Origin of the sequence: Priestia sp. YIM B13491, assembly GCF_042787605.1 — a bacterium.
Lineage (GTDB): Bacteria > Bacillota > Bacilli > Bacillales > Bacillaceae_H > Priestia > Priestia megaterium_E.
Map to the genome: position 1 here is coordinate 57,672 of NZ_JBHZOR010000008.1, position 57,671 is coordinate 115,342.

53 protein-coding genes and 1 riboswitch (2 of these 54 cut by a window edge) are annotated in these 57,671 nt (G+C 38.4%); of the genes, 13 read left to right on the forward strand and 40 right to left on the reverse strand.

Going from position 1 to position 57,671, the window contains the following annotated elements; translation table 11 throughout:
• Both ACFX4E_RS22990 and ACFX4E_RS22995 read right to left on the reverse strand, forming a co-directional pair.
• On the reverse strand, positions 1-794 hold the 5' portion of the coding sequence (locus ACFX4E_RS22990; RefSeq protein ID WP_377238688.1) for an amidase. 103 nt of this gene lie to the left of the window's left edge; only the first 794 of its 897 coding nucleotides appear in the window; it begins with the start codon at positions 792-794; its stop codon lies off the left edge, out of view.
• 163 nt (positions 795-957) lie between these two features.
• Positions 958-2,295 (reverse strand): ATP-binding protein, encoded by a 1,338-nt coding sequence (locus ACFX4E_RS22995; protein ID WP_377238689.1) that lies wholly within the window; start codon positions 2,293-2,295, stop codon positions 958-960.
• A 368-nt stretch (positions 2,296-2,663) separates the two neighbouring features.
• Between ACFX4E_RS22995 and msrA the strand changes: the two genes are divergently transcribed.
• A complete protein-coding gene (gene msrA / locus ACFX4E_RS23000) occupies positions 2,664-3,179 on the forward strand; it encodes a peptide-methionine (S)-S-oxide reductase MsrA (RefSeq protein ID WP_060746116.1) in 516 nt (171 codons plus the stop codon).
• Positions 3,180-3,228: 49 nt separating this feature from the next.
• Here the strand turns inward: msrA and ACFX4E_RS23005 are convergent, their stop codons facing one another.
• Together ACFX4E_RS23005 and ACFX4E_RS23010 are read right to left on the reverse strand one after the other, a co-directional pair.
• Positions 3,229-4,866, reverse strand: coding sequence for a family 14 glycosylhydrolase (locus ACFX4E_RS23005; protein ID WP_334034751.1), 1,638 nt, complete (start codon positions 4,864-4,866; stop codon positions 3,229-3,231).
• Between the two features lie 105 nt (positions 4,867-4,971).
• On the reverse strand, positions 4,972-6,126 hold the full coding sequence (locus ACFX4E_RS23010; RefSeq protein WP_098659205.1) for an endonuclease: 1,155 nt from the start codon (positions 6,124-6,126) through the stop codon (positions 4,972-4,974).
• Positions 6,127-6,414: 288 nt separating this feature from the next.
• Here ACFX4E_RS23010 and ACFX4E_RS23015 point away from each other — a divergent pair, with 288 nt between their 5' ends.
• Entirely contained in the window at positions 6,415-6,891 is a 477-nt protein-coding gene (locus tag ACFX4E_RS23015) for a hypothetical protein (RefSeq protein ID WP_013081504.1), read from the forward strand.
• Between the two features lie 50 nt (positions 6,892-6,941).
• Here ACFX4E_RS23015 and essA read toward each other — a convergent pair whose 3' ends face one another.
• From essA to corA, 16 genes are all read right to left on the reverse strand, one after another.
• Entirely contained in the window at positions 6,942-7,439 is a 498-nt protein-coding gene (essA, locus tag ACFX4E_RS23020; RefSeq protein ID WP_377238692.1) for a type VII secretion protein EssA, read from the reverse strand.
• Positions 7,417-10,599, reverse strand: a complete 3,183-nt coding sequence (gene esaA, locus ACFX4E_RS23025) for a type VII secretion protein EsaA (protein WP_377579892.1) — start codon at positions 10,597-10,599, stop codon at positions 7,417-7,419. Before esaA ends, essA begins: the two co-directional genes overlap by 23 nt.
• The gene (gene essC / locus ACFX4E_RS23030; RefSeq protein ID WP_028410155.1) at positions 10,596-15,074 is read right to left on the reverse strand and encodes a type VII secretion protein EssC; all 4,479 of its coding nucleotides are present in this window, start codon (positions 15,072-15,074) and stop codon (positions 10,596-10,598) included. Before essC ends, esaA begins: the two co-directional genes overlap by 4 nt.
• Before the next feature lie 12 nt (positions 15,075-15,086).
• A complete protein-coding gene (essB, locus tag ACFX4E_RS23035; protein WP_028410156.1) occupies positions 15,087-16,391 on the reverse strand; it encodes a type VII secretion protein EssB in 1,305 nt (434 codons plus the stop codon).
• 14 nt (positions 16,392-16,405) lie between these two features.
• Positions 16,406-16,645, reverse strand: a complete 240-nt coding sequence (yukD, locus tag ACFX4E_RS23040) for an ESX secretion system protein YukD (protein WP_098332933.1) — start codon at positions 16,643-16,645, stop codon at positions 16,406-16,408.
• 93 nt (positions 16,646-16,738) lie between these two features.
• A complete protein-coding gene (locus ACFX4E_RS23045; RefSeq protein WP_013055105.1) occupies positions 16,739-17,032 on the reverse strand; it encodes a WXG100 family type VII secretion target in 294 nt (97 codons plus the stop codon).
• A gap of 372 nt (positions 17,033-17,404) precedes the next feature.
• A complete protein-coding gene (locus tag ACFX4E_RS23050) occupies positions 17,405-17,797 on the reverse strand; it encodes an SseB family protein (protein WP_028410157.1) in 393 nt (130 codons plus the stop codon).
• A gap of 61 nt (positions 17,798-17,858) precedes the next feature.
• Positions 17,859-18,458, reverse strand: a complete 600-nt coding sequence (locus ACFX4E_RS23055) for a WXG100 family type VII secretion target (RefSeq protein WP_013055103.1) — start codon at positions 18,456-18,458, stop codon at positions 17,859-17,861.
• Positions 18,459-18,567: 109 nt separating this feature from the next.
• Positions 18,568-18,885: a hypothetical protein gene (locus ACFX4E_RS23060; protein WP_013055102.1), complete on the reverse strand. Its 318-nt coding sequence runs from the start codon at positions 18,883-18,885 to the stop codon at positions 18,568-18,570.
• Between the two features lie 252 nt (positions 18,886-19,137).
• Positions 19,138-20,343, reverse strand: coding sequence for a DEAD/DEAH box helicase (locus tag ACFX4E_RS23065; protein WP_013081498.1), 1,206 nt, complete (start codon positions 20,341-20,343; stop codon positions 19,138-19,140).
• Positions 20,344-20,707: 364 nt separating this feature from the next.
• Positions 20,708-21,802, reverse strand: coding sequence for an ATP-binding protein (locus ACFX4E_RS23070; RefSeq protein ID WP_225049871.1), 1,095 nt, complete (start codon positions 21,800-21,802; stop codon positions 20,708-20,710).
• A gap of 293 nt (positions 21,803-22,095) precedes the next feature.
• Positions 22,096-22,848 carry an STAS domain-containing protein gene (locus ACFX4E_RS23075; protein ID WP_028410159.1) on the reverse strand — a complete coding sequence of 251 codons (753 nt, stop codon included), beginning with the start codon at positions 22,846-22,848 and terminating at the stop codon, positions 22,096-22,098.
• Positions 22,835-23,494, reverse strand: coding sequence for a cobalamin B12-binding domain-containing protein (locus ACFX4E_RS23080; RefSeq protein ID WP_060746109.1), 660 nt, complete (start codon positions 23,492-23,494; stop codon positions 22,835-22,837). The genes ACFX4E_RS23075 and ACFX4E_RS23080 overlap by 14 nt, the downstream gene beginning before the upstream one ends.
• A 141-nt stretch (positions 23,495-23,635) precedes the next feature.
• The gene (locus tag ACFX4E_RS23085) at positions 23,636-24,361 is read right to left on the reverse strand and encodes a response regulator (protein ID WP_025752831.1); all 726 of its coding nucleotides are present in this window, start codon (positions 24,359-24,361) and stop codon (positions 23,636-23,638) included.
• The gene (dcuS, locus tag ACFX4E_RS23090; protein WP_060746139.1) at positions 24,354-25,940 is read right to left on the reverse strand and encodes a DcuS/MalK family sensor histidine kinase; all 1,587 of its coding nucleotides are present in this window, start codon (positions 25,938-25,940) and stop codon (positions 24,354-24,356) included. The genes ACFX4E_RS23085 and dcuS overlap by 8 nt, the downstream gene beginning before the upstream one ends.
• A gap of 154 nt (positions 25,941-26,094) precedes the next feature.
• Positions 26,095-27,060 carry a magnesium/cobalt transporter CorA gene (gene corA, locus ACFX4E_RS23095; protein ID WP_013055095.1) on the reverse strand — a complete coding sequence of 322 codons (966 nt, stop codon included), beginning with the start codon at positions 27,058-27,060 and terminating at the stop codon, positions 26,095-26,097.
• A gap of 151 nt (positions 27,061-27,211) precedes the next feature.
• Here corA and ACFX4E_RS23100 point away from each other — a divergent pair, with 151 nt between their 5' ends.
• The gene (locus ACFX4E_RS23100) at positions 27,212-27,667 is read left to right on the forward strand and encodes a ferritin-like domain-containing protein (protein WP_098248780.1); all 456 of its coding nucleotides are present in this window, start codon (positions 27,212-27,214) and stop codon (positions 27,665-27,667) included.
• A gap of 54 nt (positions 27,668-27,721) precedes the next feature.
• Here ACFX4E_RS23100 and ACFX4E_RS23105 read toward each other — a convergent pair whose 3' ends face one another.
• Positions 27,722-28,888, reverse strand: a complete 1,167-nt coding sequence (locus tag ACFX4E_RS23105) for a M20 family metallopeptidase (protein WP_028410164.1) — start codon at positions 28,886-28,888, stop codon at positions 27,722-27,724.
• 143 nt (positions 28,889-29,031) lie between these two features.
• Here ACFX4E_RS23105 and ACFX4E_RS23110 point away from each other — a divergent pair, with 143 nt between their 5' ends.
• Positions 29,032-30,087 carry an aromatic acid exporter family protein gene (locus ACFX4E_RS23110; protein ID WP_098659203.1) on the forward strand — a complete coding sequence of 352 codons (1,056 nt, stop codon included), beginning with the start codon at positions 29,032-29,034 and terminating at the stop codon, positions 30,085-30,087.
• Positions 30,088-30,119: 32 nt separating this feature from the next.
• Here the strand turns inward: ACFX4E_RS23110 and ACFX4E_RS23115 are convergent, their stop codons facing one another.
• On the reverse strand, positions 30,120-31,574 hold the full coding sequence (locus tag ACFX4E_RS23115) for an alanine/glycine:cation symporter family protein (RefSeq protein WP_050688464.1): 1,455 nt from the start codon (positions 31,572-31,574) through the stop codon (positions 30,120-30,122).
• Positions 31,575-31,828: 254 nt separating this feature from the next.
• Here ACFX4E_RS23115 and ACFX4E_RS23120 point away from each other — a divergent pair, with 254 nt between their 5' ends.
• A complete protein-coding gene (locus tag ACFX4E_RS23120; protein WP_013081488.1) occupies positions 31,829-32,581 on the forward strand; it encodes a lipase family protein in 753 nt (250 codons plus the stop codon).
• 26 nt (positions 32,582-32,607) lie between these two features.
• Here the strand turns inward: ACFX4E_RS23120 and ACFX4E_RS23125 are convergent, their stop codons facing one another.
• Both ACFX4E_RS23125 and ACFX4E_RS23130 read right to left on the reverse strand, forming a co-directional pair.
• On the reverse strand, positions 32,608-33,096 hold the full coding sequence (locus ACFX4E_RS23125; RefSeq protein ID WP_060746105.1) for a DinB family protein: 489 nt from the start codon (positions 33,094-33,096) through the stop codon (positions 32,608-32,610).
• Positions 33,097-33,731: 635 nt separating this feature from the next.
• Positions 33,732-34,256, reverse strand: a complete 525-nt coding sequence (locus tag ACFX4E_RS23130) for a type 1 glutamine amidotransferase domain-containing protein (protein WP_013055087.1) — start codon at positions 34,254-34,256, stop codon at positions 33,732-33,734.
• A 305-nt stretch (positions 34,257-34,561) separates the two neighbouring features.
• Here ACFX4E_RS23130 and ACFX4E_RS23135 point away from each other — a divergent pair, with 305 nt between their 5' ends.
• Positions 34,562-34,984 (forward strand): DoxX family protein, encoded by a 423-nt coding sequence (locus ACFX4E_RS23135; RefSeq protein WP_028410169.1) that lies wholly within the window; start codon positions 34,562-34,564, stop codon positions 34,982-34,984.
• A 70-nt stretch (positions 34,985-35,054) separates the two neighbouring features.
• Here ACFX4E_RS23135 and ACFX4E_RS23140 read toward each other — a convergent pair whose 3' ends face one another.
• The 7 genes from ACFX4E_RS23140 to ACFX4E_RS23170 all read right to left on the reverse strand — a co-directional run bounded on the left by ACFX4E_RS23140 (position 35,055) and on the right by ACFX4E_RS23170 (position 41,846).
• Positions 35,055-36,185: a M20 family metallopeptidase gene (locus ACFX4E_RS23140; protein ID WP_098332943.1), complete on the reverse strand. Its 1,131-nt coding sequence runs from the start codon at positions 36,183-36,185 to the stop codon at positions 35,055-35,057.
• Positions 36,186-36,447: 262 nt separating this feature from the next.
• A complete protein-coding gene (locus ACFX4E_RS23145) occupies positions 36,448-37,245 on the reverse strand; it encodes a HoxN/HupN/NixA family nickel/cobalt transporter (protein ID WP_013055084.1) in 798 nt (265 codons plus the stop codon).
• A 133-nt stretch (positions 37,246-37,378) separates the two neighbouring features.
• Positions 37,379-37,561: riboswitch (cobalamin riboswitch) on the reverse strand.
• A gap of 105 nt (positions 37,562-37,666) precedes the next feature.
• Positions 37,667-38,086, reverse strand: a complete 420-nt coding sequence (locus ACFX4E_RS23150; RefSeq protein WP_013055083.1) for an organic hydroperoxide resistance protein — start codon at positions 38,084-38,086, stop codon at positions 37,667-37,669.
• A 152-nt stretch (positions 38,087-38,238) separates the two neighbouring features.
• Positions 38,239-38,832, reverse strand: coding sequence for an undecaprenyl-diphosphatase (locus ACFX4E_RS23155; RefSeq protein ID WP_013055082.1), 594 nt, complete (start codon positions 38,830-38,832; stop codon positions 38,239-38,241).
• A 146-nt stretch (positions 38,833-38,978) separates the two neighbouring features.
• On the reverse strand, positions 38,979-39,911 hold the full coding sequence (locus tag ACFX4E_RS23160; protein WP_028410172.1) for an ABC transporter ATP-binding protein: 933 nt from the start codon (positions 39,909-39,911) through the stop codon (positions 38,979-38,981).
• 1 nt (position 39,912) lies between these two features.
• The gene (locus tag ACFX4E_RS23165; protein WP_098334539.1) at positions 39,913-40,596 is read right to left on the reverse strand and encodes an ABC transporter permease; all 684 of its coding nucleotides are present in this window, start codon (positions 40,594-40,596) and stop codon (positions 39,913-39,915) included.
• A 35-nt stretch (positions 40,597-40,631) separates the two neighbouring features.
• The gene (locus ACFX4E_RS23170) at positions 40,632-41,846 is read right to left on the reverse strand and encodes a DUF418 domain-containing protein (RefSeq protein WP_377238700.1); all 1,215 of its coding nucleotides are present in this window, start codon (positions 41,844-41,846) and stop codon (positions 40,632-40,634) included.
• 170 nt (positions 41,847-42,016) lie between these two features.
• Here ACFX4E_RS23170 and ACFX4E_RS23175 point away from each other — a divergent pair, with 170 nt between their 5' ends.
• The 6 genes from ACFX4E_RS23175 (at position 42,017) to ACFX4E_RS23200 (ending at position 47,938) form a co-directional block, all read left to right on the forward strand.
• Positions 42,017-42,742, forward strand: coding sequence for a response regulator transcription factor (locus ACFX4E_RS23175; RefSeq protein ID WP_028410175.1), 726 nt, complete (start codon positions 42,017-42,019; stop codon positions 42,740-42,742).
• Positions 42,739-44,493, forward strand: coding sequence for a sensor histidine kinase (locus ACFX4E_RS23180; protein WP_116516621.1), 1,755 nt, complete (start codon positions 42,739-42,741; stop codon positions 44,491-44,493). Before ACFX4E_RS23175 ends, ACFX4E_RS23180 begins: the two co-directional genes overlap by 4 nt.
• 42 nt (positions 44,494-44,535) lie before the next feature.
• Positions 44,536-45,267 carry a response regulator transcription factor gene (locus tag ACFX4E_RS23185; protein ID WP_276538749.1) on the forward strand — a complete coding sequence of 244 codons (732 nt, stop codon included), beginning with the start codon at positions 44,536-44,538 and terminating at the stop codon, positions 45,265-45,267.
• Between the two features lie 3 nt (positions 45,268-45,270).
• Positions 45,271-46,617 carry a HAMP domain-containing sensor histidine kinase gene (locus tag ACFX4E_RS23190; protein ID WP_377238701.1) on the forward strand — a complete coding sequence of 449 codons (1,347 nt, stop codon included), beginning with the start codon at positions 45,271-45,273 and terminating at the stop codon, positions 46,615-46,617.
• Between the two features lie 72 nt (positions 46,618-46,689).
• Positions 46,690-47,265, forward strand: coding sequence for a PepSY domain-containing protein (locus ACFX4E_RS23195; protein ID WP_377238702.1), 576 nt, complete (start codon positions 46,690-46,692; stop codon positions 47,263-47,265).
• Between the two features lie 133 nt (positions 47,266-47,398).
• Positions 47,399-47,938 carry a PepSY domain-containing protein gene (locus tag ACFX4E_RS23200; protein ID WP_098248775.1) on the forward strand — a complete coding sequence of 180 codons (540 nt, stop codon included), beginning with the start codon at positions 47,399-47,401 and terminating at the stop codon, positions 47,936-47,938.
• A 38-nt stretch (positions 47,939-47,976) separates the two neighbouring features.
• On the opposite strand, the gene ACFX4E_RS23205 is transcribed toward ACFX4E_RS23200, so the two are convergent.
• The 7 genes from ACFX4E_RS23205 to ACFX4E_RS23235 form a co-directional block, all read right to left on the reverse strand.
• Positions 47,977-49,254: a DUF445 domain-containing protein gene (locus ACFX4E_RS23205; protein ID WP_377238704.1), complete on the reverse strand. Its 1,278-nt coding sequence runs from the start codon at positions 49,252-49,254 to the stop codon at positions 47,977-47,979.
• Positions 49,255-49,381: 127 nt separating this feature from the next.
• On the reverse strand, positions 49,382-50,737 hold the full coding sequence (locus ACFX4E_RS23210) for an amino acid permease (RefSeq protein WP_013055076.1): 1,356 nt from the start codon (positions 50,735-50,737) through the stop codon (positions 49,382-49,384).
• A gap of 223 nt (positions 50,738-50,960) precedes the next feature.
• Positions 50,961-51,611, reverse strand: a complete 651-nt coding sequence (locus tag ACFX4E_RS23215; protein WP_013081471.1) for an amino acid ABC transporter permease — start codon at positions 51,609-51,611, stop codon at positions 50,961-50,963.
• Positions 51,612-51,625: 14 nt separating this feature from the next.
• The gene (locus ACFX4E_RS23220; RefSeq protein WP_377259218.1) at positions 51,626-52,264 is read right to left on the reverse strand and encodes an amino acid ABC transporter permease; all 639 of its coding nucleotides are present in this window, start codon (positions 52,262-52,264) and stop codon (positions 51,626-51,628) included.
• A 77-nt stretch (positions 52,265-52,341) separates the two neighbouring features.
• Positions 52,342-53,154 carry a transporter substrate-binding domain-containing protein gene (locus ACFX4E_RS23225; protein ID WP_337134556.1) on the reverse strand — a complete coding sequence of 271 codons (813 nt, stop codon included), beginning with the start codon at positions 53,152-53,154 and terminating at the stop codon, positions 52,342-52,344.
• 21 nt (positions 53,155-53,175) lie between these two features.
• Positions 53,176-53,904 carry an amino acid ABC transporter ATP-binding protein gene (locus tag ACFX4E_RS23230; RefSeq protein ID WP_028410185.1) on the reverse strand — a complete coding sequence of 243 codons (729 nt, stop codon included), beginning with the start codon at positions 53,902-53,904 and terminating at the stop codon, positions 53,176-53,178.
• Between the two features lie 477 nt (positions 53,905-54,381).
• A complete protein-coding gene (locus tag ACFX4E_RS23235) occupies positions 54,382-54,903 on the reverse strand; it encodes a M15 family metallopeptidase (protein ID WP_098248770.1) in 522 nt (173 codons plus the stop codon).
• An 891-nt stretch (positions 54,904-55,794) separates the two neighbouring features.
• On the opposite strand from ACFX4E_RS23235, the gene ACFX4E_RS23245 reads away from it, so the two are divergent.
• Positions 55,795-56,013, forward strand: a complete 219-nt coding sequence (locus ACFX4E_RS23245) for a hypothetical protein (protein WP_377579897.1) — start codon at positions 55,795-55,797, stop codon at positions 56,011-56,013.
• 40 nt (positions 56,014-56,053) lie between these two features.
• Here ACFX4E_RS23245 and ACFX4E_RS23250 read toward each other — a convergent pair whose 3' ends face one another.
• Positions 56,054-57,274: a multidrug effflux MFS transporter gene (locus tag ACFX4E_RS23250; protein WP_060746090.1), complete on the reverse strand. Its 1,221-nt coding sequence runs from the start codon at positions 57,272-57,274 to the stop codon at positions 56,054-56,056.
• A gap of 67 nt (positions 57,275-57,341) precedes the next feature.
• Positions 57,342-57,671, reverse strand: the final stretch of a protein-coding gene (locus tag ACFX4E_RS23255; RefSeq protein WP_098248768.1) for a MerR family transcriptional regulator. It continues 492 nt past the right edge of the window; 330 of the gene's 822 nt are visible here — the last part of the coding sequence; the start codon falls outside the window, past its right edge; its stop codon occupies positions 57,342-57,344.

Consider the following 57,671-nt stretch of genomic DNA (forward strand, 5'->3'; position numbering starts at 1 on the left):
ATCTTTTCTTCTCCTTTAGCAGAAAAAGAAATGTACTCTCCTTCATCTGAAGCCATCGTTTCTATCCCTATTTCAATCGGCGTGGATAGTACACGTCCCCACTTGCGTTCATTTTCTGTTATTTCAGCAATGCCGTTTTCTTTATCCGCGTGGTTTCGGTACGCCATAATTGTGACTTCATCAGCGTACTGAATAACCCACCGCCCAAGCGAACCGGAACCGTTGCTATTTTTGAATGGAACTTCGTCAAACCAAAACGGTATATCTACAGCAAGCGGCAAGTGTAACTCATGAGACTGTACAGCGGCTTGAGAAATAACATATTGATACTGCAGAATACTTTTCGCGCGATTATTTTCCCAACTTTTATACAAATAAGGCTCTACATCCAAATGAACCCCTGAAAATTGCTGTGGCTCGTCTGCTTGTGCTTGGTAAGCTGTTATCCAATTAAAAAATGCTTCCTGCTCTTCTATACCAGAAGGCCCTATCCAATAAGGAGCGCCGTCAAGTGCGTAAACACTTATGCCCTGGGCTTGTGCTTGTTGGATAAAATGCCGATATACGGAAGGTAAAAGATGAGTATCAATTTGTAAATAAACGTTTGTCACCTTTTTTTCTTGAAGCTTTTCGAGGATAGCTTCTTGGTTCAGCATCCATTTCTTTGTATCCCACACCCACGTCGACAGCGGTATATTCATCTCTGCATTCACCTTTGATCCACATCCTATTCCTTTCCCCATATTACACAGCCATACAACCACCAGAAAAATAAGAACGCACTTGCTTTTCACACTCTTTTTCCTCCTTTATACGAGCCAGAACTCATATAAAGAGAGTCTGACAGCTTGGCACAACTTTATGGTGAATTTCCCCCTTAAATCTGTAGCTTTTAGCAAACTCCTCCTTATCAATTTTTTGCAGCTTAATCTCTATACGTTCTATCGGTTGCTTGATTTATTTCTCTATATCTTTCTTATTAAATAAATATGCCTGTTTTGGATGGTTTGGCTGATTTGGATATTTCAACTGTAATTGTCCTTTTCGTAATAGCTTTGTTAAATAATTATTACGTACTCCATCCGGCGTTCTTTCTAGTAAATAAGCAAACTCTTTAAGCATGAGCGGTTTTTCTTTACATAACTCAAGAATAATATGTTCCATCTGATTCGGCGAAAGCCGTTTTTTTTCACGAGCCAGCGCTGCAATATCCCATAGCTTCGTATCAATATTCTCTACATTTACCAAATTAGAAGAATTCTCTCCTTGTTCATTATTATAGGAGTTATGATTATTATCACAGGAGTTAACATCGTTATTGTATAAGTCACTCTCTTTATTATAGTAGTTATCTTCCTTATTCAAGGAGTTAACATCGTTATTGTATGACTTTAACTCCTCTATTAATTCTTTATTATAGGAGTAATCGTTTTTATTATAGGAGTATATTTCGACATCGTTTTCAGGTGTATTTTGATATTTTTCGACATCTTTAAAATTATTTCCCGAATCATCTATAGACGTATTATAAGTGTCTTTTTCAGAAGAACTTACCTGTCTTTCTTGAGTGGACAGAGATAACATGACCACTGTACGATGCATAGAAACATCTTGATCAATAGCCGGCGTTTTATAATGATGCAGGCTCCAATTTTGCTTTACTTTTTTCAAACCAGAGCCCGAACGTTCACATAGCCCTAGTAAACTAAATAGCTTAACGATATTTGGGTTTCGAAGTTGACTAACGGTATTGCTAAAAACTGAGTCTGTAGGTACTAACAAAAGACCTGGATTAGAAAAAACGTAATGAGAAGGTTGCTTTTCTAAAATAACGCCGCCCTCGCCATTATAATCTGCATGAATAAGCATATTAATCAAAACTTCTGTTAAAGAGGAAGCGATTGACGGCTGAGGTTCGCTATTACGAACAATTTCATGAATATGAAAATAAAAATCAAAAATATTTCCTGACCACGTCCCGTCTTGAGAGGTAAAGCGCTCTGTCCATTCTTCGTTCCCTTTACTTTCCCGGTATTCTAAAAAGTATTGTGGTAAAACTTCTGTGATAATCCGTTCTTCACTGAATAAAAGCAGGCCTGCGAGTGTGACTCCCTCTTTATGGGTATCTCTAACCTTTCCCCAAGCTCCTACTTTGTATAAAAACTCCTTTGTTTCAAGTGCATTCCAAGGATGAGCTGGTTTTACTTCAGCAAACCGATCCCGGTAGCTTTTGATCGTATCAAAATTTAATTCGTTTAATCCATAGTGCTCTAGGATGAGATTATCTTGTAACATATTCAACTCTCCTATTATCTTTGTATATTTATTTAACAGCGCGAATATGCTGTTTCGTACCTCTTGTTACTAACGTACTAACTTTATTTATCTAGATGCCACCAGTACACCAAAGTCCAGTCCGTAGATTGTACTTCTGCTGTGCAATTTCTTCTAAATCGATATATACATCTTATCTATTCTATCATTTTTTCTTTATTCTCTCCTTCATTTTTCAATCTTCAAAACAGTCGAGTTTATTGTGTAAAAGCTGTGGATATTTATCTTTATCCACAGCTTTTACACAGACTACAAACCCTTTTCTAGCTGTTTCAATATAAATTTGTTATAATACCCTTCATAACAACGGATTAAGTGAGGGATTACGTATGGAAAAAGCTACATTTGCAGGTGGATGTTTCTGGTGTATGGTTACACCTTTTGAAGAGCTAGAAGGTATTCACGGCATTGTATCAGGATATATGGGGGGAACTGTGGATAACCCTACTTATGAGCAAGTAAAATCTGGAACAAGCGGTTACTACGAAGTGGTTCAAATCACATTTGACCCCGAAGTGTTTCCGTATAAACGTTTATTAGATCTTTATTGGCCGCAAATTGATCCAACAGATGACGGAGGTCAATTTCAAGATCGCGGCTCGCAGTATCGAACAGCAATTTTTTACCATAACGACAGCCAAAAACAAGCAGCTGAAGAGACGAAGCTAGAGGTCGCAGAAAGCGGACGTTTTAAAAAACCAATCGTAACAAGCATTCTTCCTGCCTCTACGTTTTATGAAGCCGAAGAGTATCACCAAGATTTCCACAAGAAAAATCCAAAGCATTATAAAGAAGACCGTGCTAAGTCCGGTCGAGATGAATTTATTCAAGAGAACTGGAAATAATTCTTGTGTTCAAAACAAAGCCGCATAGCACGTGCTATGCGGCTTTGTTTTACCAATTATCTGTATACGTCATTGTTGTTGAAGGTACGCTCCAATATTGCTGCGAAGGCTGCCATGCTTTTAACGATCCATCAGCTCTCTTCACAATTGCTTTAAATTGAACATTTTGACTCGCAGGAAAATAGACGGTGCCTCTCCAATCAGCTGTAGATGAATTATATGTTAATTTAATTGGATACATGGACGTATCCCACTGACCTAGCTCAGCTCTGTCTCCAACAATATAAACCGTTTCTCCTAATGCGGTTGGCGCATTTTTTACTACAACCGTTTGCGCAACAGGTGTAACGCCCAACGTATTTTTAAATTGCCCCATCAGCGTATCATTGTTAATAACATCGTAGAAACGAAGCAACGTAAATCCTGCAAAATTATAGTTAAAGGCCATTTCAGCTGCTTTTTTATATTGATCTTCACTGCCTATAGTTAAAGCATTTTCCCCGTTTAAAACAACTCCTTTTGCATTCGCAATACCTGCTACCTGGCGTACAAGTGTCTTTGGCATAGAATATTCTGGATAACTTCCGCTGTCCGTCATTTCTAAGCACGTAAACGTTATATCTAATTTAGCTGTTTTAAACGCATCTAAAAGCGCATTGTAATCATTATATCCAGCAGGTTTTTCTGCAGCATGAGGAATCGTGGGATTGTTATACTGCCAATGAATTCCCGCCACTTTTGCACCGATTGGTACGTTAAAGGTGGAATCAAAAGCCTGATGAGCTAACTGTCCAATACGTTTTGTGTGATCTTCCAAAGCTCCTTGATACCATGCTAAGAAATCTTTTCCATAAGCTGTTGAATAACCATCTTTTAAGAACTGATAGCCATCTGACGGCGGTAAAATTTGCGATGCAGACGTTAAATTGGTTCCCCATGCTTGATTAATGCCCGCGAGTGAACCGTATTTAGTCAAAGCATATGATTGAAACTTGCTTTTGGCAAAGTTCGTATACACTTGAAATTTCCCTCTAGACGGATAGCCGGTTCCGTCTGCTGCTGTATAAGACGGATAACGAATTTCACCTGCAGGGCCTCCTGATAAATAGATTTTAGCAATCACTTCTTTATAAGGTGCTAACGCTTGCGCAAATGCCGTGTAGAGCTCACCGTATTGCTTAGAAATAACGTCTGTTGCAAGCGGGCTTAGCGTTTCTTTATTTATCGTTCCCGTTTCAGATTTAAAGTAAAGGCTATCATCGCTTTTTAAGTTCCATACCCAAGATGGAAGCGGAACGTTACAATCATCTCCTACATTGCCTCCGCACTGATGAGTAGAAATAATAGGAACGATCTTTATACCTGCATTACGAGCAGCTTGAGCAAAGCGCTGCGCATAGGAAAAATCAAACTGCTGATCGCCGTTTTTCTCCATATCTCCCCACCAGAAGTCTACTGTCACTGCATAAAATCCATTTTGTTTCGCTTTGCGTAAATCGTTCTCAAACGCTTCCCATGTCGTATAGTCTGTTACCTTTTTTAAAGGCGCCATTAAATAGGTTTTGTAACCTGGATTCATTGAATTTCCATCTACGGCAGCCGCTCCGTTAATTGGACTTAAAATGAAAGCGTTAACAAAAATGAACATCAAAACGAAAGCCAATCCTTTTTTACATAGCTGTTTCATATCTTCCCTCCATTTTTTCAAAATCACCTATAGGTATTCGGCGGATTTTAGTTTTTTCCTTTTTCTTTTATAAAAAAAAGACGCCCTGCCAGGACGCCTCCTTCATTAGTTCCAAATCTCATTCACCCATTCAGGATGGTCAATAAACGGGTTCCGGTTATGCTGATAATCTGAATAAATAATGTCATTTCTACGTCGTTCTCGATCATCTACTGGATCTTGGGCGTTCCATTGAAGAAGCACAGATAATTTCCCGTGATAAGGAGCAGTGCCATTATTTACTGTGTTATTAAGTTCTAAGTCAGGCTCATCACTTACATCGCCTTCATAGCGCACGGCCATATAAAACAACATACGAGCCACATCGCCTTTTACTTCATCTCGAGGTTCCCATGAATCACTGTCAAAATAATTTCCGAGTGCTTCGCTATGTTCCGTCCCTCCGTTATCAAAATCTAAGTTTCCTCTCGTACTGTTTACAGACACGTCGGTTGGACGTAAGTGATGAAGATCTGTTCCAGGTCCCATAGCTGTTCCAAAATCCCCGTGAGACTTTGCCCAGACGTGCTCACGATTCCAATCGTCCACTCCGCCTCCATTTGTACTCTTAGCCTGTGAACGCCCCGTGTAGAGCAAAATAACGTTATTTACGTTAGCTGGATCTTCATCCGTTTTCTTTAAAGCTTCCCATACGGCTGAATACGACAGTTCTGTATGATGATCAATAATGTTATGAAGCTCTGTCTTTAAGGTATTTCCTGTTTTTCCAGCTGCAGTACGATAATAGTCTTCTACTGGAACAGTTGGCTCTGTGGGATCTGGAGCCGGATCAGTTCCTCCTGTTTCTGTACTGATAGAAGTAACTGATTTTATTCCTGGGTGTGAAAAATAAGGAGTGAGTGTGCCCGTAACAGTAAGATTTTTCCCTTTTAACTCCGAGTGACTTTGAAGTCCAAATGTACTTCGCAAATTTGAAGGAATTTGAACGTACACCATCTTGTCTGTATTGGTTTCATTTGCACTATCAGCAAGTGCAAGTGCATAATCGTTTGGGTAATTGCTCGTAATAACTGTAGATGTGCCTGTAGGTTGACCTACTACATATCCTTTAACCGTTTGTACACTATTGTTTTGATTCTCAAGAGCTTGTGCAACAGATAAAAATGCGGCTGCTTGACTAACAGGAGTTAAGCTCACTAAAAGAACAAAAACAAGCAGGGATAGTGCCCATGTTTTTTTACACAGATCGTATAATTTCACTTTTTTATTCCTCCTATATGATAGGTTTGAAAACTAGTTTTCTTCCACCTCTTTATATTATTTTTTCACTGTGAATTCCCTGCCTCTTTTTTGTTAAGTTTTATAGTGAAAAAGATGTATTCTTCTTTACAGTGACGGCCACTTTATGCGAAGGGTTATATTTTTAAAAGTCCACATTGGAAAAAGCATTATGTGTCTTTCTTTATATATGGTATAATCAACCGAATCGTAAAAGAGCTTATACCATTTCAGAAAATGAAATGATTTAAATAGAAATGAGGATTGTGTATGCTTAGTTTTGACGAAAAATTAGCTATTATTTCATCGTTTCCAGAGCTGCATCGAAAAGATGTATCTTTAGGACGCGTGAATTTTCATTATGAAGAAAGCGTGTACGATAAAACGGTTGTTGTGCATCATCTGCATCCTAACGGAAATGGATTTGTATATGGAGGGTTTTTAAAAGGATATGAAACAAATGACAAAGGTCTTGTAAATATCCGTGATTATACAGAAGAAGAGCTTCGCTCAATTATTGAAGCTTCTATTGAATCTTTGTCAACCCTTCCTGATACAGCTAGAGAAGAAGCTATTGTAGGGAATGGAAATGAACAGCGCTGGAACGGTCCAGACAATGCAACGCTTTTACTTGTTCATGAAGATGATCTGTGGAATGTTTATTCTGGCTTGAATTTAGAGGCAGCATTTCTATCTTACGAAGAAGCCGAAGATTATTTGTTTGAAGAAGGCTTCCGCCGCCTGTAAATTTACGTCTATACGCAAAAACCTCGCTGTTGATCAACAGCGAGGTTTTTTCATTTTTTCACAGAAGGCTGAGGGCTAATGCGCGGTATTAAAACCGCAAATAATACAACAACCCCCACACCAATCAATAATAAATAAAACCGTTGTAGGTCTGATGACTTTTCAGAGGCAGTTTGTTCTGTTCGATCTTTCTTGTAGGAAGTGTTTTTAGAAGAAAACAAGTTATATTCTTTTGCTTTCGCAGAAATCGTATTATCTTCAGCTGATGCGTTCGCAAAAAGACTTTCTTTTAAGCTCTCTTTCTCTGCATCTTCCTCTTTTTCAAATGTAAGATCCTTTATTTCCTCCGGAATATTTCCTACTTCTTTTTTATTTTCCAGCAAAGATTCGGGGTCCAAGTTAATCGGATCATCCTTATATACATTTGGTTTAATCTCTTCAACGTTTCCGTCATCATCTTCAGCCGCTGCTGCTATAGGGAAACAAAGAAGTGAAAAAATAAGAACAATACTTCCAATCTTCTTATTAAGCACTATAGGTTTCATCATTTTCAACCTCTTTAGTCGTCTTTAAAGCACGAATAATAGATGGCAGAACACTTAAAACGGCAGTCATTCCCAGTAATACAATAAGCGCCTGTCCAAACAGCGACTGCGTATCATATTGAATTGACATATATACTTTAGATACTGGATCTTCGTAATTAAAGTTTGGCATAGATAAGTTAAGAAGTGGGGTAATATAAAATAAAATCAACCCTACTGTCGTCACCCATCCAGCGAAGCTCCCTAATAAGAAAGCAATACGTACGAGTGTAGATGTAGCAAGTAATAAGACAATCGTAAAGATTGACCATTCCATTGCCCGGTCTCCCGATAACGAATAAATATTAAGGCTAAAGATACTTACCATTAACCCTACAATCAAATTCAATAACCCAAACAGCGTACCTTTCACAAGCATAGGTGCATGTCGGTAGTATTGACTGAAATAGCCAATTAGTAAGCTGCTGATTAAGATAATAACCAAAATGACAACTGGTGGAACCTCTTTTACTTTTTCAGCCGGCACTTCACCGCTTACTTGAAGAGGATTGGCTAAATAATGATAAACGTAATCATTATTCTGTCCATCTACTAATGTATTATTTAACAAACGGTATACCTGGCCGCGAACCAACTTCGTTGAATCCACGTTTTGGGCCCACTTGCTGTTAAGCGTGTCAGCTTTATCCTGGACTTCATTTACACGCTTCTGCAATTCATCTGTGTATGTGACAACATTTGCTTGTCTTTCACCTAAAGATGAAATGAGTTCGTTCATTCCCTTCAACTCTTGACCCATGCTTTGTTGCAGCATCATTAAGCCCGTTACGTCCGGAGCTTCTTTCTTTTCTAATACTTGATCTTCACCTGCGCTAGATTGAAGCTCTTGATTCATTGCATTTGCTTTTTCTTGAATAGCTGATAGCTCTTCCATAATAGATGCTTGTTCAGCATCAACTGTTTGTCCATATTGATCAGCAAAATCTTGCACTGAACTTTGGAACTGTGCTAACTCTTCTTTTGTTAGAGACAGGTTTTGTTGGATTTGCTTACGTGCATCTTGAGAAGAGACGGTGCCAGCTAACGCCTGCTGCAAACTTCCTTTAATAGAGTCATTGTTAAGGACGCTGTTCTGTATGTCTGTATTTCCTACCTGAGCTAAAGTCAAATCATACTGCGATAAATCACCGTAGTACTTTAGCAGATCTTCTGCACTGCTGCTTTGAATCTTACCTGAGAATGTATTGCTCAACTTTTCCTTGCGAGAAGCTGAAAGGTTTGGAGAAGATAAAATTTTATCTTCTTTGTTTGTAATCATCGTAATGAGATTGTCTACATTCACACTACCTTTAGAAGGCTTTTTGCCGTCTTCTTTCAACTTTTCATTCTCTTTTTTTAATCGTTCATTTTCTTCTTGAAGCTTAGCAATTTGACTGCTGGACGACTTGGTCGCTTCTTCTAAGTCTTTCTCTGCTTTGTTTTTCTGTGCTGTCAAAGACTCAACGTCTGCTTCCAAACTGGCAATTTTCTGCTTCAGCGCATCCGTATTTTCTCCTGAAGCTTCCGGCTGAACTGTTACATTTTGCAGCTCATCTTTGACTGCTTGTACCTGTATTTTCAGATTAGCCACTTTTTCAAGCGCACTTTTCACAGCATTGGATGTACCTGATGCATCCGGTGTGTCCGGTGTTTCAGGCGTTTCAGGCGTTTCCGTTCCCTCAGATGTCTCAGGTGCTTCAGGTGCTTCAGGTGTTTCGTTCACCATTCCTTGGAGCTGCTGTTCTAAGTCTTCAAGACCTTTTGATATATCATCAAGCTTTGCTGTTTGCTGAGATAAATCCACTTTAATTGGTTCTGACGTTCCTTCGCCTTGACCAGCATCTGGCTGAGTTCCATCATCTTCTCCAGGATCCGTCGGCGTCTCTCCACCTTGATTCGGATCTGGCTGAGTTCCGTCACCTTCCCCAGGGTCCATTGGCGTCTCTCCGCCTTGAGTAGGGTCTGGCTGAGTTCCATCACTTTCCCCTGGATCCGTTGAGCCTCCGCCACTATCATTTGATGAAGCTGTCTCTAGCTGCGCACGAAGCGGCTTTAGCTTACTTTCAATTTGATTTAGGGTTGTTTGCTCAGACTGCTGTTTATAGGAACTGACTATTTGGCCGTTCAAATCTTGCAGAGCTTTTTCTTGTTCACTGATGTTATCCGCTTGTTGGTCTCCAAGTTCTCCAACGGCTTTTTGATTTTGATCCAACTGCTGTTGAATGGAAGATAAGCCACTAAACACTTGATTGGCCTGCTCATTAAAATTTTGCTTAGAGCTTGGCTGATTAGATTCAAGGGAAGAAAGCCCTTCTTGAATCGCAGTGACGCTTTGAGCCTGCATTTTTTCAAGCATTTGTTTCTGTGTTTCTTGATATGTTTGATATTGATTTACATATTCAATAAAGCTGTTTAAATTCTTTTCAACCTGTTCTACGTCGCCTTGTCTGTCACTCGAACCTTTTTCTGCTTTATTTACATTATCTTGGATTTGCTGAAGAATTTTCTTTTGATCATTTAATTCACCTGCTAAATCTTTTGAATTCGGTTTATAAAAAGCGACCATTGTTTTTTGAAAGGCAATTTCTTTATTTAGAATTTTATCGAACTGTCCGCGTACTTTATCCACTTCCTGTGATACATAACTCCAGTACAAAGAGGACATTTCATTATTAACCTTTGTAGTAGCATCTTCTAATTCCCCTACTACTTTTTCCTTATTAACTGCGTTAAGCTGACTTTGAACTTTGTATTCCAAAGTAGCTTTTTCTGGCTTTTTTTCCTGATACGATAAAATATTTTGTGAGAAAGTCGAGGGAATATAGATAACCGCATCATATTTTCCATTCTGTAAACCGCTTGTAGCTGCGCTTCGTCCAAGCACGGTCCATTGATAATCCGACCCCTCCTGTAAAAGAGGAGTCACTTTTTCTCCAAACTCTATCGCTTTTTCACTATTTTCTTTTACTCCATTATCTTCGTTAACCACCGCAATCGTTCTTGTTGAGTTTTCTGTGACTTGCAGCGGATTGTCTCCAATATACTGGAAAAAGAAAGAAGGAAGAGCCAAAATTAAAACAACAGCTAATATGACTTTAAGTGTATACTTACGCTGTTCGGTCATGTTAAGATCTTCCTTTCACTTACACATAGCGGGATTTGAATTCTTGTTTCTTTTCCACTTTTAATATAATAACCGAAGCCAGGATTAACGTCGGCTTCTTTTCGGTCATAAGGAAGTGTAAATAAGCTTTGCTCTGTTTTCTTCATCAGCAGCACAGCTTGGCTAATTTGCTTCACTTCTGTTGTTAACGCGTCAAATCCTTTTGAAAACTCATTGTTGTTCCCTGCAACAATCAAGTTAAAGCCCAGGTGACTATAATTTTTCATCAATTTTGTAATACGATCCTGCAGGACGCTGTCTAAGTTTTGCTGGAATCGTACAAATCCGTCTACTACAAGCATGATCGGAGCAAATGAAAGACTGTGTACCGTTCCTTCCTGCACTGCTTCCAAATACTTATTTTCACGTCGCTGCAACCGTTCTTCAGTTAAATCAAGCCAGTCGATAATCTGTTCTTTTGTTTCCATGTAAACAACTTCATCTTCAGCTGTATAACTTGATAAACCGCGATCAACCGAATCAAATAATCCGATTTGCTTCACGCCTTGTTCAAGCGCTGTTTGCAGTATGACCTTCACTACATTTGTTTTTCCTTTTTGCGTCTGCCCCATGACGATGCAATGCTTATTTTTCGTAAAGTTCATATGCACCGGTCGAACAAACTCTTCATCTAACCCAAGAGGAATGACTCCTTTTTCCCGAATAACCCTTCTGTCCGTCATAAACTCGGCAAGCACAAGTTTCGATGACAGCATTGGTACAGGCTCCGGAACAATAGCATCAGCATATTGATTCTTTAATCGTTGAATGTGCAGCTTAACTGTATCAAAAATTTCAAAATCATCTTTTCCTTCTGCAGGTAAAAACAGCTGCGCAAAATAAGGCTGATCCGTTTTGATAATAGCCCGGCCTGGAATAGACTCTAGCGCATACGGCGTACGTCCTAAAATAGAATACGCTTCTGAATGATCCATTAAATAATGAACAACCTTCGTTTTCAAGTTATTCATAAGCGACTGACGAATAGAATTCACGCGCGTCGCTGTAAAGATCATATAAATTCCTAAAGACTGGCCGTCACGCACGAGCTGTGTGAACTGCATTTCTAGATCTTGCATTTCTTCTTTGACAAGATCAAAATTATCAATCGTGATAAAAATTAGAGGAAGCTCTTCTGAACTTAGAGCATTATACATTTTGATATTGCTAACTTCCTGCTGTTGAAATAACTGCTTTCGCCTTGCGATTTCTTGTTTGATAATCGTCATAAATTTTTCAATTTTACGCATTTGATCCATTAAGAAATAATCCGCCGTATGAGGCAGCTGACGAAGCGGCAGCAGCGTGCCGTTTCCAAAGTCAAAAATGTAATAATGAAGCTGCTCCGGGCTTTGTCTTTCAGCTAGACTAAGAAGCAACATCATGACTGTAAACGATTTACCGTATCCTGACGAACCAAATATACCAATGTTTCCATCGTCCATCAGCTGATAGTTGTATACCGTTTGACTTTGCTTTTCCGGTTCATCAATCAAGCCAATTGGGAATACGCCGTCTCGCTTCTCTGTGTACTCACTGCGAAGCAATCTCTCTTTAAGAGGCGGCAGCCATGGACTATTTAATTTTTTGATAGCTAGTTCCTGCTGCGTTTTTTCAATTTTTTGCACCACAACATCAATTTCTGCTTCCGCTTGTTTAGATGACGTCTGCTGAGTAGATACATCAGATAAAGGAATCAACCCGAGATCTGTGACAATGGCGACTTCATCTTCAGCCCCATACGTATCTTCCATGTACGGCGCGCCGCTCCAAGCTGACTGAAACAGTTCATACACTTCATTATTTCCAACCTGCAGATAGCCTCGACCCGTCACCGTAATAGAAGCAGCGTCTGCATTTTTTAAGATTTCTTTACTGTCAGCGGCATCTTGGACTTTTAAAGCTACTTTAAAGCGCGCATTACTCCATATTTGATCGTCAATAACACCGCCTGGCTTTTGCGTGGCTAAAATTAAATGAACTCCTAGACTACGTCCAATGCGCGCCGCGCTCACTAATTCCCGAATGAACTCTGGTTCTTCACTTTTTAACTCGGCAAACTCATCCGAGATTAAGAATAAATGAGGCAGAGGTTCTTCTGCCATACCTTGCTTATATAAATCTGTATAGTCATTAATGTGATTGACTTCATATCTATCAAACAAGCGCTGGCGTCGCTTTAATTCACTTTTAATAGAAGCTAAGGCTCTTGTACTAAAATTCTTACTTCCTTCAATATTTGTAATGGTTCCAAGCAGATGAGGCATGTTTTTAAACGGCTGAGCCATTCCTCCGCCCTTATAGTCAATCAATAAAAACGCGACTTCATGTGGATGGAAATTCACTGCTAGCGAAAGAATGTACGTTTGTAAGAATTCACTTTTCCCTGACCCCGTCGTACCTGCAAGTAATCCATGAGGGCCGTGAGCCTTTTCATGAAGATTTAGTTCAACAATATCTTCTTTTCCTTTTAACCCAATAGGAACTGCTAGCGACTTAGCTGATTCATTGCTTTGCCACCTTTGCATGATATCCAACTCACCAATTTCTCTTGCTTTAAATAATTCTAAGAATGAAACGCTATTTGGAATTGAGTTGGTCATGCCAACTTGGTGATCCAATGTCCGCAGCATCCTTGCAAATCTTTCATTATAATCAAGCGTGTGTTTATCAAGCTGAAATGGAATATTCACAGCCTTTTGCTTTTGAATTAATATATCCCCCTCGGATTCGTTAATATAACGGACGAGTGTATGAACATGCTCCGTTAAGCTTTCCTTTGTCTCTGCCGCAAATATCGCAGAAAACCCAAGGTGAGGGTGATACCCTTCTAAATACTCTAAGATAACGTGATCTGCAATTAACTGCTGATTCGTAATAATAAAAACAAAGTGAGGCAAGAAAACCCCTTCTCCTTTTGCTTCATCCAAATCGCGTTCTCTCAGCATTTCATAAATAGAAGATAAAAGCTGATCTCTCGTTTGTTCATTATAGATGAAACCTTTCGCAAAAGAATGCGGAAGCTGAAAATGAGGAAGCCATTTCATCCATTCCCACTCTTTATATTCTTCTTCATCAAAAATGAATACGAATCTTACGTCATGATAACTGTGGGAAAATGCCAGCTGTCCTACAAGCTGATGCAGTTCATTCTTCACCGTTTTCATCTTTCCTACCAGACCGATAGAGCCTAAACCTAAATGAGCGGTAACAGGGGCATTTTTCACTTCTCGATAGACCTTTTCCATGTGCTGAGACTGCTCAAGCAAATCATCAATTTCTCGATTAGCCATATCTCCGCTATTCAAAGAAATTTGGTAGCTTCCCGGAACTGTTCCTGTTCCAAGGCGCACCTGTAAAAAATCACTGCTTTCTACAGTTCGTTCCCAAATTCGATCAGAAATCTGTTCTGTTAAATATTTCATTCGTTCAAACGTCGGAAAATGATAAGATAATACATCTCGTTGAACTGATACTAGTTCTTGTAATTCCTCGCGCTTGTTCTCTAAATACTTTGTATAAATTCGACGACGACGCTCCTGCCGCTTCTTGCGCTGTTTTTTATCTTTGAAGTATTGAACGGTAGATACAATCAGCGTGGTCGTAAACATCATGACAGATATAATAATAAAAATTCCCCTAGGCTGAATAATCGAGACCGTACCCATGACTAAAAGCATGACTAATGGCGGTAAAATAGTAAGCCATAAGCTTCGGTTATTTTCATCATTGTCTTGCGACGGAAAGGACAAGCTCACCTTATCATTAGGCAAATCATATATCATGCGCGGTGTCCGTCTATAAACCGGGTACTTCTTTTTCATTTCAGAAATAGGCTGTGCCGTAGCTGGAAGCTTAGATGCATAATCATAGCAGCTTTGAATCTTCAGCAAATCTTTTTCGATCAATTGAATCGTCATAGAAGACCATAAAATAAGATCTCCAGGCTGAAGGTTCGTATTCTCTTCTAGTCGGTGTCCGTTAAGATAAAGCGGTTCTTGGTTATAAAAGACCTTCCACTTCCCGTTTATCTTTGATAAGTAAAATCCTTCTTTTGGCTCTATTACACACTTTTCTTTCTGCTGATACACATCAGCTGCTTCATCACTTGTGGAAAACGAGACTTCTGATCCGTAATCAATATAATAGACAGCTTCTTTAACAGCCGTCTCTGTAAGGACAAAGGTTAAAACATGTCCTTGTTCTCGCCATACAAATGACTCAGAAACAGATAGCTCTGCTATCCTTTCTTCTCCGTAGGAAATCAAGAGCCGGCCGTTCTTTTCAGATGACAGCGTCATTTGCCCTTTCTCAAACGGATAGGAAAACGTAAAAGTGTGATGCTGAGTGTTTCCTACCGTTGCTTGGCGAAAGGTTTTAAAATCTACAGGCAGCTGCTGATACGTTTGCCCACTAACTACCCAAAGCATATTCATACAACTACCTCCCTACTTCGATTGATCTTCCTGCTGTTTTTTCTGCTCTTCTTGTTTCTTTTTCTCGGCTTCTGCAGCTTTCTGTTCTTCTTCCTGCTGCTTGGCCGCCTGTGCTTCCTCAGCTTGTTTCTCTTCTTGCTGCTTGGCTGCTTCCGCTTCTTGCTGATCATTTTCTTTCTTAAATTCTTCAAGTTCGTTCGCTACTTTATCAAGCTCCTCTTGCTTTTTATCAGCCGCTAAATCGTTGTCTGTCTTTAGCTGACCTTCGTATTTCATTAGTGCATAGATAATTAACGAACGTTCTTCTAACAACCTGCTGACTTCTAGCGCTTTTTTGTTGTCTCCTCGGCCAATGTAAAACCAATAGGCAAAATACTGAGGATCTGACTGAAGCGTAATGGTCTTTAAAGCATTTGCTTTTTGCTCCTCCCCTAACTTTTCATTAACAAGATAGGAAGTTGCTATTTCGTATTGCACAATTTTAGGCATGCTTTCAATGTCATAATCTTCAAGTGTGTCGACTACTTTGCTGTAGTTTTTTTCAAGAAAGTATTCGTTGCTTTCTACAAATGCTTCTTGTTTCGGCTGAGCAAAAAAGTAAGAGTAAAAAGTATAAATAAGAGCTGGAATTAATAAGACAAGTATACCCACAGATGAAAACTTAAAAATGGTCCAGCGTTTTTGAGGAAGTTGAACGAGTGTCTTTTGATGCTTTTCAATTTGAGTTAGCTTATGCTGAACAAATTGGCTCAACTCTTCCTCATTGCTGATATGCATTATTTTTTTAGCGTCTTCTTTTAATTGCAAGGTCTCATATAACTTAAAATACTGTTCAAATGTATGTGATGAGTCAACGGCCGCTGCTATCGTAGCCTTTAACTCTTGAAAGCTTTGTTCCTCGTTAGACTCATAAGGAGGTAAACTTTCTTTCACTCCATAGTGTAAAAAAGCCGGACTTAAACTTTTATCAAAAATGATATTTTCTGGACAAATCAACAAATGCAGCCTTGAAAAAGAATGCTGCTTTACCTGTTTGATAAGCTGATCTGCAAACAGCCACTTTTGCTGTTCTTCTTTTCCTCTTAATGCCGTAAAAGGTTGAAATTCAGAGGTAGGCTTAATTGTTATTTTAAGTTCATCATCGCTCATCATGATTTCTTTTTGAAAAGCCATGTTTACATCCTTTAACATTTCAATTTCAACAGAACGATTAAGTCGAATTTTTTCTTTTTGAAAAACAAATGTATATTCATTATTATGACGTGTCATTACAGCTTCGAGCTGTTCTTCTAAGTAAGTCGGTTTCTTCTCTGACATTCTAATAGACTCCTTTAGAGAATTTCGATACAATCACCTGTGGTAATTCCGCAGTTAATCATCGTCTCATTTCCCGAGAAAATAAGATTTTTATTTGAAATACGTATCCACGCACCGTCCTTTGGTGATTGAGTAATCTTTTTAGCTTGCCAAACGATCTCGACTACTTTTTTGAGTGAATGATAGTTTGATAGTCGCAAATCGAACCGATCACCTGTATAGTGCTTTAAGTCTACTGTTACTTCTATATACATAGGGTTTCATCACCTCAAAACATAGAAAAAGCGCCTTCATCTTTTGAGAATAGGGCGCTCCTTTTATTACTTCACTTAGATTATTAGATGAAGTTAACCGCGGATTTGGCTAGCGATTTGGTTATCTGTATCTTCAAGAACGTTTGCAGAGTCATCTAATTGCTTAGCAATCTTTGTAAGTAGGTTAGACATTTCAACGAAAGAAGGCTTTAGTTCTTCGTATTGAGCAGCAAACGCTTCGCTTGAAGCACCTTCCCACATGTCTTGAAGTTGATTTTTCATTGTATCAAGACGACTTACTAATTCTTGAACTTGACCGCTTTCGTTAGTATAACGACCTGCCATGTCGCGAAGCTCTGCTGGTGTTACGCGAATAATTCCTGACATACATATCTCTCCTTCGGTTTATATATTTACTATTATTGTAAGAAACTCTAGTGATAAGGTCAAAGGTTACTTGCAAAAGCCTCCAAAAATGAGAATATGTATCTACAAATACCCCTAAAAAATGCAAATAAAACCTAAACAACCAAGATTTTGTTCTCATTTAAACCTTTTCTATCTGATCTATAGGTACCTATTTAAAGGAAAATAAAAACTATAAGACTATTAAATTACATTTTTGTTCATTATCTATAGAACTATTTACTAGTAATAAAAAAGCAGCAGCCTATTTAAGGCCCTGCCTCTTTATATATCTTATATTTATTTAAGATTCAGACATGCTTGGAAAAAGCACATGCGCTTTTTATTTTTTGGCTACTGCTTAAAATAATTTTGATCTTCTTTTAACATCCTTATTTCTTCGGGGATGAATAATTTTGAGAGAGGCGTGTCAGGGTTAAGTAATATCGCTATTTCTTCATTTAATACAGGCAGCATATCCTTAAATGATACGCATACGGTCTTTTCATCTTTCAGCATCTGTTCAATCGGATATTTTGACGAAAAAACAGGTAAATATCGGTACGCTGCGCTTTTCATTGTCTGAACGTAGTGCTCTGCAATCAATATATCTGATGCTCCATGCTCTGAATTCACAACTAGCCATAAATTGCTATTCATTAAAGTTTTATAAAATTGAGCAATTTTCTTATTATCTTTCATTGCTTCAATTAATGATTTTTCTAATAAGTTAAATGTATATTTCATTGCCGAGACAACCCTGTAAGGAACTGTACCATTTCACTTCCAGCGCCATCATATACTTCATTCATTCTCTCTTCACTTCCTCTGTGCTGTCACTAAACATAATGTTTGAAGGATTCATTTCCTGACTTAAAATGCCCAACCCCATTTGAATAACGCCATAAGTAAAAAATTCCGTTCGACTGCATGTAGAACCATTCACTACTTTTTCTTCCCAAGACATAGAAAGCGAATTCCACATAACATTAAGAGTACCTAAAGGTTTTTCAATCGTTCTATGCATATTGTCATACGTATTCCATTCTTTTAAGTTCTTTATATCATTCCACGTATCTTGTGAATGGGTGCTCCCATCGCTCCATACGCTCGACCAAAACTCCGTCCAGCCTGAAGAGCCTTCTAGCTCTCCATCTGCTTTTCTCATTTGTTCTGCCGTGTCTTTTACTAATAAATGTGCGTTTTCCGTTAGCGAATCAAGTTTGCGAATCATATGCTGTAACTCTTCCTGCAAGTCCAGCACTTTATCAATATCTGCAACAGACAAGAAATGTAGATTTGTAGCTTCCCAGCTTAGTTTTTGAAGTGCATCAGCCGTCTGTGAATGAGACTGCTGAATTCGCTCTGCAAATGTCTGCAGCACCTCTGGATTTACTTTTATCTCCATGTATGTCCGTCCCCCTATCTCTTGTAAGCCTTCAGTCATCATCTAAACATTTTTTAAGCCTATACGGAAAGACTCACTTTCTAAAGGAGTGAGTCGATAATGTTATTTATTACGCCGATGCTAACTCTCTTAGTCGTGAAATTTCTAAGCGTAAAGTTTGAAACAATTCATCCCTTACGTCGTACAGATGAAAAGTAGATTGCGTAATATCATTATAAATATCCTCATATGAGCTCTTAGAACGCCCTGACCAATCTGACGCATATTGTTGGTGCGAATTTTGAAACAGATAGATACCCTCTTCAAGAAATTCCATGATACGTTGAACTTCATGTAAATATGATTCTAATTGATCTGCATCTCGACTATATTCTTTACTTTTTCTTCTTCGCTCTATGTCGTCAAAGAGATCATCAATTGCATCCATAAAATGTCCCCACGTCCTTCTTCCTCTTTTATTAGAAGTCTCTTAAAGTAATGTTAAAATAAGGTTACAAAAAACAAAATCCATCATTCAAACTATTTTCATACCTAGGAAAAAATATCTACATTTCTCTTTTTTTACTTATTTATACAGGGAAAATAGAGAAAATAAACAACGCCAGGCTGCTGTAATAAAGCAGTAGACGTTGCTTTTTAGGTTATGACACTGCTGTTATAAAAAGGAAGAATACCTAATTTACATTCGACCTTTTTGTTTCTTTTTCTTGTTAAACGGCTTTTTTGAAGGTTTTTTAGCTGTACGGGACTGCTCTTTTGTTCCTTCATCCACGATTTCACCCATATAAAGTTCTTTTTTCACTAATGAAAGTTGAAGTTCACGTGCGATTTGTTTTAAATTTCGTTCTTCACGTTCAGTCACAAGAGAAATGACTGTACCTTCTGCTCCCGATCTGCCTGTTCTACCTGAGCGATGTACGTATTGATCTGCATCTTGAGGAACATCGATGTGAATTACATGCGTCAATCCCTTAATGTCTAATCCTCTAGCTGCGACATCCGTTGCTAATAAGACAGGGAAATCTCCTTTTCGAAACCCTTTAATCGTCGTAGCACGATCTTCTTTTTTCGTTTCACTGTGTAAAGAGCCTGCTTCTACACGCTTAAATGTTAATTTTTCTTCAAACTCGATTAAAGTATCAATTCCTTTAAAAAAGGCTAAAGCTTTCATTTGTTCTTGACGAACTAGTTTTCTAAGCACGTCCACTTTATCTCTAGCTTCACTTTTGATGTATACATGCTCTACCTTCGAAGCAGGAAGTTCATCTCTTCCTACCTCTATTTCAAGAGGGTGGTTCATCATATCTTTCGCTAGCGATTTGGTACGTTCTGATACAGTAGCTGAGAAGACTAGGATTTGACGATCACTTAACGCCATTTTTACAATCTGTTGAACCGTTTGAACATGCTCAGGTACAAACAATTGATCCGCTTCATCAATCACAATTGTTTTGACTTCGTGCATTTTTAATTTCTTCATTTTAATTAGCTCGTTCAAACGTCCTGGGGTACCAACAATAATATTAGGACGTTTTTTGAGTTTTTCTAATTGCCGTTTCATATTTGCTCCGCCAATAAACGCAGCGCTTGAAATACCGCTTCCCTGCGACCAAGTTTGAATTTCACCGTGAATTTGCATAACTAATTCATGGGAAGATGCTAAAATAACTGCTTGAATATGAGATGGTCCCGGCTGAATGCGATGTAAGACAGGCAACAAATATGCCAGCGTCTTTCCTGTTCCCGTTGGGGATTCTCCTATTACATCTTTATTAGCTAAAATCTCTGAAATAGCTTTCGTTTGAATGGCAGTAGGCTCATTGAACCCTGCTTTTTTCCATGCCTCTTGTAAAAAAGGCTGTAAAGTCTCTATAAACTGACTCATATCTATCTCCTTTTCCATGCTTTTCTCGATATTATAAACGATTTTTTTCATTTCAATTAAACGAATGTATCAGTGGCCATTTGCGTTAATACTGACCTTAATTTCTATTTATAAATAAACCTTTCTTATCCCAAGGGACCCTGTCAATCCGTCAGTAGAAAAATCGGTTGTTACCTTAACTTTTCTACATCAATAAACATAGCTTCAACTATGATACACTATTGCTTCTATAGAAAACAATATGATCCTCTTTATTATGGACGAAAACTTGTATAAGAAGGAGGTTTTATGTCCTATATGGATCCAGACCAAAGGGCTCAGCTGCTTACTTTCTCTTTTTCACGAAAACAGCCGCCTCTCTGAACTACGAGAGGCGGCTGTTTCGTTCTATAATTGGCATATCAATAGTAACCGTTGTCCCTTTTCCTTTACCGCTTTTAAAATGCATGGTACCTTGATGACGCTCCATGATTTTGTAACACACGGCCAGCCCTAAGCCCGTTCCAGCTTCTTTTGTAGAATAAAACGGCGTTCCTACTTGTTCAATCCTCTCTTGACTCATTCCAATTCCATTGTCTTCAAAGTGAATCAATGCTCGTGTATCTTTTTCTTCAACTGTTATTGTAATATGACCTTTCTCCATAATAGCTTCTACACCGTTTTTGATCACATTGATGAACACTTGTTTCAACTGATTTGCATCAGCCGAAACATAAATAGGCCTTTTTGTTGTTTCTTTCAATAAAATAGAAACATTATTTAAATTGGCCTGCGCTTCCATTAGGGTAATAACTTGTTTTAAAATCTCGCATAAATTGGTCTTTTCAAAAGATACATGCTGCTTTTTTCCAAGAATGAGCATTTCACTGGAGATTAAGTTGATGCGGTCGATTTCAGACATCATGATATCTAAATATGTGTCATTTGTTTCCTTAGAGGCTTGCATAACCTGTACAAAACCTTTTAAAGAAGTAAGCGGGTTTCTAATTTCATGTGCGACGGCACCTGCCATTTGTCCAATAACCGACATTTTTTCCGAGGTTATCATAAGCTCTTCATCTTGACGGTATGTAGTAATATCGCGTGCAATCATAAATACACCTACTACCTGCTTATGAACGATAATGGGAAGCAAAGAACACCTCAGCAACCGTCTTTCTCTCTTTCTATTGATCACATTCATTTCGAACTTAGCACCTTTTCCATTCAGCACTTCTTTAAAATACTCTTTACACATATCAAACTCTTCAGCTGCGATAAGAGCTGAAGGTTTCATCTTTTGCAATTCTTCACTGGAGTATCCAACGATTGCTTCACCTTCTGGATTAGCAAGAAGAACTTCACCCGTTTTACTTATTTCAAAAACGCCATCGGGATTATGTTTGAATAAAGATTGATAGTGCTGGTTGCTCGTTTGAAGTTCGTGTTCTTTCACTACGAGCTCTTGCTGGGACTCCACTAGTTTATAAGCTCTCCTATATACCAACCCATACAAAATAATCCCCGTAGCTAAAATAAAAAACCAACCTTTGTATTGTTGAAAAAAAATATATACTTCAAAACGACCTTGCGCTAATGTTCTAGATATATTATCAGATATCAGGATCCATACAGCGCCAATAATGATATATATAATTGAAATTCTTAAAGCTACTTTACGCGCGTGTTTCACCAAATTTTAATCACCTGTTTATCAATATTGATCCCCTGTCTTATTGTCTTTATATGAAGTGTTCACTTTTTGTAGCCATTTCATGCCGTTGTAAAAAATTGATGAATGGCCTGACCTAAGTTACTAATAGATTTTACATTTGCTTGAAAATGATACTGGTGAAGCCACTGACTATGATCGGGTGTCACACCTGTTAAATAAATCTGTACACCCATTAGCTGAAATTCCCATATTAAATGTTCTAGGGCTGCAACACCTCGTTCATCAATTTGACCTATTCCATTAAAGTCAATGATAACTCGATCAACCGTTTCCTCATCTATTTGTCTGAGCAGCCGATGTTCATTTTTCATGATGACTTCCTCAAATAAATCGCCAAACAGAGGTATAAGCACCATGTTGTTCGATAAATGAATAAACGGTCCCGACAGTTCTATAACTCGGTTCATTGCTTTTTCTAATCGTTCTTTTTGCAGCAGCAGTTCTAAGTCTGTTTCAGATAAACGCGCTGTATGTTGTTGGATTTTTTCTGAAAGAATTCTAATTTGAGAATCTTCCTCTACACATATTACATGCGCCTTATCTTGCTCCCATTTGCAATTCACGGTATAAAGAGACATCTTAGCTTTGCGCGAATGCATGACTAATTCTGTTTTTATTTTTTTCTTCTGCCCTAATCGTTTTCTAGCTTTGATCTGACTATCTTCGTCAACAATTTCTAAAAAATGTTGAACCTCTCCGAATAAAGTGGCTGCTTCATCAGATCGCGCTAGAATATTCATTTCCTCATCCATAATAAAAACAGGAAGCGGAGCATATTTAATAGTCGACAACCTTAATCCCCCTAATTGATTGATAATGAAAAAACTCTTTCAACTCCTCTAACTGTGCAATAAACCGAACTTGATTTGTTTGAGCAAGAGGAAACTTATAGTTTGAAACTACTCGGCCTCCAACTAAAATAAGCGGCTGATGTTTTGTCTTTTGTAATCCTTTTATATATTCATTTGCTTTTTCTATATGATGAGTTAAACTGAACGAGATTCCTACTAAGTCAGGTTTCCATTGTTCCACAGCGTGCGTTGCATGTAAAAGCGGAGAATCTGCTCCTAAAAGTTTCGTCTGCCATCCGTGCTCTTCAAAGAGAATGGAAATCATTTTTAACCCTAAAAAATGCTGCTCATTTTCTATACACAAAAACAGACCTTTTTTTTCATTTTTAATAACTTCTTCTCTTATACACAATTGATAGCGTGACAAAACATAGTCACAGGTAGTAGTAGCTAAATGTTCATCAGCCACTGAAATTTCATCTTCTTCCCACATCATACCGATTTGAGCCATTGACACTGAAATGAATTGCTGAAAAATATAAAATGTATCGAAACCCTGCTGTCTTTTTTTCCACACAATATTCCAAGCTTCATCTTGATTCCCTGATAACAGTAATTCAGTCAAGCGTTCTATGCTTCCAATCAAGAAACCACCTCTTTTTCAGTCAAACGACTTGTTTTTTTTCTTTGTTATTATCAACCATACCACTTAACTCACTGGCACTCTACAGTAAAATATTCTCACACCGACAAAATAGCACCGGACGTCTCTGACAGGTCAATCTCTTTATTTTTCAAAGTCAACGAGGTAGTGATGCAGCAAGTGACGGTTTTGTTCATTGTATAAGTACGCATACACAGGACGTCCTATTGTGCCGTAAGTCATTCTTTCTCCAAGAAGACCTATATCTGTTAGAAATTTTAAATATTTCCGAATAGACACTCTTGAGATTCCCGTTTTTTCAGCTACATCATCGGTCGAAAAAGGGTGATCTTTAAGATGCTCGATGGCTTCTACGATAACTTCTAATGTTCCAGTCGTTAAACCCTTAGGCAATGGCTCTACCGGAGCTTCTTTTATTTTTTTATTAGACAACAGCCCGTCCAATTCCTGTTGATTAAGCTGAGGTTGCTGTTTTAACGTGCGAAATGTTTGTTTGTAAGCCGAAAGTGCTTGATAAAAGCGTTCAAATGTAAAAGGCTTAATCAAATAATCAATCGCTCCGTAGCGTAAAGCTTGCTGAATCGTTTGGGCATCTGAAGCAGCGGTGATAAAAATGACATCTATTTCCTCTTGTTTTGTTCGAATCTCTTGTAAAACTCTCAAACCATTTTGCCCGGGCATAAAGATATCAAGCAACACTAAATCAACTTGATATTCATTTACCTTCACCAAGGCTTCATGACCCGAATGAGCAACAGCGACTACTGTAAACCCCTCTATCTCTTCAATGTACTTTTGATTAAACTGAGCAACCATGGGGTCATCTTCAACAATTAATACTTTAATCAACTTGATCTCTCCTTGTTTCGTACGGAATATCAATATAGAATGTGGTACCGCTATTTATAAATGAGTCAATGACGATTTGGCCACCTAATTCATCAATCGTTTGCTTTACTAAATGCAGCCCAAACCCTCTGCTCGTGCCTTTTGTAGAAAAGCCTTTCTTGAAAATCTGATTCATTGTATCGGAAGGAATGCCGCAGCCTGTATCCGTGACTTGAATCGTAAGTTTATTGTTTTTATACACAAGCATAACGGACACTTTTTTAGAGGCTTGATGACAAACTGAATCAATTGCATTATCAATTAAATTTCCAATAATGGTAATGAGATGATGAGTAACGTGTGGATCTGAAGGTTCTGGAATAACTTCATCAGCGGAAAACGTCAGTTCTACGCTTTCCTCTCTAGCATAACTCATTTTGCCCATGAGGAACCCTGCCAACGCATGATCTTTAATAGTTTTAGTCACTGAACTAGATTCATCGACACGGTGATTAACAAGCTGATGAATATACGTTTTTAGCTCATCATAATAATTCATCTGCACCATTCCTAAAATCACATGAAGTTTATTCATAAATTCATGCGATTGTGCTCGAAGCGCTTCCACATACATTTTAACACCTGTTAGCTGCTCTGCTAAGATATTAACTTCTGTTTTATCCCTAAACGTAGAAAGTGCCCCTACAATCTCTTCGTTTACTACTAGCGGAACCCTATTAACCACAATGGCTACTCCATTTATGACTTGCTCTTCATCATAATGAGATTCCCCCGTAGACAAAACGTCGTCCAACCTGGAGGTGGGCATATATTCTCGAATAGACAAACCGATTGGCTCTGGTGCTAACCCAGCTTTAACAAATAAGCGGCGTGCAGAACGATTAGCAAGTGTAATATTACCTTCTTTATCAACAGCTATCACTCCTTCACGAACCGACTGCAGCATGGTGCTTCTCTCTTCTAGAATTTTAGCAATTTCAGAAGGTTCCAAGCCAAATAAAATTTTCTTTATGTAATTCGCTAATAAAATAGCACCAAGAACGCCTACAAGTAAACCAATTAATGAACCTAAAACAATTCGACGATGCCCATCTCTAATTGCTTCATTTACATTATTCAAAGAAATCCCCACAGCTACTGCGCCAATTTGCTGATTTTTCTCATTATAAATAGGTGCAAAAGCGCGCAGAGATTTATCAAGCGTTCCTTTTGATACAGATACATAAGATTTCCCGTGCAATGATTTTTGCTCATCGCCTCCGGCAAACCTCTTTCCTATCTTTTTAGGATCTGGGTGAGATTGGCGAATTCCATTCATATCCATAACAACGATAAACAAGACGCTTGATTTTTCACGAATTCGTTTAGTAAATTCTTGAATTGACTGAGGTGTTTTTGTCTCTAGTCCTTCTTTCACGTTCGTTGATTCTGAAATAATCGTAGCAATAGTCCGAGCTTTTTCAGCCTGTTGATCCCGAATATTTTTTCCAATTGAACTGCTAACTAATAAATCCGTTAACAATAGCGATAGAATCACCACCATGCATACAAGCAGCACCGTGATGCTTCGCAGCCCCATTCTTCCGTGCTTCACATTCTTCCCTCGCTTCCCTGCTTTTCTTGTTTATAGCACAAGAAAAAGATCTTATCTAGAGTCAGATAAGATCTTCGCTTATTTAATTTCATTTTTACTGAGTTGATTAACATTTATACAGGAAGGTTAACAATCTACTTTATAGTTTAGGTCCTTTTCGATATTTAAACCATCCCATTTTATAAAAAGCAAAGACCATTACTCCTACAAGCCCAATCATAATGCCAAGTACAATAAAATAATTATATTTCCCCGTCAGTTCCGGCATATATGAAAAGTTCATGCCATAGAGGCCAGCAATAAACGTCAACGGTAAGAAAATAGCTGACATAAGCGTGAGCGTAAACATGATCGAGTTCATACGATCCGAGTTAATGGACATAAAGCTTTCTCGGATGTCATTTGACAAATCCCTGCTTGCTTGCATAATTTCAATCATATTTAATAGGTGGTCATAAATATCATTAAAATAGCGAACCTGCTCTTTTGCTTTTAACGCATTAGTTGACATAATACGATACATTAAATCTCTCATAGGGTTTAAAATGCGGCGCATTCGTGACAAATCACTTCGGATGTCATAAAGCTGCCTCATTAATTCATCCATAGGTTCGTCTTTTGCATTGTCTTCAATGTCGTCTATGTGATCTTCAAATTTATAAAGCACAGGGAAGTATTCGTCAACGGTATGATCTAAGAGTTCATACATGATATCCCATGTTCCATCTTCGGTAGCCTCAGGGTCTTTTTTGATAAGCTCCCACACCCTAGCCACGCTCGTTAGCTTATCCATATGGTAAGTGACTAAAAAATTATCTCCTACAAACGCAGATACTTCTAAGTGCTCAAGCTCTTCTTTATGAAGGGCATAATAGACTAAAAAATAATGCTCATCATACAACTCAAATTTAGCCCGCTGACCTTGATTTAAACAGTCCTCAACTGCTAAAGGATGAAAATTAAATTGTTCAAGCTGCTTTTTTTCTTCCTCGGTGGGGTTGTAAAAATCAACCCAATACCATTGAAAGTCATGGCTTGAACGAATCTCATTCATTTCTATTTCTTTAATAGCTCCTTCTTTGGTTTTAGCTACAATTTTAATCATAAGATAACCTCTGTCTTTTTTGATACTATTCTCTGCACATACCCTTTTTACCATTTTGTTAAACTTTTTTCTTTTAAAGTACGTCTGTTCTTGTCTATACATACGATGATGGTGACGACAAGAGAACAAAACGGTGAGGAGGTATATCCATATGAATGAATTTTACTCCCGGCATGAAGAATATTGGGAAGATGATACAAGACTAGATGAACAGCTTCTAAGAGATATAAACAAAGCTGTAAACGATGAGTTTTCCGCTATTCACTACTATACACGCCTAGCAGAGCTGGCTCCTAATAATCAATTTCAACAAGCTATATCAGGTATTCGGCAGGATGAAATTAAACACTTTGACTGGTTTTCTAAAGCCTATTATGATTTATCAGGCAGCTATCCACAGATTTCATTGAACATAAAACTGCCAAATACTTTTCAAGAAGGGGTCTCTGAATCCATTAAAGATGAAGTAGAAACCGTTCCATTTTATCAATCAATCGCTAGAAGAATCACAAATGCTCGAATTCAAAGCCGCATTGTTCGAGCTGCGAGCGATGAACAGCGCCACGGTCAAATTTTCCGAACCATTCAGTCCCACTTCTCATACTAAATAATACGCTTGCAGTGGCAAGCGTATTATTTAGTATGGTTTTATCATTACCTCTTACTTGGTAGCATTAAATTCTTGTTTGATTTTTTGGAGCAACGCTTGATTTGTTAATACGTCATACCCTGTTAATGCCATTGTTTGTGCCCCGAGTATCATTGCCTCTCTTCCTTGCTCACTTAAAGCTGCTTCTCTAAATTCGTGCGTATGACAAACAAAATAATCATCACAAATTTGAATATAAGGATGAATAGCCGGAACAACTTGGCTTACATTCCCCATATCTAAAGATCCATGATCGCCTTGGTCTTCTGTAATGCTTTGTTCACTTACGCCTAATGAGATGAGATTATTTGTATAGACATCGGATAATGTTTGATTCGTTTGCATATCATCATAAGAAAACTCGTAGTTTGAGATTTTCAATTTTGTTCCCGTGGCTAAAGCAGCACCATTTGCACATGCCTTTACTTTTTCTGTCACTTTATCTACATATGCACGAGTTGAAGCACGGACATAAAATTGCGCTACTGCATAATCAGGCACAACGTTGGCCGCTTTGCCTCCCTCTGTAATCACTCCATGAATTCGTACATCCGGCTTCACATGCTGGCGAAGCGCATTAATACTGTTGAACGTTTGTAATACGCCGTCTAACGCATTGATTCCTTCATGAGGAGCAGCAGCTGCGTGCGCGGATTTTCCGAAGAACTCAAACTGAATGGCATCCATCGCAAGAGAACGTCCGCTTTTTTGGTGGCAGTAATAAGGATGTACCATCATAGCTACGTCTAAATGATTAAAAATACCTTGCTCGGCCATCGTCACTTTGCCGCCTCGTGTTTCCTCTGCAGGCGTGCCGTATACGTATACTTTGCCGCCTGTTTCTGCAACTGCTTTACTAAGACCAATACCAGCTGCAATGGACATGGTTCCAATTAAGTTATGTCCGCATGCATGTCCGAGATCCGGCAAAGCATCGTACTCAGCCATAAACCCAATCGACGGACCTGGCTTTTGACTGTCATAAACAGCGGTAAAAGCCGTTGGTAAGTCACATGTACCAATTTCAACTGTGAAGCCTTGTTCTTTTAAAACATCCGTTAATGCTTTGCAAGCTTTGAATTCTTCGTGACCAAGCTCAGGATTTTGCCCAATATATTTGCTTACATCATAAAATGTATCCTGTAATTTATTGATTGTTTCATTTATTAATTGTTTCATTAGTTGTACTCCTCTTTTAAATATTTAAACAAATTATAGTATATTTATTCGTTTTTTGAAAGCTAGTTTTTAAGACGGGTTTTCCTATCACCTTAATATGCCTTATAATTAAATTACTAACTGTTTTAAAGAAGGTATGCATAATGATTAACGTAAAAAAATTCAATTTTTTAGGCGGTCGTATTATTAAAACAGGCATTGCCGTTTTTTTAACTGCGCTCATTTGTCAGGCCATTGGCTGGCCTTATATGCTCGCTGTTATTACAGCTATTGTTACGATTGAACCAACCGCTGCCGATTCTATCAAAAAAGCATTCATCCGCTTTCCTGCTTCAGCAATCGGAGCTGCTTTTGCCATGCTTTACACATTTCTATTAGGGGTAACGCCGCTTACCTATATGCTTGTTGCCATTTCTACTATTATATCCTGTTATAAATTACGTTTACATGCGGGAACACTCGTTGCTACGCTAACAGGAGTGGCTATGCTGACGATTGTGCATGACCATTATTTTATATCGTTTTTAATTCGCTTAGCGACCACTAGTATTGGGCTGCTCACTTCTTCACTCGTGAATATCATCGTTCTTCCTCCTAATTATACACCGATTATTACGAGGAAAATTCAAAATCTCTCAAAACAAATGGGCGGCGTTTTACACCAAAGAGGCAGTGAGCTTTCCCAAGTACACGCTTGTCATAAACAAACAAAGCTTCAATTTCAGCAGCTTTCTGCTGAAATTGAAAAAATTGAGACGCTTTGTGAGTATCAGCGCAAAGAATGGAAGTTTCACCATTTCACTCGTACAGCTATGAGAAAATTTCACTATGAATATAAAAAACTTTCTCTTATGAGACAGCTTGTCTACCATATTGGTAATTTAATTTATTTGCCTGCTCATCAGCTGCAAAGTGCAAGACATCAAGTAATATGGGATACTTTCACTTCCTTTCATAACGTCTTACAAAATGAACAATATAAAAGCTCTTTGCACCATCAAACGCTTGTTTTGACTTTAAAACAAAGGTTTTGGGCACATAAGCAGGAAGAACACAGAGGGGATCACCCTTTTTCAACAGAAACAACAATGCTGTACGAACTGCTTGCAATTCACCATCTGCTTGAAGAACTGCACCGTATTCATTGTTTGAAGGATCGATATAACTTAAATAACTCATCTGTCTCACTTTCTTCATAAAAAAATCCTCACATATGTGAGGATTTTCTTATTTACGAAACTTGTGACTCATCTTTTTTATATTCTTTCTCCCAGTAGTCTGCATTTTTAATTCCTAACTTAACAGGATCAAACACAGGATCTATCCCTTGTTTTTTCTGAGCTTCATAGTCTTTTAATGCAACTAACGCAGGCTTAGCTAAAATTAAGATAGCAATTAAATTTAGCCATACCATGATACCAAGTCCAGCATCACCTAACGCCCAAGCTAGTGATGCTTGTTTAACTGACCCGTAGAACGTAGCTCCTAGAAGGACAAGCTTTAATGCAAACATAGCCCACTTTCCGTTCTTGCCGCGAGTTAGGTAAGCAATATTTGTTTCAGCAATGTAATAATATGCCATGATCGTTGTAAACGCGAAAAAGAATAGGGCTACTGCCACGAAGCCAGCTCCGAACCCTGGCAACACTGTTTCAATAGCAGCTTGTGTAAATCCAGGCCCTGCTTCTACACCTGGTAAATTTGAAATAATAAATGAACCGCCTGGTCCTTCCGTGTTGTACATGCCTGTGAATAAAATCATAAACGCTGTTGCTGAACAAACGAACAGTGTATCAATATAAACCGAAAAAGCTTGTACAAGGCCTTGTTTCGCCGGATGTGAAACTTCTGCTGCAGCTGCTGCGTGAGGTCCTGTTCCTTGTCCTGCTTCGTTTGAATAAATGCCGCGCTTAACTCCCCAAGAAACAGCTAAACCAACGATTCCTCCAAAAGCAGAATCTAATGCAAAAGCACTTTTAAAAATAAGGGCGATAACTCCCGGCAACTCAGAAATGTTCATGGCAATAATAATAAGAGCTAAAATAATATACCCAAGTGCCATAAAAGGTACAACGAATTGGGCCACCCCTGCAATACGCTTAACGCCTCCAAAGATAATAAAAGCAAGAATAATAACTAATCCTACTGCTGTAACCGTTGGACTAACGCCGAATGCGTTGTCGATGCCAAGCGCGATGGAGTTAGACTGAACGCCCGGCATTAAGATACTCATCGCAACAAGTGCTGCAATAGCAAATAAAATGCCATACCATTTCATCCCTGTTCCTTTTTCAATGTAGTACGCTGGACCACCTCGATATTGGCCATCTTGTTTAACTTTATAAATTTGAGCAAGTGTTGATTCGATGAATGCACTAGAAGCACCAATAAAAGCAACTGCCCACATCCAAAATACAGCTCCTGGACCTCCAAAAGCGATAGCTGTTGCAACTCCAGCAATGTTTCCTGTTCCAACTCGTCCCGACAGCGCTAAAGACAGTGCCTGGAAGGAAGAAACTCCTGCTTCTGAGCTTTTACCCTGAAACATCAGCATAACCATGTCTTTTAAGTGTCGTACCTGCAAAAACCTCGTTAAAATTGAGAAAAACAGGCCAATCGCAAGACACCCATAAATAACAGGTGTGCTCCATAGCACATTATTCAAACTCGTTACAAATTGCTCCAAAAGATAACCCCCTTATTTTTTCATTCAGACTATTTTAAATTATAAGTTAAATTATAAATTTTAACAATAAAACTCTAAATTAAAACTCGTTTTTAGTTAAAATACACAAAAAACTTATAAAACCCTCAAAAACATCCAATGATAAACCGTTTACATTCCGTAATTATCGCTTTCAAAAGAGAGATATCTGCACCTTTCTTCTCAGGAACACATAGGCTATAGGAGTTATTTTCTATTAGAAGGTGTGAAAAACAATGATGAGAATAGAGCCTTTATTTTATCGTCCTTTAGCTCTAGACCTTCTTTACGCGTGCGTCTTAGCTTATAAGCAATACGCACAGGGAGGCACATTTGATGTACCTGAAGGCTACCGGCTTATTAAATCGTTTAAAGCTTCTGCCGTAGGGGTGCAAGAATGGTTTGGTTTTATTTTAGAATCTGATGACTCTATCGTAATTGCCTTTCGAGGAACTCAATCTGAGGCAGACTGGATTGCTGATGCTCGCATTAGGCAACGCCCTTATCCATACAATCAACAAGCGGGTCTCGTTCACGAAGGTTTTTTAGCCGTTTACGAATCATGCCGTGATGAAATTTTTGAAACGTATCAGTCCCTTACCCCCAAGCCACTTTATATAACAGGGCATAGCCTAGGTGGTGCACTCGCGGCTCTTCATGCCTTAGATGTCGCCACAAACGCATCTTTTCCGGAAGTTACAATGTACAACTACGGAGCTCCTCGAGTAGGTGATCCTCAATTCGTTCAAACATACACAAATCTTGTTTCAAATAGCCGCTGTTTTGTTAACACGACGGATACGGTTCCTAAAATCCCCCCGAAGCGCCTTTATTCCCCTTCCACCAAGCAAACGATTTATTATGATCAAGATCCTCTGCAACTCTCGTTTACCATTCAAACAGGCTCTACCGTAGGGAACCATAATCCCCAAACATATAGTGTTGGTATTTGGATGATGTCGGATTATCCTATTTTGGTCCAAAAATAAAAAAACAGGCGGACTGCCTGTTTTTTTTATGCACCAATTGCCGTTTTGATTTCTTCTATTTGTTCTTGATGACGCTTTTCATGATAGCCAATAAAATCAATCCACTGCTTTAAATCCATTAACCCAAACACAGGGTGTGGAAATGATTTTTGCTTTAGCTTGTCTTCACTTGCTGTTTCTTCTAGCTCTATTAAAGCCGCTCTCGATTCTGCCAGCTTACTCTTCATTTCTTCTAATGTCTGCTTTTCATTAGAAGGCGTAACTTGAGCCGGTGCATCTACTTTTCGCGCACGGTCTACCGCTAAATGAAACGGCTTATCTTCAGTCGGCTGATCTACACCGTTTTCTAACTGATCTTTCACACGTGAAACAATCATGCGCTCCATCAAATATAAATGTTCTAATACTTGCATAACGCTCCACGTATTAGATGCTGGCTGTTGATTTAATTGTTCATATGTTAATGATTCTACACTGCTCAATACATCATTTCGAAACTGTTCATTTTTATTCATTTTTCATCCTCCTCTAGGATTCCTCTAGCTTATCGTATCAAAAAACTCTTCCATATAAAAAAGATATCCCTTTCTTTAACCATGTTTTAGCTGCAATTGTTTCACGTGAAAAAATTGCATTTTCTATTTGACATAGATCAACTGAGGTGTTATATTTAGATTTCCGGCTTTTCTTTAAGAGCTGGACATAGTGAAAGTAACTTGAAAGGATGTATCGTACAATGCAAGGTAAAAATACTGGCATTCGACACATGTCTTTGAACAAAACTTATTCACACTGGATCGGCTTCGGAGCCGTAAGGATGCAAGAGAGGTAGGGCTTGCGTCGTTTAGGTTAATCGATCATGTGGAAAAACAAACCGCGGCAATGGATGAAATCCATGCAAGCACAATCAATGCTAATTGTGCCCTAACAACAACGAAACATACAAAAACCGTAATCATGGATTTTATAAAGAAAGTAATCATTTTGTTTTTACACTTGCAGAAAGCAAGTTACTGATAAGAAACACGAACAAAAGCGAGCAGATGCATCTGCTCGCTTTTTTAATGATTGTTTTTTATTTGCTTTATCATTTCTTTTTTAGCGGACCTTACAAAAAAAGCCAAAACCAGTATGGTTTCGACTTTTTTTCTTATTGCTCTGCTAGTACATCAGCAAATGCTTTTGCATAAGGAGGAAGGTCTGGCGGGCGGCGGCTTGAAATGATGTGGCCGTCGATTACGACTGCTTCATCATGCCAAATAGCTCCCGCATTTTCCATATCATCTTTGATTCCTGGCGTACTTGTTACGTTTCGGCCATCTAAGATTTTCGCAGAAATTAATACCCATCCTGCATGGCAGATTTGGCCGATTGGCTTTTGCTGTTCATCCATATGACGAACCATTTCAATTACTTCAGGATAGCGGCGCAGTTTATCCGGCGCCCAACCTCCAGGTACTAAAATAGCGTCATATTCAGCTGGATCAACATCTTTAAACGCGTAGTCCGATACGGCTGGAACACCGTATTTCCCCATGTACGTTTCGTTTGCTTTTTCTCCAACTAAATGTACTTCTGCTCCTTCTTCTCGAAGACGCATCACTGGATACCATAGTTCTAGATCTTCAAAGTCTGCACTAACAAGCGCAATAACTCTTTTATTTTCTAAGCGCATCGTAACACCTCCGCCATCAGTATAGCATGTTGGAGAATAAGATTGAAAATAAGGGACTAACTTGTACATAATTAAAGGATTTTTCAAGTGCCCTTCAGAAAATTTTCGTATGCCAAATGGTCTAATTTTATATTTTCACTTGACTGGGGGCAAACATCACACTACAATGTGTAGTGTGATGTTCATAATGTTGTAAAATTATCCAAATCAGAAAAACTTTCTGATTTAATTGCTACATTTATTTTTTCGGGCTTTTACACTACATAACGTAGTGTTTTTCAAATACACTTAAAGGAGGAAGTAAAGTGAATAAAAACGTCGAAATTGGTTCACTTATTATTCGTTTAGTATTAGGTTTTACATTTTTAGTACACGGCTTTCAAAAATGGCAAGGCGGGATTGAAAATACAGTAGGGTTCTTCGATAGCTTAGGAATTCCTGGTTTCATGGCATATATTGTTGCAACCATTGAACTTGTAGGTGGGATTCTTATTATTCTTGGCCTAGCAACAAGAGTCGTAGCTGCTTTATTTGTGGCAGTTATGCTTGGCGCCATTTTTACAGCCAAGCTTAAAAGCGGATTTGTTGGCGGGTTTGAGTTTGATATTGCCTTGATTGCCATGTCTGCTCACTTATTTCTTGCAGGAAGCCAGTTCCTTGCTCTTGATGCAGTGGTATTCAAAAAGAAAGAAACTGCCTTTTCTCTTCAAGAAGAAAGCAGTAAATAAAAAAAAGAAAGCTTATACTCTCCCAATATAAGCTTTCAGATTAGTCCCCGCCGTTTGAGGCGGGCTTTTTTTATATTTGCAGTAGCAAATTCGCAAATAAAGAAGAACGCTCGGACAACGTATCAATTTGAATATGTTCATATTCCGCATGTATTCCTTTTCCGCATGCTCCTAATCCATCCAACGTGGGAACACCAATGGCGGCTGTAAAATTGCCATCACTTCCGCCGCCCACAGCTGCTTCTTCCAATTTCATACCCAGTTTGGCCGCGATTGATTGAGCACATTCAAATAGCTCTTCCGTTTGTTTAGACTTGACCATCGGAGGACGATTCATGCCTCCCGTTACTTCGAGCTTAATCCCTTTTAGAATGGGGGTTAAATTCAAAATAATATCCGTCATGCGTTTTGCTTCTTCTTCTGTAGAAACACGTAAATCCACGTGCGCTTCTGCATATTCCGGCACTACATTTGTACCGCTTCCTCCCGTAAATGTCCCAACGTTCACCGTTGTACCTTTTTCATAATCTGTTAAGCCCTGCAAGAAAATCACTTGGCGCGCCAGCTCTTCAATAGCATTGATTCCTTCTTTGTGGTGATTACCCGCGTGTGCTGCTCGTCCCCATACTTTCACGGTAAAAATCCCCGCTCCTTTGCGCGACGTTTTTAACGCACCTGAACCCGCCACCGCCGGTTCCGCTACTAGCACTGCTTCACTTCTTTGCGCTTCTTCTTCAATGTATTTTTTAGAAGAAATTGACCCAATCTCTTCATCCGAATTGCAGAAAAACACAATTTTTTTATCCAGCGGTAAGCCAAGCTCTTGAATGGCTTTAATCGCCCATATAGATTGTACAATGCCGCCTTTCATGTCTAAAATTCCCGGACCGTACAGCTTGTTTCCCTCTGTTCTTAGACTCAGCCTTCCCTTTTCCCACACCGTGTCAAAGTGACCGATGATTAAAAGCTGCTTTTCTCCTTCTCCAATCGTAAATTTCAAGTGGTTTCCTACTTCTTTTTCTTCTATGATTTCGTACCCTACCCCTAAACGCTTTTGAAACAGCTGCGTTAAATACTTTCCACACTGATCTACTAACTCTTTACTGTAGGACGGTGATTCTTTTTTCACAAATCCCACTAAATCTTCGAGCATCTCTTGTTCGTGTTCTTTTAAATAACTAAACACGCTTTGTTCTACCATTACCTGACTCAAATCAATTCCTCCTCTAGAAAACCCCTGCTGCTTGCATTAAATGCTTTTATTTATCGTACGTATAACTATGTTCTACGTTTCACATAACGACCTTAAATTATCCTTAATTATAATGGTTTTCAGACAATTTTCCATCCTTTAAATACAGATAATACTTTAACTTATTCATAACCGACCGAAAATAGCCATAAACTTCAACAAATTCATACAAAAAAGCTTCAATCTTCAACAGATTAAAGCTTTCGTTTGACTAATTGACATTTATTTTAATATTTTTCCCTTTTGACTTCACACTCACAAAAACAAACATAGACACTAAAAAAATAAACAGAATAACGCCAACCATTTCAAAGTTTACTTCGGCCCATGGGTTAAAGAAAGTGAATGCTAAATAGAACGACACACCATACGCGAGGACAACAATAACCCAGCCCATCAAGCGGGAAGCAGATTGTCCAAATTTACTCGATTCATTTACCATTTTGTGTACAATCATCGAATCGATTGTATCTGTAAGCATCATGCCAAACATAAACACTAGTCCCAACAAAAGCGGCGTATACTTGCCTGCGTTCCCTACAGCTAGAGACCACACGGCCGTTTGACTGACCGTTTCGGCTGCTAAAGCGAACAATGCCCCTACAAGAATAATTAAAAAAGGATTCGTTGTTCCTTTTGCGATTTTCGGAATAAACTTCCCTTTTAATCCGCTCAGCTGAAACTCTTCTTCTTTATTTTTAGTTCGAAGCAAATGATATGTGTTTAATGTTCCAATCAGAAAGAGAGAGATAATGGATACCCAAGATGCAAAATGATCGAAATATGATGGAAACGTAAAATTCTTCATCACCACGCCCAGCACCCCGGCCGTGACGGCCACCATTCCTCCATGACCTAGTGAAAACAGCGTTCCGACCCAAGGGGCAAAACGGCTGCCCATTCTCCAATTATATCGGGTCTGGCCGTCAATAAAAGCTAAGTGATCTGCATCCAATCCGTGCCTGATTCCTAATAAAAAGACAAGTAAAAAAACTGATAAACCTTCCATTTCCTACACTCCTTTTTTTAAAATAAAACGTAAAAAAGCCTCAATTCTATAGAAATTGAGGACGTGTCGGCATATGAAAATAAACAGCAATTGCTCACTGCGTACCTTGATACACCGCCTCTTTCCTAGAAGAGTCAAGTGTACAGAATAGGTAGGTCTCCTGGCTTGAGATCATCATTTTCTACCGCCTTCCCCGTTTTGAGTGACGATAAGATAGAAAACTCCCTGCTTACAGTGGCTGGACCGCTCGAGATTTGCACTCGATTCCCTGTTACCTCTTACGCTATGTAAGAGCACCTAAACTGTGCGAATGATTCATTTTCTTCCTCATTATACTAGTACCGCTTACAAATGAATAGAGAAAATTCAAATAAAAAAGCCCTGCTAAGCTTTACATGCTTAGCAGGGCTTTTTAAAGCAATTAAACTACTTCTACCGTTACGTCTACGTTGCCGCTGATTGCTTTTGAATACGGGCAGTATGAGTGAGCTAGGTCTACGTATTTTTTCGCTGTTTCTAAATCTAAGCCTTCAATATGAGCTTCAAGCGCTACTCCAATTTTCACTCCTTGATCAGCTTTATCAGGAAGCAGCTGAACAGTAGCTTTTACTTCACTGCTTTTGATTTCTACGTTATGTTTTTTCAACATAAATTCTAACGCGCTGTTGAAACAAGCACTGTATCCAGCTGCAAACAGCTGCTCTGGGTTTGTTGCTGTTGTTGCTTCTCCACCAAGCGCTGGAGGTGTTGCAACGTCTAAGTTAAAGATGTTATCTAAAGAGTGAACTTCTCCTGTTCTTCCACCTGTGTTAACGACTGTTGTTTCATATAAAGCTTTCATGTATAAACCTCTCCTCTTTTTCATTAATTTTATTAAAAGTTTTTTGTTTATCGTTTCTGTGATTTAATTGTACACAATTTAATTTTAAAAAACAAGTATTAAATACATTAAAAATTCCCCAATAAAAAAAGCCGCGTATTTGCGACTTTTTCTTAATAATATTGAGACTGTTCGTCATAAGCTGATTTTCGAAAAATAGACAAGTTGGTAATAGCTCTCATCAGTTTCGTATTAAAAATAACATAATGAATAAACAGCGCCAGCACGCAGCCTAAAACGGCTCCTGTTAACACATCGAATGGATAATGAACGCCAACCCATACGCGTGAAAAGGCAATGAGTACGCCCATGACAACCCACATGCGCCCTGAACGTTTGAAATGCAGCCAAATGGTAAAAGTGATAACTAATGCAGATGTAGCATGATCGCTTGGAAATGAAGAATTTGCGGCGTGATCAATAAGCTGATTCACGTGGTGAGAGATAAACGGACGATCTCGATAAGCAAATAAACTAATCACTTTATTGATAATGACTCCTGTGGCACAAGCACACAAAGCTTGAAATGCTACAACACGGCTGCCGTTTTTATTAATAAGTAAAAACAAGCCGAGTAAAACGATAAGTACATACTGGGCATAATCTGCAAAGAATACCATCAGCGAATCTAGAGGCTTTACGTGTGAGGCATACTGATTCACCGCGTGGAAGATGGTATAATCTACTGAATTAATAGCTGATAACATAATCGAAATCCTTTCTTATTTTTAAATGTCATTAGCTATCTTATCAGTTTCTTGAGAAAATGAACATGTTTTTGTCAGAAGCTTCCTAACTGGTATTTATAAATAATGTATTCAGACTGAGTAGTAAACCAACGGACTTTCGCCCATTAACTCACCTGTGAGTGATCCACAATATTTTTTTGCAAAAAGATTTCCTCTAAAGAAGGTTCTTCGACGTGAACTTGATAAATGTCGATGCCACATTGAATCAATTCGCGAATAATAAGAGGAATATTTCTTTCTTTTTGAAGCATCACTTTTGTGTACATGTGATGGTATTCAACTTCGGGACTCAACGTACGGAAAAACTGTTGAATATATTCTTTATGACTGCTTGGGTAGGGATCATGTTTAATCATCACCGTTTTTTTCGCTTGATATTGAAAGCGCAGCTCTTCCATTGTACCTTCTATTAAAATGATCCCATTTTTCATAATCGCTACACGTGTACAAATCTTCTCAACTTCATTTAAATTATGAGACGTCATAAAAATTGTCTTGCCTTGATTTTGGAGTTCTCTTATTAGTTCATGAATGTGAAGAGCAGATTCAACATCTACTCCAGAAGTTGGTTCATCTAAAAAGATAAGATCTGGGTCTGCTACAATTGCTTGAGCAATTCCTAACTTCTTTTTCATTCCAAATGAAAACTTTCCAACTTTCTGATGCTCATGTCCTTCTAATCCTACTTTCTTCAGTACAATACTACAGTGTTCTTTCGAAAAACGATGTCCGTTTATCTTTAAAAAATAGCGCAAATGATTGAGCGCTGTCATCTCATCATAAAAGTTAGCATAGTCAGGAAGCACACCTATTTTCTTCTGAAGCTCTAAATCAATATCACTCTGTCCCAGCAGCGTAAATTCTCCTGCTGAAGGAAATGAAACGCCGGTAAGCATATTAATAAATGTAGACTTTCCTGCTCCGTTTCTTCCTAAAAATCCGTAAATTTCCCCTTGTGGTACCTGTAAATTAATACCGTTAACAACTGTTTTAGATCCATATTTTTTAGTTAATTTACTTGTTTCAATAGCATACATATTATACTTCTCTCCTTTTAAAACTCCAAAGTGCCGTACATAAACAAAGTGCTGCAAAAATAAGAAGAACTGTTAGATACCCTTTCTCCAGCTTTAAATAGTAGTAGGGTGTCACATACTTAAACCATGCAATGTACGCTTTTGATGAAAATATGCTCCACACGCTCAGTACCGGTAGAACAAACGATAAAATAATTGATAAAAACATAGTATGAGTTGGGCTTGGCATTAAAGCTGAAAGCATTAAAATAAATGAAATGATACAAACGGTGAATAGCAGGCACTCTAAAAATATATAAAAAGAAAAATGATGCGAAATAAACACAATCAGTAGAAATGAAATAGAGATACAAACAAGCCAGAAACAGCAAATACCTAAGAATTTTCCTAGTACAATACGCTCTCTTGATGTTTTGGTAACTAAAAACCTTGCTGTTCTTGTTTTAATTTCTTGATTAATAACATTATGAGAAAGACTTGAAATAAATAAAGGTCCGAACCCGAGAAGCATCACCAAAATTCCCCCGTTGGCTCCATCTTGAATCTGTGCACTCGTCAGTTGACCTCCAAGTTGACTAACTATATGGGCTATTCCATAGGAAGCACCGCATACGATTAAGATAACGATAATTGATTTAATACTTTTAAATAAGCTTTGAAACTCTTTTACACTAATAGCCCACATTTTTAAAATCTCCTTTTAAATAAGTTTGACTGCTATCATCCAACAAAAGGATGATTTACTTCCGCCGGTACGGCTTTTTTTTCTTTGGGCTTTCCAGTCCAAGAAAAATTTGTCCATATGCGCAGCAGCTTTTCCACCGGTCCAGTTTTAAATTTTTGCACGTACATATAACTGCCGATAAGCTGAATTCCGTAAATACCGATACAGACAAAAATTCCTGAAATCATGCCAAGCTTTCCGAAATAGCCTAAGCCATAGCCATAAAAAATCGTCGTGCATATAACCGTTTGCATTAAATAATTGCTAAGTGATATTCTTCCTACGCTTTCAAAAGCCTTCATCAAAAATGACTTTTCACATTTCGCATATAGCCAAGCAAAGCCTGCAATATAACCAAGAGATAGAAGACTTCCCCCTAACATATGTGTAGAACCAGCCCAATTAGCATCCGGCCACACGTACATAGTTCCTTTTAACAGCAAGCCAAGCGGAATCAGAGCGGCCGCCCAACGGCCATACTGTTTTTGATTAGCTGAAACATCGTAAAACCACTTTTTCTTTCCTGCATACATACCAAATAAAAACAAAGCGCCCATTATAAATGGCGTAAACAAAAAGGCAAAAGCAAATTTATATCCTGCTATATTCATCGGATCAACATTGTTGCGATGGTCTTTAATCTGTTCATAAGTTCCGCTTCCATACACGTGAATCGTATCTTTTACATATGTCGTAAGCGTTTGTTTATCGCTAAGAAGATACATATTATCGTTTAATGAACCGTATCCGGCTGCTCCTGTAAGAATCAGCAAAATCGATGCCCACACCAATAGTGTTTTGACTTTACGGTTTAAAAAGAAAAGTAGTAAAAATACTCCCATCATTCCGTAAAACGTAAGAATATCTCCTTCCCATAAAAACACTCCATGCAGTAGGCCAAACCCTAGAAGCAGAAGAAAACGGCGAAAGAAATGCCTTTTCACGCCTAGCTGCCTTCTTTCTAAGCTTTCTTTCATCTTCACCATTGAATAGCCAAATAAAAAGGTGAAAATCGGCATAAAACTTTCTTCTACCGCGACTTTTAAAAAGACATAGGCTGCTGAATCACTTGGTGATAGCGAGAAGAGATGAATCATATCCTTTCCGTAAATGCCATATTGAAAAATCAGCATATTTGCTAGTAAAATACCAAACAAGCTGAATCCTCTCATACTATCAATTACTTTAACCCGCCTAAAATCATTACTCATCCTTTTAACTCCTTTACTATGTGTCTATGCATTTAGTATATGAAATGAAGTTTTCAAGAAAATAACCAGGAGATTATCTTTTCCTTAACATTTTCCAATTTTGTTAATCTTTTCGTAATGTTCTTATGCTAAAATCGAATACGTATGAAATAAAACAGAGGTGATTTACGTTGGAAGATGCGTCTATATTGCTAGTTGATGATGAAATTGCCATCGTCAAAATGCTGGAGACAGTATTAAAAAAAGAAGGATTCAACAAAATTTATAAAGCTCACACCGCTCAAGAAGCGCTGGATGTTTTACATAATCAAACAATTGATATTATTTTGTTGGACGTAATGCTTCCCGATCAAAGCGGATTTGATATCTGTCCTAAAATTCGTGAGCTCTCAAACGCGTATATTTTATTCATAACAGCCAAAGTATCCGACCTGGATGTACTAACGGGTTTCGCCATGGGAGGGGACGACTACGTAACTAAGCCGTTTAATCCTTTAGAAATTGCAGCACGAATTAAAGCACGACTGCGCAGAAAGCAAGCGCTGACTGAAGGAACTTCTATAAGAACGGAACCACAATCGTCAAATCGCTATGAGTTTGATCGTTTTACTGTAGATGAATCGGCGGGAGAACTCATTGTGGACGGTCAAACGGTTTCTTGCCCCGCACAAGTGTTTTTATTGCTTCTTCACTTTTGTAAAAATATGAATATTGTTCTTTCTAAATCACAGCTGCTTGAAGCCGTCTGGGGATATAACCAGTTCGTAGACGACAATACGGTAACCGTACACATTCGAAGAATTAGAGAAAGAATCGAAGATAACCCTAGCAGTCCAAAGCATTTAGTTACGGTACGAGGGCTTGGATATAAATTAGTGAACGGAAAAGCGCTATGAAATCAATTAAAAGAAGATTGACCTTTCATTTTTCGTTTCAGTTTATCGCAGTTATTGCATGTGTTTGCTCCATTCTTTTTTGCGCTTTAATATTTCTAGGCTATTACCTTACAAAGCAAGATATCAAAAGAGACTTGCCCTCTGGGTCACTTAGTGTATTAACTACGGACACAACGGTTAAAAACGGGAAAGCGAACGTTTCAGAAGATTTAGCGAAACAGCTTAAACAAGAAGGACTATGGTATCAAGTGCTGAACAAACAAGGAAAAGTAATTGGAGAAATTAACTCACCAAAAGACTTGCCCCACCAATACGGTCTTTCCGAATTATTAGAAATGGATAAAACCAAGAAATTTAGAGGCTATAGTGTAGTAACAGAACTTGATACCTTTTTGACTACACCTACTTATTATATTTTGGGCTATAAAAGTGATTTAAAAGACCAGCTATATGCTATGTATGTTAACTATAATAAAGAAGGTGTGCCTCCAAAAAGCGATATCCCTCTTATCAAAAAGGCATTAAAAGAAAAAAATGCTTCGCTTCAAATTTTAAATGATAAAGGTGATATCTTAGCTTCAATTAGAATGTCCAAAGAAAAAACACGTTACGATCCTTTAGAAATTATTTCCCGAAAAATTGAACAAGATAAATATGATTCAACGGCTACTGTATTCCATGACTCGAAGAAGAAAGTTTCATGGATTTTTTACACTCCTAATAATTACCACAGTATAACCGATGAATCTATTATTCGAACAGCTTGGATGATCTCCATTATCGTAGCTATTTCTGTTCTTATAGCCACTATCACTTTCTCCATCTGGAACGCTTTTCGTTACGGTGGCCCCTTACTTCTCTTCACCAGCTGGCTCGGGCGCATGGGAAGCGGAAACTATTCAGAAGTGCTAACAGAAAAAGAGCGGAAGCGGGTCTTTCGGAAGAATGGAAAGGTACGCTTACAATATCGTTTGTATTCAGAAGTAATCACAGCTTTTTATGAGATGGCGGAGCAGCTTAGCTTAGCTGAAAAAGAACGAAAGCAGCTAGAAACTACTCGCGAAGAATGGATGACGGGAATATCACATGATTTGCGCACACCTCTTTCGACGATTCAAGGATATGGGCATATGCTTGAAAGCGGCCATTACAATTGGAACGAAGAAGAGTTAAAAGAAATTGGCCAAACACTCCGTGATAAAAGTGAATACATGGTGGAGCTTGTAGAGGATTTTTCATTGGCCTTTAAGCTTAAGAATAACGTGGTTGTTTTAGAAACCAAAAAAGTGGACGTTCATCAACTACTTCAGCATATTGTGTTAAAATTCGTTAACGATAGAACCATTGAAAATGTTCACTTCTCTTATGTGCCTGCTCATCTTCAACCTTTTATTCAAGCTGATCCGCGCTGGTTTGAACGAATGCTTGATAATTTAATTTTTAATGCTATTAAACATAACCCTAAGAACACTACCATTACAATTTCGACCGCGATAAAAAGTGACCGCGTCTTGATTACAATTCAAGATGATGGAATTGGAATGGATGAAGAAACGCAGAAAAATTTATTTGACCGCTATTACCGCGGCACAAATACAACCGAAAAAACAGAAGGTGCTGGACTTGGCATGAGCATCGCAAAAGCTATTTGTGAACTTCATAAAGGCCATATCGAAGTAAGATCTACTCTTCACGAAGGCACTGCCATTATCTTGCACCTTCCTCTTTCAGCAGATCGGCAGCCGGACTAACCTCCGGCTGTTTTTATACACCTCCAATCTCTCCGTGCTATAATGTACGCAGCTATACATAGACACAAGGGGGAATTTTCGTTGAGTAAAGGCAGAATTTTAATAGTAGAAGATGAGCGCAAAATTGCTCGTTTAATTCAACTCGAGCTTGAACATGAAGGGTACGAAACGGGCATAGCTTACACGGGAACAGAAGGATTGGCAGAGTTTCAAGAACACGATTGGGATTTGCTGCTTTTAGATGTGATGCTTCCTGAACTGAGCGGACTCGAAGTACTTCGTCGCATTCGAGCAAATGATGATCAAACGCCCGTTATCTTATTAACAGCTCGAGACGCCCTTCCTGATAAGGTAAGCGGACTAGATTTAGGAGCAAACGACTACATTACAAAGCCTTTTCAAATTGAAGAGCTTTTTGCACGCATTCGCGTATGGCTTCGCCATCCCGCATCAACATCGACTGCTGAACAAGAAACAGCAACTCTTCAACTAGGGAATTTAGTCGTTAACGAAAAAACGCGAGAAGTTACGCGTGAAAATGAAGCTATTGAGCTGACTCCTAAAGAATATGACTTACTTGTCTATATGCTTCAAAACAAAAATCAAGTGCTGAGCTTTGAACAGCTTCTTACAAACGTTTGGGGATTTGATTATTACGGAGACACAAATATTGTATACGTATACATTCGTTATTTACGTAAAAAGATTGATGCTTCATTTTCAACTCCTTACATTCAAACAGTGCGCGGCGTTGGCTACATGCTGAAGGAGTAGCTTATGAAACTACAAACAAAGATTATTCTTACATCAACTGCGCTGCTTTTTATTCTGCTAGTAATTGCAAACAGTTCGATTTACTTCATTTTCAAGAAGACCATGGAAGACAACGCAATTGAACGTTTGCAAGCAGAAACAAGCAATGTAACAAATGGGCTAAAGCAAACGAGTGCGACGGTTAAACAAGCCAACTTGCTTCGTGCCTATTTGCCCCCTAACGGAATGATTCGTATTTTACCCAAATTCGGCAGTCCTTTAGTTGTATCCGTTACGGATCAAACGAAAGAGCTTCAGGACTTACCTTATTCCTATTATTCAAATGAACAAACAAGCATCAAAGAAGATGACGGCCATCTATACGCGATTTCACACACCCCTGTCATTTGGACGAACGGTGAAGTTGTTTCTTTGGAAGTCACGGAACAACTGGCAGATGTGGAACAATCTCTGCAGACATTAAAATTTATCTTGCTCATTGCCTCTCTTGTTATATTAATTCCAACCATATTTGCTGGACGGCTTTTAAGTAAAATTATTTTGCGGCCTATCAAATCTCTTATTCATACTATGGAAGAAATTCAAGTGTCTCGCACATTCAAAAAGATTGACCTCTCTTCTCCTTCTAAAGATGAGTTAGATCAAATGGCCAACACCTTCAATAATATGATGGATTTATTAGAGGAAAACTATAAAAAGCAAGAGCAGTTCGTATCCGATGCTTCTCATGAATTAAAAACACCCCTGACCGTTGTAGAAAGCTATGCCAATATGCTAAAACGATGGGGAATGAAGCGGCCTGATATTTTAGAAGAAGCCATCGAAGCCATTCACTCTGAGTCTTTACGCATGAAACAGCTTACGTCTCAAATGCTGGTGCTTGCGAAAGATGAGTCGCAGCGGGAGCTTCACATGGAACACGTAGATGCGGCGGCCGTCTGTAACCAAACAATTAAGCATCTAGAACGAGCTTTTGAACGAACCATTTATTTAAATATAAAAACGGATCATCCCGTCGTAACAGCGGATGAAAAACGCTTAAAGCAGCTGCTGTACATCCTCTTAGATAATGCCATTAAATATAGTGAAAAAGCGGTAGAGGTAACCATAACAAGAAGCGAAAGCTTTATGATTACGGTCACAGATCAAGGAATTGGTATTCCAAAAGAAGACTTATCAAACGTGTATGAACGCTTTTTTCGCGTAGATAAAGCAAGAAATCGAGAAACCGGTGGTTCTGGACTTGGATTATCCATTGCTCGAAAGATTGTAGAAGCTCATAGCGGGCGTATTGAGATTAACAGCCAAGAAGGAAAAGGGACATCAGTGAAGGTTTGCTTTCCTCTTTGATTTCTCGCCTTTTCTTAGAGATTTTTAAGAATTGCCTGCTATACTACTTTTTAAGATACTGGAGGTGAATGTATGAAGAAAACGGTGCTTTTTATACTTATTTTTCTTGCTGTTGGTTCAGCTTGCTTTTACGGAATAGCAAAAGCAGTGAATCGGCCTGATACAATTTTATCCGAATCTGACGTCAGCATTATGATTCAGCAAAAATATGGCGGCACTATTGAAAATGCAAGCTTTTCCCAAAAAGATGATGAACCGATTTATCGAATCACTTTGCTTAAAAATGATATTCCATACCACATCACAGTAAATGGAGAAAATGGAGAAGTCCATTCATTAATCAAACAAAAAGTAAAGAAACAAACGTCTACTCAAACTAAAAATAATATAGAAGAAGAGCAAAAAAAGAGCGAGCAGCCACCAGTTTCTCTTACATCCGACGAGCCTCTCATTTCAATGGAACAAGCAAGAGACATTGCTTTACAAAAAGTAAAAGGAACGTTTTCCTCAGTTGAAATAGAAGAGGAAGAAGGCCAAACCTTCTACGAAGTCGAAATTGATCAGTCTAAAACAAGAGAAGCTAAAGTGATGATCAATGCTTACTCCGGACATGTAGATTCCATCACCTATGAAAATGACGATGATTAAAAGTACAGCGGAAAGCTGTGCTTTTTTTATCTATTTTTATTTATTTCTAAGAAAATTTTAAACTTCTTCTTCTTTTCCTTTAAAGTTCATTGGCTAAGATAGTCTTAACAACAAATCGAGGAGGCCATAACATATGAAAGTTATTACAACCGTTTTAGCCAGTGCAGTACTAGTCGGTGGATTAGGTGCAAGCGCATACGCAATGACAGATCAGTCTAAAAGCAATGATAAGAAGCAAACCACAACGATTGAAGAAGCAAAGGCAAAAGACATTGCCCTTCAAAAAACAGATGGCGGCGACATTACAAATATCCAATTAGCCATAGATGACGGCGTTAAACAATATGAAATAGACATCACAAAAGGTAATAAAGAATACGATGTAGACATTGACAGCAGCAGCGGTAAAATCATTGAATTTGATGAAGAGCAAAAAGACGATGAAGATGAGAAAGAAGAGGAACTTCAAAACATTTCCCCTGCTATTTCATTAGATCAAGCGATAAAAACAGCTTTAAAGAGTGCTAAAGGAACCGTCAATGAAACGGATCTAGACCAAGAAAACAACCGTTTAGTATATGAAATTGAAATTGACACAGCTGATAAACGTGAAGCAACTGTTTCAGTAGATGCCAAAAACGGCGGCGTAATCAGTGTAGAACTAGATGATTAATAGAAAAAGCACACTCCAAAAGGAGTGTGCTTCTTTTTTTATACCGCTAATTTAATAACCGTTAATACAATACCAATCAAGAATCCACATAGAGCTCCGTTCACTCGAATCCACTGCAAATCTTTTCCGACATTGTTTTCCATCATATCCACAAGTGTTTCATCATCTAATTTATCTAAGTTTTCTTGAACAAGCTGTCCAATTTTCGAATGATTCTCTTCTACAAAGCTCATGATTTGCTTTTGAATAGCCGTATCAATTGCTTCTTGACGCTGTGCATCCTCTTCAAGAGCATTCAGCCAGCTCTCTACGTAAGGAACCGCGTAGCTTTTCATAAATTCAGGGCTTTCAATGAATGCTGTCACTTTCGCTTTCATTTTATCGACGATTTCTGTTAATTTATTCGTTACATTTAATTCATTAATCGTTTTTTGTTTCCATGCTTCTAATTTTTCAAGAAGTTCTTCATTCTGCTCCAAGCCTTGCAGCTCTTTTCTCATTCCATTTACCAAAGCAAGGCGGTATTCATCATCTTCGTTACGAAGACGTCCTGTAATAGAAAGCAATAAATTTTGCAAAATAGATCCTAGCTTCTCTTCATTAATCATGCTTTGAAATGATTTGAGAGCGAATTGTAAAATACCATCAAGCTCAATATTATCAAGCGCATTTTTAGCAATACTTCCGAGCTGATACTGCGTTTCTTCTTTTTTAATCCAGCTCTCCCCTTTATTTAAAAGAACATCAAGCGCTTTTTCATCATACTGATTTTTTACCACTTCTCCAACAATCGAATGCACAATAGGCTTTAACTCTATTGCTAAAAGCGATGATTTGAGCTCTTTTTCAATAATAGGAACGACTTTCTCTGTATCCACACGATTAATCGCATCAACAAGCAGTGCTGTTCCTTTTTGTTGAATTGTTTCCGAATGAACACCTTTTCGAACAATCGGAAGCAAACGCTGTGTAAACGCAATTCTTTTTACTTTTTCTTGAATACTTTCTTTTGACAGCCAGTCGTTTTCAAGCGTTGAGACTAGCCCTCTTGTAATACGCTGTCTGTTTTTAGGAAGCAGCGCAGTGTGTGGAATAGGAATGCCTAAAGGGTGACGAAAAAGAGCCGTAACGGCAAACCAATCCGCTAATCCGCCGACTAACCCAGCTTCGAACCCACCTTGAAGCAACCGACCCCAAATTGAATCACCAAAAGGCATTGTGGCAACGAAGCCCACTCCCATAATCGCCAAAGAAATCACGGCTAAGTGCTTTGATTTCTTCTTTGGGTTTGTTGTAAATACATTATTTGATTCCATTATAGTCCTCATCCTTTATTTATTTAACTAAACATTTCATCTAGAAATATGTAACGTGATACAGAAACTTCCACAAAAAAAGAAAGACAAGCTTTTACCCTCGTCTTTCTAGTATATTGCCTTTTTGCTATACTTCAAACTTTTTTTCTTTTCGACTTTTATTAATAAATGAAAAAATGAGGAGTACGACCAAGATAACCGCACATACGCTGGATCCAATCACATTGTTTTTATTAAACATAAATGATACAAAAATAACAAGCAGTGCTGCTGTTGCAAAAAGCGTTGTATAAGGAAACCACTTTAATGCGAAAAACGGCTTTTCTTTATACCCTTTACGCAGCTTTAATTGAGCTAAACAAATGCTTACCCAAATAAGAATAATCGTGAAGCCCGGAATGGTCATTAAATAACTAATTACATTATCCGGTGTTTTATAAGCTAAAAACACACCCATTAAAATACAAACAGCCGTAATCATTAAACCATTAATCGGAATACCGTTTTTTGAAACTTTTAAGAAGCGCTTTGATGCTTCTCCGCTTTGAGCCATAGCATAGAGCGTACGCGAAGTTGCATACATCCCTGAATTCGCTGCTGATAAAACGGCCGTCAATAAAACGAAGTTCATAATATGAGCCGCACCCGGCAGTCCGGTGATACTAAACACTTGGACAAATGGACTGTCCTGTCCGGACACAGAATTCCAGGGCATAAGGCCGCAAATAATTAAAATAGGCAAAATGTAAAAACCAATCACTCGCCATACTGTGCCTTTAATCACTTTCGGTAAGACGTTTTTCACATCTTTTGTTTCCGTTACGGCCACACCAATTAATTCAGCTCCGCCGTAAGAGAACATCACAATTAAAAAGGCACTCAGCACACCGCTCATGCCGTGAGGGAAAAAGCCTCCATGAGCCGTATAATTTGCCCAAGGGTTTTGCACATCACTTGGAATTACACCGAATAAAATGAAAGCTCCCAAAATGATAAAAGCAGTAAGAGCAATTACTTTAATACCGGCAAACCAAAACTCAATTTCTCCGTAATACTTCACTTGAAATAAATTCATCCCTACAATTAGCACTGCACAGAGAAAGCTTAAGAGCCAAAGAGGTACAGAAGGGAACCAAAACTTCAAAAAGCTTCCTCCCGCAAGCAGTTCAACAACTGTCACGACAATCCAATTCACCCAGTACAGCCACCCTACAATAAAAGAGGTTTGCGTACCGAATGCCTTATGCACTAAATTTTGTACGTTCATATTCGGATAGACAATTGCCATCTCTGCCAATGCTGTCATTACAATAAATAAGATAAGACCGCCAAATAAATACGCCAGTACAACACTTGGTCCTGCAATACCTAGCGTATCAGCACTGCCTTTAAAAATGCCTGTCCCAATCATACCGGCAAGCGCAATGAGCTGCACATGACGAGGCAACAGACCTTTTTTTAAATTTTGATCTTGTTTTTCCATGATGCCCGTCCCTTCTGTTCATTTTACGTGTTAGTTTAACCAAATCACTTCTTGCGCAAAAACCCCTACCGGATATTCAGTAGGGGGTGAACCAACACTGTTTTTCTTCTCTATGATGAATGAAAATGATCTGATTTTACCACTGTTACTTTAGTCATTTTATGCGTTGAATCAATACATTGTCAATGTTATTTATTTTCCAAAAATAAAGTCAAAAGAGTATCTACACCCTTTTGACTTCTAGTCTTCTTGCAATGATAGATAAAGCATAGTTTACAATAAAATACATCATCGCGATGATCAAAAACATTGGGACTACGTAGCTTTGTTTCTGTCCGTAAATGATTTGAGCGTTATGCAGCAAATCAGGAAGTGCGATCACTACTGCAAGCGACGTATCTTTTAATAAGGAAATAAATTGACTAACTAAAGGAGGCACCATTCTCCGCAAAGCTTGAGGCAGCACAACGAAACGAAGCGTTTGATAATAGTTTAAACCTGATGATCGCGCCGCTTCGATTTGTCCTTTTTCAATTGATTTTAATCCGCTTCGGATAATCTCTGAAATCATAGCAGATTCAAATACAGTGAGGGCCACAATCGCTGCTGACGTAATTTCCATATCAATTCCGATTTCAGGTAAAGCAAAGTATGTAAAAAAGATGATTAAAAGCAGCGGCAAATTCCGGATAATTTCTACGATAAAAGCAAGTACATGAGACAGAACTGGAATGCGGGCATACCTTAAAATACCTACTATACTTCCAATAAGAAAACTTAATACAATCGAAATGAATGCTACTTTTAAAGTGACCCAAAATCCTTCCATTAAGAAGGAAAGGTGATCAGGAGAATAAGCACCCATAAAATCCATCACTTTCACTCCTTTCAGCTTATTTTACCAAGACGTTTCTCAAGATAACCAACTCCTAAGCTTAACGGAATCGTTAGAACTAAATAGAACAGAGCCACAAAAATATACACATCAAACACTACGTAAGTTTGAGAGGAAACAAGATCTGCCTGATACATTAAATCAAAACCAGCAACAATCCCTAACACCGATGAGTTTTTGACTAAATTAATGAATTGATTCCCAAGAGGAGGAATGACGATTTTAATGGCTTGAGGCAATACAATGAACCGCATCGCCTGACCGTACGTAAGGCCAGATGAACGTGCCGCTTCAAGCTGCCCTTTTGGAACTGCCATAATTCCCGCTCGTATGGCTTCGGCTATAAAAGCTGCCGTATAAATAGTTAGTCCCAGCACTCCTGCCACTGTACCGCTGATTCCCGCCACAATAAAAATAAAAAAGACGATAACCACAAGGGGAATATTTCGAATGAACTCTACATAGACCGTACCAATTACATTTACTATTTTGAGAGGGGCTATTCGCATTACCGCAATGATCGTACCGAGTGCAAAGCTGGCGACTAAAGCGATCAGACTGGCAATAATAGTGTATTTAAATCCTTCTAAATAAAGATCCATATTGTCCGTCAGAATTGAAAAATCCAACAATTTTCTTCCTCCTTTCAACTAAACAAGCAGGATGAGCATAATGCTGCTCATCCTGAGAAAAGAAAACTGTACGCTTATTATTTGATCCACTTGTCGTGAATTTCATCATATTTTCCAGAGTCTTTTATCTTTTTAAGCGCATCGTTTAATGCATCTACAAGCTCTTTGTTTCCTTTTTTCACAGCAATGCCATAAGGCTCTTCTGTGAACGGCTTTCCTACTAACTCATAAGAAGGATCTTCATCAGCCATTCCATAAAGAATAGCATCATCAGTTGTTAAAGCATCTCCTTGCTTAGATTTTAAAGCTGTAAATGCTTCTGCATAGTTTTCAAACTCTAATACCGTTGTCTCTGGTGCTTTTTCGCGAATATTAATAGCTGAAGTTGATCCTTTAACAGCCAACACTTTAGTACCTTTCTTCAAATCATCAACGCTCTTAATTTTACTGCCTTTTTTCACAAGCAGAGACTGGCCAGCTTGGAAATATACATCCGTAAAGTCTACTTCTTTTTTACGTTCATCTGTAATAGTCATTGTTGCAACAACAGCATCAATATCTCCTTTTTGAAGAAGAGGAACCCTTGTTTTAGACGTAACTTCTTTAAATTCTACCTTGTTTTCATCGCCTAAAATCTCTTTAGCCAGCTGCTTAGAAATATCAACATCAAAACCTTCCACTTCACCCGTCTTCGGATTTTTTAATCCGAACAACCGCGTATCATTTTTAACTCCAATGACGATCTTCCCTCGGTCTTTGATTTCAGTGAGCGCATCTTTTTTAGCTGACGATCCACTCGTTTCTTCACTTTTCCCTCCACAAGCTGCTAACATCATAGCCGCTGCTAATGAAAGCACAGCTGCCTTTAAAAACGTTTTTGATTTTTTCATATTACTCCCCCTATTAAACAATTAATGATTTAAAATACGGCTAAGAAATAAACGTGCCCTTTCTTCTTGCGGGTTTTCGTAAAACTCAGCCGGAGTTGCCTCTTCCAAGATTTTTCCTTGATCCATAAATACAATGCGGTCCGCTACTTCTTTTGCAAACCCCATTTCATGAGTTACAACTACCATGGTCATTCCTTCTTTAGCCAATGTTTTCATGACATCCAGCACTTCTCCAATCATTTCTGGATCAAGAGCAGAAGTAGGCTCATCAAAAAGCATAATTTCTGGCTTCATCGCGAGTCCCCTCGCAATAGCTACACGCTGCTGCTGGCCGCCTGAAAGCTGGGACGGGTAGGCGTTAGCTTTTTCACCGATTCCGACTTTATCTAAATAGTATAGAGCTGTTTTCTTAGCTTCTTCTGACGACTGTCCCAATACTTTCATAGGTGCTAACGTGATATTTTCTAAAACCGTTTTGTGCGGATATAAATAAAAATGCTGAAACACCATACCTATATTGCGGCGCAGTTTATTAATATTTGTTTTTTTATCCGCGACCAATATATTATTTACCGTTAACTGTCCGTTAGATATTGTTTCTAAATAATTTATGCATCGCAGCATCGTGCTTTTACCCGAACCCGACGGTCCAATTACGACGACAACTTCCCCTTTTTTAATCGTTAAATTGATATCTTTTAATACGTGAAAGTCACCGTAATATTTATTCACTCCGTCAAAAACAATCATTTTCCCCCTCCTAATCTGCGAACAACAATAAATATTTAAATTTTAAAAATATTTAAAATATGTTAAAAATTATATTCTTACCCTTAAAGCAAAGTCAACAGTTGACAAATTATCTCTTTTTTGTAATCTAAATGAACTATCTTCAAATAAAATATGCTAGAAAAATAAAAGGCTTTGTTGGCATTTGCCGATATGTAAGGATACGTTCGCTAGGCTGAAGGTACTTGTATAAGCTTAATCAATAGATTATATTAGTTAACGCATATCTTTATACGAATTGTCTTTCATTTTTAGGGGGCAGTTCTCTCTAATCACCCCTTTTTCTAATTATCCGTCTATATTTTTATTATATTAGTATATATAATTCTCTTAACAGTAAATTAATAAAAAAAGAAATTACAAGCTTCTATTCGTGTTAGAGGTTCTGACATAGATATAGTAAAATTATATTATCCTTCTAAAAAAACACACGTTTTGTTAACGTGTGTGGTCTTTTATATTTTCCGGACTCATTTGAAAATGCGGATAGTCTTTAAAACCTTGCCAATCTCCTCCCCATTCAAACCCTAAACTTTTTGCAATGTCTACAACTTCCATCCAATCAGACTGATTGTTGTTATTACCGTCATATTTCATGTCCCAAATAACTCGCCCGTCTTTTAACTGAATAGCAAAATCAATAGCTAATCCGTAATTGTGATAAGACTGGCCGCCCTTTGAGTAGGTAACAATATTACCTTCTTCCGTCCTGCCTTTTGCATAAAGCTTATCTTGTTCTTCTTTTGAACGGAAACCTTCCGTAATGACAATCGAGATTCCTTGGTCACTTGCTTGTTGAACAATTTTATTTTTCTTTTCTTCTACGACAGGATGCAACTCAGTTGCTCCTGAAAAATCTTCTAGCCTTGGACCAGGCTTTAACTCATCGCGAAACAAAAATACCAGGCTTACCGCTATTACAACTATCAAAGCTATTGCCAATTTTTTAAGAACGTTCATCTATATAAAGTCTCCATTCTTTTTTGCTGCTGTTTAGATAAAATCATATCGAATTTCATTTTGTTATCCAATAAAAGAGCTGTATTGTTCAACAAACGTCTATATTTTTTCGTTTTTTATCTATTTTCACCATTTTTTCACTATTGGTGGTTACATTAACAATTGTGGACAGCTCTGTACCACACCCCTATAACTTTTAAGGAGTGACAACAGCATGAAAAAGAAACTATTCGGTTATATCATGGCAAGCGGTTTAACACTAGGAGTTATGGCCGCTGCAAATTCCACGGCATTTGCAGCAAGCAAAGATGAAACAAGCTCTTCAACAGTTGTAGAGCGAACAAGTGGCAGTACAACAAATACGGATGATGCAACACAACAAAAAGTTGATGATATTATGAAAAAAGCACAGGAAAAATTACAGAAGCTCGGCGTAAGCTTGCCTCAGCACAAAGAAGGCCCTTTCAGCAATCTAGATGCAGCTACTAAAGAAAAAGCGAAAGCTATCATGAATCAGTTGCGCGACGGCACCCTGACTAAGGAACAAGCGGAAGCCAAATTAAAAGAACTGGGCGTGAACTTGCCTGAACATAAAGGCGGTCCTTTTAACAATTTAGATGCGGCTACAAAGAAAAAAGCGAAAGCTATTATGGATCAGCTTCGCGACGGCACCCTGACTAAGGAACAAGCGGAAGCCAAATTAAAAGAACTGGGCGTGAATTTTCCTGAACATAAAGGCGGTCCTTTTAACAATTTAGATGCGGCTACAAAGAAAAAAGCGAAAGCTATTATGGATCAGCTTCGCGACGGCACCCTGACTAAGGAACAAGCGGAAGCCAAATTAAAAGAACTGGGCGTGAATTTTCCTGNAAGAAAAAAGCGAAAGCTATTATGGATCAGCATCGCGACGGCACCCTGACTAAAGAACAAGCGGAAGCCAAATTAAAAGAACTGGGCGTGAATTTTCCTGCTAAAAAGAAAGATTTTCTAAGCGGGGTAGATGCTGAAACAAAAGCGAAAGCTGAAACCATTTTGGAAAATGCAAAAAAAGAAATTCAAAAGCTTGGCGTTACAATGCCGTTTGAAAATCATGAGCACAAAGCTCAATAACAAAAAAAGCTACTTGGCTATTGAAAGCCAAGTAGCTTTTTTATGATGCAGTTTTCCTTCTCACTAACGTCATGTACACACCTAATGCTAATAAATCACAGACCATAATCACAATGCCCATCGGCAGAGCATTTTGCCCTCCTCCAAGACCAACAAGAGGAGCTACGGCTGCTCCGAGCAAGAACGGAAGCAACCCTAGAAGCGCTGAAGCACTTCCCGCGTTCGAAGCTTGATTTTCCATAGCGAGTGAAAAAACAGTTGTGTTCACAATTCCTACGCTCGATACTACAAAGAAAAGCAAGATGCAGACCAAAATAACGGACATGTGAGTAGCAATCACGGCCACTAAAAGCACGCTTCCAACAGCTGCTTGAAGCAATCCATACATAAGAAGAGTAGCTTCTTTTATTTTACCCGCTAAACGTCCTGTCACTTGAGTAGCTATAATGAGTCCAAAACCGTTAATCGCAAAAACAAAGCTGAACATCTGCGGAGACAGGCCATAAATGTCTTGAAGGACAAATGTAGAACCTGAAATATAAGCAAACATGGCACTCATAATAAAACCTTGCGCCAGCGCATATCCCACAAAGACACCATCTTTTAGCAATACGCCAAACGTACGCAGTACTTCTGTTAATCCACCTTCTTTACGGCGTTCGAGCGGAAGCGTTTCTTTTAAACCAAATAAAACGGCAAAAAACATTAGTGCACCAATCACTGCTAGCACACCAAATACTCCTCGCCACGACATAACCGTCAGCAGCTGTCCACCAGCAACCGGAGCTAAAATAGGAGCTAATCCATTTACAAGCATGAGCATGGAGAAAAACTTTGTTAAATCCGAACCTGAAAACAAGTCTCGCACGCTCGCTCTTGAAATAACCATTCCTGCTGCTCCTGCCATACCTTGAATGAATCGCAAAACGATAAAAATCCAAATAGACGGTGCAAACACGCATAAAACAGATGCAACTGCATAGGTGATTAATGCTGCTACAAGCGGCTTTTTTCTTCCGCGAATATCACTGAATGGCCCCATGACCACTTGCCCAAATGCTAAGCCCAATAAGCAAGCTGTCAGACTGACCTGCGCTAAAGAAGCGGAAGTATGCAATTCTTTAGCAAGCGTCGGCAGCGCTGGCAAATACATATCAATTGATAATGGTCCAAATGCGCTCAGTGAACCCAAAATTAAAATAAATAAAATGCGATTTCCTCGGCTTAAAGACATTCCTTGGGAAATACTTTGCTGATTCATCTATTGTTGTCTCTCCCTTCAGCAGTTTTACAATAGTCTCATCTTAAACCCTCCAGCTACTGGATAGTCAAGACGTAATTCGAATTTGAATTTCCGTCAGCCGCTCTTCTTCATGATGAGAAATAAAGGAATCTACAATCCGCCGAATTAAGAAAGGACCTTCTGCTTTGTATCCTTCGGCTTTAATAAAGTTCAGTAACGCATCGTAATAGACTCCTGTGGTATCTCTCTTTTCTCTCATATAAATAGATGCGTAATCGCCTTCAGGTATTAACGTAACGAGTTCATGCTTAAAAGAAACATCGCTTTCGACCAATAAAAAAATGCCATCGTAATCTGTAAATTGTTGTTTTTTCGTGTTTTCTACCGATAACATAAATCCTACTTTCCCAATCAT

Excerpts from the sequence above, each read along its gene's own strand:
- ACFX4E_RS22995 (WP_377238689.1), bottom strand. The coding sequence starts at position 2,295 with ATGTTACAAGATAATCTCATCCTAGAGCACTATGGATTAAACGAATTA.
- msrA (WP_060746116.1), top strand. The coding sequence starts at position 2,664 with ATGGAAAAAGCTACATTTGCAGGTGGATGTTTCTGGTGTATGGTTACA.
- ACFX4E_RS23005 (WP_334034751.1), bottom strand. The coding sequence starts at position 4,866 with ATGAAACAGCTATGTAAAAAAGGATTGGCTTTCGTTTTGATGTTCATT.
- ACFX4E_RS23015 (WP_013081504.1), top strand. The coding sequence starts at position 6,415 with ATGCTTAGTTTTGACGAAAAATTAGCTATTATTTCATCGTTTCCAGAG.
- essA (WP_377238692.1), bottom strand. The coding sequence starts at position 7,439 with ATGATGAAACCTATAGTGCTTAATAAGAAGATTGGAAGTATTGTTCTT.
- esaA (WP_377579892.1), bottom strand. The coding sequence starts at position 10,599 with ATGACCGAACAGCGTAAGTATACACTTAAAGTCATATTAGCTGTTGTT.
- essC (WP_028410155.1), bottom strand. The coding sequence starts at position 15,074 with ATGAATATGCTTTGGGTAGTTAGTGGGCAAACGTATCAGCAGCTGCCT.
- essB (WP_028410156.1), bottom strand. The coding sequence starts at position 16,391 with ATGTCAGAGAAGAAACCGACTTACTTAGAAGAACAGCTCGAAGCTGTA.
- yukD (WP_098332933.1), bottom strand. The coding sequence starts at position 16,645 with ATGTATATAGAAGTAACAGTAGACTTAAAGCACTATACAGGTGATCGG.
- ACFX4E_RS23045 (WP_013055105.1), bottom strand. The coding sequence starts at position 17,032 with ATGTCAGGAATTATTCGCGTAACACCAGCAGAGCTTCGCGACATGGCA.
- ACFX4E_RS23050 (WP_028410157.1), bottom strand. The coding sequence starts at position 17,797 with ATGAAATATACATTTAACTTATTAGAAAAATCATTAATTGAAGCAATG.
- ACFX4E_RS23055 (WP_013055103.1), bottom strand. The coding sequence starts at position 18,458 with ATGGAGATAAAAGTAAATCCAGAGGTGCTGCAGACATTTGCAGAGCGA.
- ACFX4E_RS23060 (WP_013055102.1), bottom strand. The coding sequence starts at position 18,885 with ATGGATGCAATTGATGATCTCTTTGACGACATAGAGCGAAGAAGAAAA.
- ACFX4E_RS23065 (WP_013081498.1), bottom strand. The coding sequence starts at position 20,343 with ATGAGTCAGTTTATAGAGACTTTACAGCCTTTTTTACAAGAGGCATGG.
- dcuS (WP_060746139.1), bottom strand. The coding sequence starts at position 25,940 with ATGGGGCTGCGAAGCATCACGGTGCTGCTTGTATGCATGGTGGTGATT.
- corA (WP_013055095.1), bottom strand. The coding sequence starts at position 27,060 with ATGATTAAAATTGTAGCTAAAACCAAAGAAGGAGCTATTAAAGAAATA.
- ACFX4E_RS23100 (WP_098248780.1), top strand. The coding sequence starts at position 27,212 with ATGAATGAATTTTACTCCCGGCATGAAGAATATTGGGAAGATGATACA.
- ACFX4E_RS23105 (WP_028410164.1), bottom strand. The coding sequence starts at position 28,888 with ATGAAACAATTAATAAATGAAACAATCAATAAATTACAGGATACATTT.
- ACFX4E_RS23110 (WP_098659203.1), top strand. The coding sequence starts at position 29,032 with ATGATTAACGTAAAAAAATTCAATTTTTTAGGCGGTCGTATTATTAAA.
- ACFX4E_RS23120 (WP_013081488.1), top strand. The coding sequence starts at position 31,829 with ATGATGAGAATAGAGCCTTTATTTTATCGTCCTTTAGCTCTAGACCTT.
- ACFX4E_RS23125 (WP_060746105.1), bottom strand. The coding sequence starts at position 33,096 with ATGAATAAAAATGAACAGTTTCGAAATGATGTATTGAGCAGTGTAGAA.
- ACFX4E_RS23130 (WP_013055087.1), bottom strand. The coding sequence starts at position 34,256 with ATGCGCTTAGAAAATAAAAGAGTTATTGCGCTTGTTAGTGCAGACTTT.
- ACFX4E_RS23140 (WP_098332943.1), bottom strand. The coding sequence starts at position 36,185 with ATGGTAGAACAAAGCGTGTTTAGTTATTTAAAAGAACACGAACAAGAG.
- ACFX4E_RS23145 (WP_013055084.1), bottom strand. The coding sequence starts at position 37,245 with ATGGAAGGTTTATCAGTTTTTTTACTTGTCTTTTTATTAGGAATCAGG.
- ACFX4E_RS23150 (WP_013055083.1), bottom strand. The coding sequence starts at position 38,086 with ATGAAAGCTTTATATGAAACAACAGTCGTTAACACAGGTGGAAGAACA.
- ACFX4E_RS23155 (WP_013055082.1), bottom strand. The coding sequence starts at position 38,832 with ATGTTATCAGCTATTAATTCAGTAGATTATACCATCTTCCACGCGGTG.
- ACFX4E_RS23160 (WP_028410172.1), bottom strand. The coding sequence starts at position 39,911 with ATGTATGCTATTGAAACAAGTAAATTAACTAAAAAATATGGATCTAAA.
- ACFX4E_RS23165 (WP_098334539.1), bottom strand. The coding sequence starts at position 40,596 with ATGTGGGCTATTAGTGTAAAAGAGTTTCAAAGCTTATTTAAAAGTATT.
- ACFX4E_RS23170 (WP_377238700.1), bottom strand. The coding sequence starts at position 41,846 with ATGAGTAATGATTTTAGGCGGGTTAAAGTAATTGATAGTATGAGAGGA.
- ACFX4E_RS23180 (WP_116516621.1), top strand. The coding sequence starts at position 42,739 with ATGAAATCAATTAAAAGAAGATTGACCTTTCATTTTTCGTTTCAGTTT.
- ACFX4E_RS23185 (WP_276538749.1), top strand. The coding sequence starts at position 44,536 with ATGTACGCAGCTATACATAGACACAAGGGGGAATTTTCGTTGAGTAAA.
- ACFX4E_RS23190 (WP_377238701.1), top strand. The coding sequence starts at position 45,271 with ATGAAACTACAAACAAAGATTATTCTTACATCAACTGCGCTGCTTTTT.
- ACFX4E_RS23195 (WP_377238702.1), top strand. The coding sequence starts at position 46,690 with ATGAAGAAAACGGTGCTTTTTATACTTATTTTTCTTGCTGTTGGTTCA.
- ACFX4E_RS23200 (WP_098248775.1), top strand. The coding sequence starts at position 47,399 with ATGAAAGTTATTACAACCGTTTTAGCCAGTGCAGTACTAGTCGGTGGA.
- ACFX4E_RS23205 (WP_377238704.1), bottom strand. The coding sequence starts at position 49,254 with ATGGAATCAAATAATGTATTTACAACAAACCCAAAGAAGAAATCAAAG.
- ACFX4E_RS23210 (WP_013055076.1), bottom strand. The coding sequence starts at position 50,737 with ATGGAAAAACAAGATCAAAATTTAAAAAAAGGTCTGTTGCCTCGTCAT.
- ACFX4E_RS23215 (WP_013081471.1), bottom strand. The coding sequence starts at position 51,611 with ATGGATTTTATGGGTGCTTATTCTCCTGATCACCTTTCCTTCTTAATG.
- ACFX4E_RS23225 (WP_337134556.1), bottom strand. The coding sequence starts at position 53,154 with ATGAAAAAATCAAAAACGTTTTTAAAGGCAGCTGTGCTTTCATTAGCA.
- ACFX4E_RS23230 (WP_028410185.1), bottom strand. The coding sequence starts at position 53,904 with ATGATTGTTTTTGACGGAGTGAATAAATATTACGGTGACTTTCACGTA.
- ACFX4E_RS23235 (WP_098248770.1), bottom strand. The coding sequence starts at position 54,903 with ATGAACGTTCTTAAAAAATTGGCAATAGCTTTGATAGTTGTAATAGCG.
- ACFX4E_RS23245 (WP_377579897.1), top strand. The coding sequence starts at position 55,795 with ATGGATCAGCATCGCGACGGCACCCTGACTAAAGAACAAGCGGAAGCC.
- ACFX4E_RS23250 (WP_060746090.1), bottom strand. The coding sequence starts at position 57,274 with ATGAATCAGCAAAGTATTTCCCAAGGAATGTCTTTAAGCCGAGGAAAT.